Genomic DNA, 57,671 nt, shown 5'->3' with positions numbered 1-57,671 from the left:
CGATGTGCAGTATCTGTTGACCTTCGCCGTGATGCTGACGGTGGGGCTGGTGATCGGTAACCTGACGGCGGGCGTGCGCTATCAGGCGCGGGTTGCCCGCTATCGGGAACAGCGCACGCGCCATCTGTACGAGATGTCCAAAGCGCTGGCGGTGGGGCGAAGCAGGCAGGATATCGCCGCCACCAGCGAACAGTTTATCGCCTCCACGTTTCAGGCCCGCAGCCAGGTGTTATTGCCGGATGAAAACGGCACGCTGACGCCGCTGACCCACCAGCAGGGCATAACGCCGTGGGATGACGCCATCGCCCGGTGGAGCTTTGACAAAGGCCAGCCGGCCGGGGCGGGCACGGATACCCTGCCCGGCGTGCCGTATCAAATTTTACCGTTAAAAAGCGCCGATAAAACGCATGGCCTGGTGGTGGTCGAGCCGGGGAATCTTCGCCAGTTGATGATCCCGGAGCAACAGCGGCTACTGGAAACATTCACCTTGCTGGTCGCCAGCGCGCTGGAGCGTCTGACGCTTACCGCCAGTGAAGAGCTGGCCCGACTCGCCAGCGAGCGCGAAAGCATTCGCAATGCCCTGCTCGCCGCCCTCTCCCACGACTTGCGCACGCCGCTGACGGTGCTGTTTGGTCAGGCGGAGATTTTAACCCTGGATTTGGCAAGTGAAGGATCGCCACATGCGCGCCAGGCCAGCGAAATCCGCCAGCACATTCTCAACACCACCCGACTGGTGAATAACCTGCTGGATATGGCGCGCATTCAGTCCGGTGGATTTAATCTTAAAAAAGAGTGGCTGACGCTGGAAGAGGTTGTCGGCAGCGCCCTGCAAATGCTGGAGCCGGGGCTACCCCACCCCATTAACCTGTCGCTGCCAGCGCCGCTGACGCTGGTACACGTTGACGGCCCGCTGTTTGAACGGGTACTGATCAACCTTCTGGAAAACGCCGTCAAATACGCCGGTTCACAGGCGGAGATCGGCATTGATGCCCATATTGAAGACGAACATCTTCAGCTTGACGTCTGGGATAATGGCCCCGGCATTCCTGACGGGCAGGAGAAAAGCATCTTCGACAAATTTGCCCGGGGAAATAAAGAGTCTGCCGTACCGGGCGTTGGGCTGGGGCTGGCTATTTGCCAGGCGATTGTTGAAGTGCACGGTGGAACGATTTCCGCCCACAATCGCCCGCAGGGTGGAGCCTGTTTCCGTGTTACACTCCCGCAGGAAACTGCACCTGAACTTGAAGATTTTCATGAGGATATGTGACCAACGTTCTGATTGTTGAAGACGAACAGGCTATTCGTCGCTTTCTGCGCAGCGCGCTGGAAAGCGACGGGCTGCGCGTATACGAAGCAGAGACGCTAAGCCGTGGGTTGCTGGAAGCCGCCACGCGGAAACCCGATCTCATCATTCTTGATCTTGGCCTGCCTGACGGCGACGGCATCGATTTTATTCGCGACCTGCGACAATGGAGCGCAATTCCGGTGATTGTGCTTTCTGCTCGCAGCGAGGAGAGCGATAAAATCACTGCGCTGGATGCGGGCGCCGATGACTATCTGAGTAAACCCTTCGGCATTGGCGAACTACAGGCGCGCTTACGCGTGGCGCTGCGCCGTCACGCCAGCGGCCCTTCTCCTGACCCCATCGTGCAGTTTTCCAGCATAAAAGTGGACTTAGCAGCACACCTTGTCCACCGTGATGAAGAAGAAATTCACCTGACGCCGATTGAGTTTCGCCTACTGGCCGTGTTGCTGAATAATGCGGGCAAAGTGCTCACCCAGCGCCAGCTGTTGAACCAGGTCTGGGGCCCGAACGCCGTCGAGCACAGTCACTATTTGCGTATTTATATGGGTCACCTGCGACAGAAACTGGAGAAAGATCCCGCCCGCCCCCGCCATTTCATTACCGAAACCGGAATCGGTTATCGTTTTATGCCATGAATGGTTATTCATTTTTTTTTAATTAATTCCTAAATATCATTTTTATCATTAACCACACTGCAAATAATGTATTTTGCAGTGTAAGCTCATTCCTTAAAAAATATAAAAACACAAACCCATAACATATAAACAACAATACGATATCTTATCGTGTGATATGCATAAACAACGACTAAATATTTTAGAAATGATCGTTTTTTATTGATCTTCTTCACAGATCAGGCTCATTTCCTGGATAAAATACCCTCACCTTCCACTTATCCAGTAAAGGTAACCAAAATGGAAAATAATAGCCGTACAATGCCCCATATAAGGCGGACAACTCATATTATGATGTTTGCTCACCGTAACAGCTTCGACTTTCATTTCTTTAATGCCCGTTAGTCTTTCGACTAAGGGCACTCCAGCATACAGGTCTTCCTGACCCCTTGTATCGCAGGCTAACGCCTGTATCTCGTGGTGCTCACACTGCATAACCCTGTTTTACCTGTGACCGGAAAGGTTAGGGTTTATTGCATCTTCTAAAAAGCAATTTACTGATTTATTTATCAGTGGCGTCGTATTGCTTTTTTTCCGGAGCTATCAGTTTCTCATTCGAGAAATTGAGGACCTGCTATTACCTGAAAATAAAGAGATGAAAATGTCTGAATTAAAAATTGCCGTCAGTCGTTCCTGCCCTGATTGTTTTTCTACACAGCGCAGTATCGTTAATGTTGATGAAAGTAATTTCATTGATGTTGCCGCTATCGTGTTATCCATCAATGATATTGAACGAGGTAAACTCGATGAGATTGATGCGACGGGCTACGGTATTCCCGTGTTTATCGCGACACAAAATGAAGAGCGCGTTCCGGCGGAATATCTGCCGCGGATCTCGGGCGTATTCGAACATAATGAAGCCCGTAACGCCTTCTATGGCCGCCAACTGGAGACCGCTGCCAGCCACTATGAAACGCAACTGCGCCCGCCGTTCTTCCGGGCGCTGGTGGACTACGTAAACCAGGGCAACAGCGCATTTGACTGTCCGGGGCATCAGGGCGGTGAATTCTTCCGCCGTCACCCCGCAGGGAACCAGTTTGTTGAGTACTTTGGCGAAACGCTTTTCCGCTCTGATTTGTGTAACGCCGACGTGGCGATGGGTGATCTGCTTATCCATGAAGGCGCGCCGTGCATCGCGCAACAACACGCCGCGAAAGTGTTCAACGCCGATAAAACCTACTTTGTGCTGAACGGCACCTCATCGTCAAACAAAGTGGTACTTAACGCGCTGCTGACCCCAGGCGATCTGGTGCTGTTCGATCGTAATAACCACAAATCGAACCACCACGGCGCGCTGTTGCAGGCGGGCGCGACGCCGGTTTATCTGGAAACCGCGCGCAACCCGTACGGCTTCATCGGCGGGATCGACGCCCACTGCTTTGAAGAAGGCTATCTGCGTGAACTGGTCAGCGAAGTGGCGCCGCAACGCGCGCAAGACGCCCGTCCGTTCCGCCTGGCGGTGATCCAGTTAGGCACCTACGACGGCACCATCTATAACGCCCGTCAGGTGGTGGATAAGATTGGTCATCTGTGCGACTACATCCTGTTTGACTCCGCATGGGTCGGCTACGAGCAGTTTATTCCGATGATGGCCGATTGCTCGCCGTTGTTGCTGGACCTGAACGAGAACGATCCGGGTATCCTGGTCACGCAGTCTGTTCACAAACAGCAGGCCGGTTTCTCCCAGACCTCGCAGATCCACAAGAAAGACAGCCATATCAAAGGTCAGTCTCGCTATGTGCCGCATAAACGTATGAATAACGCGTTCATGATGCACGCCTCCACCAGCCCGTTCTACCCGCTGTTCGCCGCCCTGGACATCAACGCCAAAATGCACGAAGGCGTCGGTGGCCGTAACATGTGGATGGACTGCGTGGCGAACGGCATCAATGCACGCAAGCTGATCCTTGATAACTGCCATCACATCCGTCCGTTCGTGCCGGAACTGATCGACGGTAAACCGTGGCAGTCTTACCCCACTGCGGAGATCGCAAACGACCTGCGCTTCTTCCACTTTGTGCCGGGCGAACACTGGCATGCCTTCGAAGGCTACGCCGAACACCAGTACTTTGTTGATCCGTGCAAACTGCTGCTCACGACGCCGGGCATCAATGCGCGCAACGGCGAATACGACACCTTCGGCGTTCCGGCGACCATCCTTGCCAACTTCCTGCGTGAAAACGGCGTGGTACCGGAAAAATGCGATCTCAACTCGATCCTGTTCCTGCTGACGCCAGCGGAAGACATGGCGAAATTGCAGCAACTCGTCGCCCTGCTGGTGCGCTTTGAGAAACTGCTGGAAGCCGATGCGCCGCTGGCTGACGTTCTGCCGTCAATTTATAAGCAGCATGAAGCGCGTTATGCCGGCTACACCCTGCGTCAACTGTGCCAGGAGATGCACGATCTGTACGCACGCCATAACGTGAAACAGCTGCAAAAAGAGATGTTCCGTAAATCCCATTTCCCACGCGTCAGCATGAACCCGCAGGATGCCAACTACGCCTATCTGCGCGGTGAAGTCGAACTGGTTCGCCTGCCGGACGCGGAAGGACGGATCGCGGCAGAAGGCGCGCTTCCGTATCCGCCAGGGGTTTTGTGCGTTGTTCCGGGGGAAATCTGGGGCGGTGCGGTGCTGCGTTATTTCAGCGCGCTGGAAGAAGGGATCAACCTGCTGCCGGGCTTTGCGCCTGAACTACAGGGCGTTTACATCGAAGAACACGACGGCCGTAAACAGGTGTGGTGCTACGTCATTAAACCGCGCGAAGCACAGAACACCCTGCTGAAAGGGGAAAAATTATGAGTAAAGCCAAATCCAATAAAATGGGCGTCGTTCAGCTCACCATCCTGACCATGGTCAATATGATGGGCTCCGGGATTATCATGCTGCCCACCAAACTTGCAGAGGTCGGCACCATCTCGATCATCTCGTGGCTGGTGACTGCCGTTGGTTCAATGGCGCTGGCATGGGCTTTCGCCAAATGCGGGATGTTCAGCCGTAAATCCGGCGGTATGGGCGGCTACGCGGAGTATGCCTTTGGTAAGTCCGGCAACTTTATGGCGAACTACACCTATGGCGTTTCGCTGCTGATTGCCAACGTCGCTATCGCCATCTCCGCCGTCGGCTACGGCACCGAGCTGTTCGGCGCCACGCTGTCACCGGTGCAGATCGGTCTGGCGACCATCGGCGTGCTGTGGCTGTGCACCGTCGCCAACTTCGGCGGCGCGCGCATTACCGGGCAAATCAGCAGTATCACCGTCTGGGGCGTGATTATTCCGGTTGTCGGTTTGTGCATCATCGGCTGGTTCTGGTTTAGCCCGACGCTGTACGCCAACTCCTGGAACCCGCATCACGTACCGTTCTTCACCGCCGTCGGTTCTTCTATTGCGATGACGCTGTGGGCCTTCCTCGGTCTGGAATCTGCCTGCGCCAACGCCGAAGTGGTGGAAAACCCGGAGCGTAACGTACCGATTGCGGTATTAGGCGGTACGCTGGGCGCGGCGGTGATTTACATCATCTCCACCAACGTGATTGCCGGGATCGTACCGAACATGGATCTGGCCAACTCCACCGCGCCGTTCGGTCTGGCATTCGCACAGATGTTTACCCCGGAAGTCGGTAAAGTGATCATGGCGTTGATGGTGATGTCCTGCTGCGGTTCGCTGCTGGGCTGGCAGTTCACTATCGCCCAGGTCTTCAAATCCTCGGCGGATGAAGGTTATTTCCCGAAAATCTTCTCTCGCGTAACGAAAGTGGATGCGCCGGTTCAGGGAATGCTGACCATCGTGATTATCCAGAGCGGATTATCGCTGATGACCATCAGCCCATCGCTGAACAGCCAGTTCAACGTGCTGGTTAACCTGGCGGTGGTAACAAACATTATCCCGTACATTCTGTCGATGGCCGCGCTGGTGATCATTCAGAAAGTGGCAAATGTTCCGTCGTCAAAAGCCAAAACGGCGAACTTCGTGGCATTCATCGGCGCGCTGTACAGCTTCTATGCGCTGTATTCCTCCGGTGAAGAAGCGATGCTGTACGGCTCCATTGTGACCTTCCTCGGCTGGACGCTGTATGGACTGGTATCGCCGCGTTTTGAGCTGAAAAACAAACACGGTTAAAAAAAAGCCCGGTAGCACTAACGCTTACCGGGCCTACGATCGTTGTTGTAGGCCGGGCAAACGCAGTACCGCCCGGCACACAAACCGCACTTACGCGTTTTTCAGCACTTCGCTGACAATCTCAACCGCTTCTTTTTCGATCTGCTTGCGGTGTTCCTCGCCGAGGAAACTTTCGCAATAAATCTTATAAGCGTCTTCCGTACCAGAAGGCCGCGCGGCGAACCAGCCGTTGTCGGTCATCACTTTCAGGCCGCCAATCGACGCGCCGTTACCCGGCGCCGCCGTCAGACGCGCGGTGATCGGATCGCCCGCCAGCGTGCTGGCGCTCACCATTTCTGGAGAGAGCTTAGACAACGCGGCTTTCTGCGCAGACGTTGCGCTTGCCTGCAAACGGTTATAGCTCGGCGCGCCAAAGCGGGCCGCCAGCTCGTTGTAGTGCTCCTGCGGGTTCTTCCCGGTGACGGCCGTGATTTCCGCCGCCAGCAGGCACATGATGATGCCGTCTTTATCGGTAGACCACGGCGTGCCGTCGAAACGCAGGAAAGACGCCCCGGCGCTCTCTTCGCCGCCGAAGCCGAAGCTGCCGTCGAACAGACCGTCAACGAACCATTTAAAGCCGACCGGCACTTCCACCAGTTTACGCCCCAAATCGTTCACCACGCGGTCGATCATCGCAGAGGAAACCAGCGTTTTACCGACCGCCACCTCTTTGCCCCACTGCGGACGGTGCTGGAACAGATAGTTGATCGCTACCGCCAGATAGTGGTTCGGGTTCATCAGCCCAGCCGGAGTCACGATGCCGTGGCGGTCATAGTCCGGGTCGTTGGCGAACGCCAGATCGAACTTATCACGCAGCGCCAGCAGACCCGCCATCGCGCACTCGGAGGAACAGTCCATACGGATTGCGCCGTCTTTGTCGAGATGCATAAAGCGGAACGTCTGATCAACGTGATCGTTAACGATAGTCAGGTTCAGGTTGTAGTGCTTAGCAATACGCTTCCAGTATTCGATACCGGAACCGCCCAGCGGATCGACGCCTAGCGTCAGGCCCGCTTTCTGAATCGCCGCCATATCGACGATATCCGCCAGCCCTTCAACGAACGGCTGCACCAGATCCTGCTCTTTAACGTGGCCTGAGGCCATCGCCGCATCCAGAGAGATACGCTTCACGCCCTTCAGGCCGTCAGCCAACAGCGCGTTGGCCCTGTCTTCCACCACTTTGGTGACGTTGGTATCCGCCGGGCCGCCGTTTGGCGGGTTGTACTTAATACCGCCGTCTTCCGGTGGGTTGTGAGATGGCGTGATCACGATGCCATCAGCCAGCGGGCCGCCTTTTTTATTGTGAACCAGGATAGCGTTGGAAACGGCAGGCGTTGGCGTGAAGCCATTGTTTTCCTGCACGATGACATCAACACCGTTCGCCGCCAGCACTTCCAGTACAGAGATAAATGCCGGTTCAGACAGCGCGTGGGTATCTTTGCCCACATAACAAGGACCAGTGATACCGTTTTTTGCACGCTCTTCCGCAATCGCCTGGGCGATCGCCAGGATGTGCGGCTCGTTAAAACTATGACGACCTGCGCTACCGCGATGCCCGGACGTACCGAACTTCACGGCATGCTCTGCATTCCCTGCTTCGGGTTTCAGTACATAGTACTGTGCCGTCAGTTGGGCGACGTTAATCAAATCACTCTGTTGCGCAGGTTGACCTGCACGGTTGTGGATTGCCATTGCCTGGTCCTTTTAATGCAAGGATTAAATTGTTCCGCAAACCTTCTCAATCAATTCCGCCGGGAATTGCATTGACTGCATGATGTGTTCAACCATGCTGCATTTACGGCCGGTGTTGGTGTTGGTAATCACCCAATACGGCGTGCCGGGCACATGTTTCGGTTTGGTTTGATTACCATTTTTCAGCAGCGTTTGTTCATCAGCCGCAAAATAGACGCGCGTACGGCCATGCAACGACTCCGTTGCTTCGGCAAACGCGCGATTATCCAGTGAGTAGAGTGTAGACAGCACCAGCATGAAGCGGTTTACCGCTTTCTTCTGCTCCGCGTACTCGTCGGAAAGCAGCAGTTCACGCATGGCGCGGACTTTATCTTTTACGGGGTTGACGGGCTTCGCTTCCACGATAGCAGGTTGCGCGACGCGAACCTCTTTCGCCGCCGGAGTGACAGGCTGTGATACGGCGGAAAACTTCAACATGCGCCGTAAAATGTCGGATGCGCTCTCGCCAATATGCTTGGTGTGGCTGGCAATATAGCTATAGAGTTCATCATCAACTTCAATCGTTTTCATCTTAATCCAGTGCGGTGTCTTATCTGAATACAAGTCGTTGGGATTACCTGCACGTAGTGTAAAGGCAAATTCCAACAGCGGATAGCGTCAAACCTGGCTGACGGAAAAACTCGGAGTAAACCGTAGTTGTTGCAGCCCTGTGGCAGAATAGTCAACATAATACCCTAACCCGACAGAGCGAAAAAAAGAACTTTGCCATGAAATTGAATATCCGAGCGCAAACTGCACAAAACCTGCACAATAATTCTCCCATCGTCCTCGTTCACGGTTTGTTTGGCAGCCTGGACAACCTCGGCGTGCTGGCGCGCGACCTGGTGACCGATCACGATATCATTCAGGTTGATATGCGCAACCACGGTCTCTCCCCTCGCGATCCGGTGATGGACTACCCGGCAATGGCGCAAGACTTACTGGATACCATTGATGCCGAAGGCATTGAGAAAGCCACCTTTATCGGCCACTCCATGGGCGGTAAAGCGGTAATGGCGCTCACCGCGCTGGCGCCGGAGCGTATTGACCAGTTGGTCGCGATAGACATCGCGCCGGTCGATTACCACGTTCGCCGCCACGATGAAATCTTCGCCGCCATCAATGCCGTCACCGACGCGGGCGCCGAAACCCGTCAACAGGCCGCCACCGTTATGCGTCAACATCTGCAAGAAGAAGGCATCATCCAGTTTCTGCTGAAATCGTTTATCGACGGCGAATGGCGCTTTAACGTACCGGTGTTGTGGGAACAGTATCCACATATTGTGGGCTGGGAGACCATTCCAGCCTGGGATCGCCCGGCGTTGTTTATCCCCGGCGGCAACTCGCCTTATGTGACCGAAGCATATCGTCACGATCTGCTGGCGCAGTTCCCTCAGGCGCGGGCGCACGTCATCGCCGGAGCGGGCCACTGGGTTCACGCGGAAAAACCCGATGCGGTGCTGCGCGCCATTCGTCGCTATCTGGCAGATAAGGCCAACTGATTAAAAACTCAGCGTCCGCGCGCGATTACGTCCGCGGGCGTTGGCGTGTCTGCCTTGCTGATGTATGATGGCGCGCTATCCATCCGGGCAGACGCCTGGCTGATTGTTTCCCCGAAGTCACCAAAATCATGGCCAAAGAACAAACGGACCGTACGACATTAGATCTGTTCGCACACGAGCGTCGCCCGGGACGACCCAAAACCAATCCGCTTTCGCGTGATGAACAGCTGCGCATTAATAAGCGTAACCAGCTAAAACGCGACAAAGTACGTGGCCTTAAGCGTGTCGAACTGAAACTCAACGCTGAGGCTGTCGATGCGCTGAACGAGCTGGCCGAATCCCGCAATATGAGCCGTAGCGAACTCATCGAAGAGATGCTGATGACTCAACTGGCAGCGCTGCGCGGCCAGGGCGTAGTCTGAAAAACTGCTCAATATCATAAATCATGTAGCACAGAGTGCAGTCCCGCGTGATTGCTGTTTCCGCATGCCTGACTGTTCTGCTATGATTGCCCTTATCTGCGGGCAATACGCCACCACCATTTCAATAAGTTTCAAGAGGTTATTTTACTCATGGCAATCACTGGCATCTTTTTCGGCAGCGACACCGGTAATACCGAAAATATCGCAAAAATGATTCAAAAACAGCTTGGTAAAGACGTTGCCGATGTGCATGACATTGCGAAAAGCAGCAAAGAGGACCTGGAAGGGTACGACATCCTGCTGCTGGGCATCCCGACCTGGTACTACGGTGAAGCGCAATGTGACTGGGATGACTTCTTCCCGACTCTCGAAGAGATTGATTTTAACGGTAAACTGGTGGCGCTGTTCGGCTGCGGCGACCAGGAAGATTACGCAGAATATTTCTGCGACGCGTTAGGCACCATCCGCGACATCATTGAGCCGCGCGGCGCGACCATCGTCGGTCACTGGCCAACGGCGGGCTACCATTTTGAAGCGTCCAAAGGTCTGGCTGACGACGATCACTTTGTTGGTCTGGCTATCGACGAAGACCGTCAGCCTGAACTGACCGCAGATCGCGTTGAAAAATGGGTTAAACAGATTTCCGGCGAACTGCACCTCGACGAAATCATTAACGCCTGATTTTGTGCGGCGCAGAAAAGCATCTGCGTCGCATCAATAGATAAAACCAATTAAAATAATTGCTACAAATTTGTAACTTTCTTGCCTGACCCTGTACAATGTCCGGGTGTTATTCTGGTATTGCACAGTGTGTTTGTTGGCGATACCTCGTTTTTATTAACAATATTTGCCGGAGGCTTGCAGTTTTCATTTAGGCGTGGCAGTTCTATAATGAAACGCATGATCTCAAGTGCAATTTCTGTCACTTCTTTGTTTGAAGTGAATCGTTTAGCAACAGGACAGATTCCGCATGACTGACAACAATACCGCATTAAAGAAGGCTGGCCTGAAAGTAACGCTTCCTCGTTTAAAAATTCTGGAAGTTCTTCAGGAACCGGATAACCATCACGTCAGTGCGGAAGATTTATATAAACGTCTGATCGACATGGGTGAAGAGATTGGGCTGGCGACCGTGTACCGCGTGCTGAACCAGTTTGATGACGCCGGTATCGTAACCCGCCACAATTTTGAAGGCGGTAAATCCGTTTTTGAGCTGACCCAACAGCATCATCACGATCACCTTATTTGCCTCGATTGTGGCAAAGTGATCGAATTCAGTGATGATTCTATCGAAGCGCGCCAGCGTGAGATTGCGGCTAAGCATGGCATTCGTTTGACGAACCACAGCCTCTATCTCTACGGCCACTGCGCTGAAGGCGATTGCCGGGAAGACGAGCACGCGCACGACGCGAAGTAATGTGAAACCTGCTAAAAAGCCAACCGACCGGTTGGCTTTTTTTATGCCTCCGACCCGGTAGCGGCCTTAAAAAACGCAAACGGGCGGAGAGTTCTCTCCGCCCGCCATTAACCCGCCCTGCTTTTATTTGGCGCTATTTTTACTGCGAATTTCCTGCCAGATTTTGTCGCAATCGGCGGTCACCGCCTGATCGTTCCCCGTACGCGTAGCCTGAATGCACTGCTGATAATCCAGCACGCGCACGCTCTCTTCTGTAGCAAACTGCTTGTGCTGGTCATCTTTCTTCAGCACGTTCAGTACGCTCTGACAGGCTTCGATTTTCTCTGGCGAACCTTGCGCCGTATTGATGCAGGCGCTGTACGCCTCTTTTAGCTGACTGTCTTCTTTCGGCGCGGTTGGCTGCGCGCAGGCCACCAGTCCCGATGCCATCATGGCGATGAGTAACAGTTTTTTCATATCAGTGTCCTCAACGTTGCGGCAGACAAATCACCTGCCGCAACGGGCATCAGAAAATAGTGAACGGAGCGATAACCATGAACTTCACGTCACGTTCATCCTGGAAGATGTTGCCGTAACCGCCGCCCCAGCTTGGGATGTTGGAGTGGTTGTCATATTCCGTGAAGTGCAGTTTAAACATGGTGCCTTTGGCACGGCCTTCCTGTAGGGTGTAGACCGCATCAAGGCTGTAAGAAGACTCTTCAATGGTACGGTTTTTGTCATAGTACGCATCCGGGGTAATCTGCCAGGTTGATGGCTTCGCGTCCCAGGCGTAAACGTATGACGCCCCCACTGCCCAGCCCGGCAGGTTCCAGTTTTTCAGATCGTACATCGCACCGAAGAAGACGGCTTTTTCGCCGTTGGCGTTAAAGTCTGAGCGGTTATCCCACCAGATATCCAGACGACCGTTTGAGGATGCGTAAGTTGGCGTCATACGTTGCAGGAAGTAACCTTGTTGACCGTCCGCCTTAACCCAGGTCCCTTCCAGGCGCAAATCGACGACTTCGGCCACTTTGTAACCGAAAGTCAGCGCCTGCAACCAGGCGGTGCCGTCATAAATATCGTTTACGCTGCGATCATCAACTTTGTCGCGCGCACCATAGAACTGATAGCTGGTGGTGAACGGGTTGCCGCCCAAATCAAATTTGTAGCTGGCTTTGGCAAAATACTGGTCGACATACCCTTCTGACTGACCAAATGCCGCTTCCAGCACGAGGTCATTTTTGAAATCGTATTTAGCGCCGATAGAGTGGAGGTAATCCACTTTGGTCTTTTTATCGGCCTGATAGAATTTATCAACATCGGTGTGCCACGGCGCTTTATATTGGTTGGCCCACATATAGGAGAAACTCAGCGCGCCCGCATCACCGTAGTCAAAATTCGCTCCGGCTTCCGCGCCCTGATAAGTACCCGGCATAAAGCTCCAGTGCGGCGCTAACAGCGTCTGACCGGTCGGCTGGATATACCCCGCACGCGCCCAGGTTGGCCCGTACTTAAATTTTGCCGCGGCTTTATAAAGGCTGATCCCGCTCTTATCACCAGAATAATCTTCATCGTAACCTTTATTCTTTTTCGAGAAGGCGATTTCGTTGGGGTGTCCGCTGTCGCCGTTTTCCGCCATTTCTATCGCGGTAAATGCCGCGATATCCAGACCGAACATATCAGCCGCATAACCAGACTGGAAATCCAGGTTGGCGTTCCAGGTCGCGTGTGAAAGGTTGGTTTTATATTTGTCATCGTCGGTGACATCTTTACGGTCACGCTCACGCTGCCAGTAATAGATGCCGCCTGTTAACGTGGAATCGTCAATAAAGCCTTCGGCCTGAGCCTGTGGAACGACGACCAAACCTGACATTGCTGTGATACCGGCGATAGCCAGCGCCAGCGTACTACGTTTGCCACTAAACGTACGCATGTGTTAATCCTCTTTGACGTATAAAATGCTGCCGAACAAAAGCGGACAGCGAAAAATAAAAATGTAAAAGTAGCGTTGAGAAAAACCTCGCAGACTACAGTGAATAGACTATTTTTCGCGACGCGAATTATCAATCTCTTTCTGTAACGAGAATGTAAGAGTATGAGCAACAGCACATATTTCATTGCTTTCTGTTACATTTTCATCAGGCGCTAAAAAAGATGAACAAAAGTTAAAATTGTCTTGTTTTCCATGCACATGAAATCGGTTTCACATGAAATGATATTCATTCCATAAATTCACTACGCCAAAACTATTTTGTTGCGAAATTATTTTCCTGGCGGCATTAATTCGCTCTGCAAACAGAGAGCGGGATGACAAAATGGAAAGGATAAAAAAACGCCGCAAAATGCGGCGTTGGAAGGTGATGTGATGCGGTGGCTTTACTCGCCCGCTTTAGCCCACGTATCGCGCAGACCTACGGTACGGTTAAACACGCGTTTATCCGCCGTTGTGTAGCGGCTGTCCAGGCAGAAGTAGCCTTCACGCTCAAACTGATACGCTTTACCTGCTACGGCGTTCTGCAACGACGGTTCCGCGTAACCCTGCTTAATTACCAGCGATTCAGGGTTGATCACGGACAGGAAGTCCTCTGCGGCGCCCGGGTTCGGCACGCTGAACAGACGATCGTACAGACGAATTTCAACCGGCAGCGCGTGTGCCGCGCTTACCCAGTGAATGACGCCCTTCACTTTACGGCCATCAGCTGGATCTTTGCTCAGGGTGTCCGCATCATAGGTACAGAAGATGGTGGTGATATTGCCTTCCGCATCCTTCTCCACGCGCTCAGCTTTCACCACATAGGCGTTACGCAGACGCACTTCTTTCCCCATCACCAGACGCTTGTACTGCTTGTTCGCTTCTTCGCGGAAGTCAGCACGATCGATCCAGATCTCACCGCTAAACGGTACTTCACGGCTGCCCATTTCCGGTTTGCTCGGATGGTTCGGCATGGTGACCATTTCGCTTTCGCCCTGCGGGTAGTTTTCGATAACCAGTTTCACCGGATCGATAACCGCCATCGCGCGCGGTGCGTTTTCGTTCAGATCTTCACGAATGCAGGACTCCAGCGATGCCATCTCAATGGTGTTGTCCTGCTTGGTAACGCCGATGCGTTTGCAGAATTCACGGATGGAGGCCGCGGTATAGCCACGACGACGCAGGCCAGAAATGGTCGGCATACGCGGATCGTCCCAGCCTTCAACGTGTTTGTCCGTCACCAGCTGGTTCAGCTTACGCTTGGACATCACGGTGTATTCCAGATTCAGGCGCGAGAATTCGTACTGACGCGGGTGAACCGGGATGGTGATGTTGTCCAGCACCCAGTCGTACAGACGACGGTTGTCCTGGAATTCCAGCGTACACAGAGAGTGCGTAATGCCTTCCAGCGCATCGCTGATGCAGTGGGTAAAGTCGTACATCGGGTAGATGCACCACTTGTTGCCGGTCTGGTGGTGTTCGGCAAATTTAATGCGGTACAGCACCGGATCGCGCATCACGATAAACGGCGACGCCATATCAATTTTGGCGCGCAGGCACGCTTTACCTTCTTCAAAACCACCGGTACGCATTTTTTCAAACAGCGCCAGGTTCTCTTCCACGCTGCGATCGCGGAACGGGCTGTTTTTACCCGGCTCTTTCAGCGTACCGCGATATTCGCGGATCTGATCCGGCGTCAGCTCATCGACGTACGCCAGACCTTTGGTGATCAGCTCAACCGCATACGCATGCAGCTGATCGAAGTAATCTGAGGAGTAGCAAACGTTGCCAGCCCAGTGAAAACCTAACCACTCGACGTCGTTTTTGATCGAATCAACGTACTCGATATCTTCTTTTACCGGGTTGGTATCATCGAAACGCAGGTTGCACAGGCCCTGATAATCTTGCGCGATGCCAAAGTTCAGACAGATGGATTTCGCGTGGCCGATGTGCAGATAGCCATTCGGCTCCGGCGGAAAACGGGTGTGGATTGTGGTGTGCTTACCACTGGCCAGATCTTCATCGATGATCTGACGAATAAAGTTAGTCGGGCGGGCTTCAGCCTCACTCATCGTGGATTCCTCAAAGCGTAAACAACGTATAACGGCATATGATCTTATAAGCCGGACAGACTGACAACCTTTAGTTACTTAAAAAGTGGCTTTGAAGAAAATATGGGGGCTGATTGCTGTAAAAAAAAGCGATGGCGCTTTGCCGGATGACGGCTACGCCTTATCCGGCCTACAAGCTGCTACAACTGTGTCGAACCGTAGGCCTGATAAGCGCAGCGCCATCAGGCGCATTTGCCGGATAGCGGCTATACCTTATCCGGCCTACAGGCTGCAAAAAAAAGCGGCGGAGGTTTCCCGCCGCCGCTCAGGCACAAACTCTACTCAGGAGCGATTATTTGCCTTTAATCTCATACAGTGGCGTTTGACCCGCAACCACCTGACCTTCAGCTTTAATCACCAGACCGCTGAAGTCGTCGATGTTGCTGCAAACCACCGGGCTAATCATCGAGCGCGCATTGGCGTTCAGGAACTCCAGATCCATTTCCAGGATCGGCTGACCGGCAACCACTTCGGCACCCTCTTCCACCAGGCGTTTGAAGCCCTGACCGTTCAGCGCAACGGTATCGATCCCCATGTGGACAACGATTTCCGCGCCTTTTTCAGTTTCCAGGCAGAACGCATGATTGGTGTTGAAGATTTTCACAATGGTGCCTGCCGCCGGGGAAACAACGGTTTTATCCGTTGGTTTCACCGCCACGCCGTCGCCAACCGCTTTGCTGGCGAACGCTTCGTCAGGAACCTGTTCCAGCGCAACCACGTCACCCGTGATCGGAGACACCAGCGTCGCGATAGTCACTGCATTAGGAACCGCCTGCGGTTTTGCCGCCGGCGCCGCAGTCACTGGCGCGCTGTCAGCAGACGCTGCCGCAACCGGGCCACGCGCCACCACTTTCTTCATTTCGTCGCCGATAGATTCCGCTTTCGCGCCGACGATAACCTGGATGGTCTGTTTGTTCAGTTTCACCACGCCGGACGCACCAAGACGTTTACACATCGCATCGCTCACGCGAGCCGCGTCGGCAACGGTCAGACGCAGACGGGTGATGCAGGCATCGATCGCTTTCAGGTTATCCGTACCGCCAACCGCAGCAATGTAGTTGGTCGCCAGTTGGGTCATACCTTCTTCAGTGTTGCTGTTCGCTTCGTCAGTCACGATATCGTCGTCTTTATCTTCACGACCTGGCGTTTTCAGGTTGAACACGCGAATTACCGCACTGAACAGCAGGAAGTAGATGACGAAGAAGACCGCGCCCATCACCAGCAGCATCCAGACGTTTTTGCTGGCCGCAGGCAGGCTATACATCAACACGTAGTCAATTGCGCCTGCGGAGAAGGAGAAGCCCGCATGAATACCCAGCAGCGTCGCGATGAACAGGCTGATACCGGTCAATACTGCGTGCAGGAGGTACAGCAACGGCGCCAGGAACATGAACAGGAATTCCAGCGGCTCAGTAACACCGGTCAGGAACGCGGTGATCGCAACGGACAGCAGCATACCGCCAACCATTGGACGACGCGCTTTCGGCGCAGCGAAGTACATCGCCAGCGCCGCACCCGGCAGACCAAACATCATGATCGGGAAGAAGCCGGACATGAACATCCCCGCCGTGCCGTCACCAGCGTAGAAGCGGTTGATGTCGCCGTGGAATACCGTACCTGCCGTGTTAGTGAACTCGCCAATCTGGAACCAGGCGATGGTGTTCAGCACCTGATGCAGACCTGTCGGGATCAACAGACGGTTGATAAAACCGAAGATACCGGAACCCAGCGCGCCCGCGCCGACGATCCATTCACCGCCCGCATGAATAGCGTGCTGAACCGGAGGCCAGACGTAACCGAAAATCGCCGCCAGCACCAGACAGAAGAAGCCCGTGGCGATCGGCACAAAACGTTTGCCGCCAAAGAAGCTCAGGAAATCAGGAAGTTTGATACCGGACCAACGGTTATAAACGGCGCCGCCCACCAGACCGGTAATGATACCCGCCAGGACGCCCATGTTGATTTCCGGGTTAATCGTCACCATCGCTTTGGTCAGGACGAAGTACCCGACCGCACCCGCCAGCGCTGCTGCACCCGCGCTGTCCTTAGACCAGCTGGATGCCACACCGATGGCGAAGATCAGTGCGAGGTTATCGAAGATCGCCCCGCCCGCCTGCGCGATAAAGGCGACATTCAGTAAATCTGGTTGACCGAATCGCAGCAACAGTGCCGCCACTGGCAGCACTGCGATAGGGAGCTGTAACGCCCTACCCAGTCGCTGGAAAAAACCTAAAATATTCATCTTATTCCCCCTACGAGACCCCGATTAGGCTTCTGGAAGCCATTTTTTTATTGTGCGACAAATCGTTAAAGCGTGATGTTTGGCAACAACGGTATGAATTATTCATCTACGCTCAGAGTGTGTGAAAAATTAATTCGTATCGCAAATTAAACGCGTGTTTTTTGTGATTTGAATCACCAAATATCGTTATTCACCCTCCCTTATACTGGCTAACTGCGAAAACTTATTTTATCATTCAAAAAATCAACACGGATTAGCGCCTGTCCATACGAATCCAGGTTACGCTTACTAACGTACAGATGCTCAATCCGCCAATTTATTACTTTTACTTTTGAGGTGAAGAATGAGACTGATCCCCCTGACGTCCGCAGAACAGGTCGGCAAATGGGCTGCTCGCCATATCGTTAACCGTATTAACGCCTTCAAACCTACCGCCGATCGCCCGTTTGTCCTGGGCGTGCCGACCGGCGGCACGCCGCTGACGGCGTATAAAGCATTAGTCGAAATGCACAAAGCGGGCCAGGTCAGCTTTAAGCATGTGGTGACATTCAACATGGACGAATATGTTGGCCTTCCGAAAGAACACCCGGAAAGCTACCACAGCTTCATGCACCGCAATTTCTTCGATCACGTTGATATTCCGGCAGAAAATATTAACCTGCTCAACGGTAACGCGCCGGATATCGATGCGGAATGCCGTAATTATGAAGAAAAAATCCGTTCTTACGGTAAAATTCACCTGTTTATGGGCGGCGTAGGTAACGACGGCCATATCGCGTTTAACGAACCGGCTTCTTCCCTGGCTTCCCGTACGCGTATCAAAACGCTGACCCATGACACCCGCGTGGCAAACTCTCGCTTCTTTGACGGCGACGTCAATCAGGTGCCGAAATATGCGCTGACCGTAGGCGTGGGTACGCTGCTGGACGCAGAAGAAGTGATGATCCTGGTGCTGGGCCATCAGAAAGCACAGGCGCTACAGGCGGCTGTCGAAGGCAACGTCAACCACATGTGGACCATTAGCTGTCTGCAACTGCATCCGAAAGCGGTCGTGGTGTGCGACGAACCTTCCACTATGGAACTGAAAGTTAAGACGCTGAAATATTTCAACGAGTTAGAAGCCGAAAATATTAAAGGTCTGTAATGTTATCTCCGCCCTGCACGCAGACGCAGGGCGGCATTTTTTGAAATCGGGGGTCGGAATGTATGCTTTAACCCAGGGCCGGATTTTTACCGGTCACGAAATTCTTGATGACCATGCGATTGTTGTCGCCAATGGCCTGATTGATCGCATCTGTCCAGTGGCGGAACTGCCGCCAGAGATAGAACAACGCGCGTTGAATGGGGCCATTCTCTCCCCCGGTTTTATTGATGTGCAATTAAACGGCTGCGGCGGCGTCCAGTTCAACGATACCGCTGACGCGGTGACTGTCGAAACGCTGGAAATCATGCAGAAAGCCAATGAGAAATCAGGCTGCACCAGCTACCTGCCGACGCTGATTACCACCAGCGACGATCTGATGAAACAGGGCATTCGCGTCATGCGTGAATACCTGGCGAAATACCCGAATCAGGCATTAGGTCTTCATCTTGAAGGTCCGTGGCTGAACCTGGTCAAAAAAGGCACCCATAATCCAAGTTTTGTCCGCCAACCTGACGCTGCGCTGGTGGACTTCCTGTGCGATAATGCCGATGTGATCACCAAAGTCACGCTGGCGCCGGAAATGGTGCCGGCAGAAGTGATCGCTAAGCTGGCGGCGGCGGGCATTGTGGTTTCAGCCGGTCACTCCAACGCGACGTTAAAAGAGGCGAAAGCCGGTTTCCGCGCAGGGATCACCTTTGCCACCCACCTGTTCAACGCGATGCCGTATATTACGGGCCGTGAACCGGGTCTGGCGGGCGCCATTCTTGACGATGCCGATATTTATTGCGGCATCATCGCGGATGGTCTGCATGTTGATTACGTCAACATTCGTAACGCTAAACGTCTGAAAGGTGACAAACTTTGCCTGGTGACCGATGCAACCGCCCCGGCGGGTGCAAACATTGAACAGTTCATTTTTGCTGGTAAAACAATATACTACCGTAATGGACTGTGTGTGGATGAGAACGGTACGCTGAGCGGATCATCATTAACCATGATCGAAGGCGTGCGTAATCTGGTTGAACATTGCGGTATTGCGCTGGATGAAGTGCTGCGTATGGCAACGCTCTACCCTGCGCGCGCGATTGGCGTCGATAAGCAGCTCGGCAGCCTCGCGCCGGGTAAAGTTGCGAACCTGACCGCCTTCACCCACGACTTTAAAATCATCAAGACCATCGTTAATGGTAACGAGGTCGTTACTGAGTAAGAGAAAGTATGACACCAGGCGGACAAGCTCAAATAGGTAATGTTGATCTCGTAAAACAGCTTAACAGCGCGGCCGTTTACCGCCTGATTGACCAGCACGGGCCAATCTCGCGTATTCAGATTGCCGAGCAAAGCCAGCTTGCTCCCGCCAGCGTAACCAAAATTACGCGTCAACTCATTGAACGCGGGCTGATCAAAGAAGTTGATCAGCAGGCCTCCACCGGAGGCCGCCGCGCCATCTCCATCGTTACCGAAACCCGTAATTTCCATGCCATTGGCGTGCGGTTGGGTCGTCATGACGCAACCATTACCCTGTTTGACCTGAGCAGTAAAGTGCTGGCTGAAGAGCACTACCCGCTGCCAGAACGCACTCAGGAGACGCTGGAACATGCCCTGCTCAATGCCATCACCACATTCGTCGACAGTAATCAGCGTAAACTTCGCGAGTTAATCGCGATTTCCGTGATCCTGCCGGGTCTTGTCGATCCCGAAAGCGGCGTGATCCGCTATATGCCGCATATTCAGGTTGAAAACTGGGGATTAGTTGAAGCGCTGGAAAAACGTTTTCACGTAACCTGTTTTGTCGGTCACGATATCCGCAGTCTGGCGCTGGCCGAGCACTATTTCGGTGCAAGCCAGGATTGCGAAGATTCCATTCTGGTGCGCGTACACCGGGGGACTGGCGCCGGGATTATCTCAAATGGCCGCATTTTTATTGGTCGCAACGGCAACGTCGGAGAGATCGGCCATATTCAGGTCGAGCCGCTGGGCGAGCGCTGTCACTGCGGCAATTTTGGCTGTCTGGAAACCATCGCCGCCAACGCGGCCATTGAACAACGCGTACAGCACTTACTCAAGCAGGGCTACCAAAGTCGCGTTACGCTGGACGACTGCACGATTAAAACCATCTGCAAGGCAGCTAATAAAGGTGACAGCTTAGCGGCAGAGGTGATTGAACACGTTGGTCGTCATCTGGGCAAAACCATCGCTATCGCTATCAACCTGTTTAATCCGCAAAAAATCGTGATTGCCGGTGAAATTACCGAAGCGGATAAAGTGCTGCTGCCGGCGATCGAAAGCTGCATCAACACACAGGCGCTGAAAGCGTTTCGCAAAAATTTGCCGGTTGTCCGTTCCACGCTGGATCACCGCTCCGCCATCGGCGCATTTGCGCTGGTGAAACGCGCCATGCTCAACGGCATTTTGTTGCAACATTTGCTGGAAAATTAATGAGCTTTTATAGTGGCGCATTATGACTAAATCCTTTGGGTAGTTCATGACCATCAAGAATGTAATTTGTGATATTGACGGCGTGCTGATGCACGACAATGTTGCCGTACCCGGTGCGGCAGAATTTCTGACGGATGTAATGGAAAAAGGTCTGCCGCTGGTGCTGCTGACCAATTACCCTTCGCAGACCGGCCAGGATCTGGCGAACCGCTTTGCTACCGCAGGGGTTAACGTACCGGACAGCGTTTTTTATACTTCCGCGATGGCCACCGCCGATTTTCTGCGTCGTCAGGAAGGCAAGAAAGCCTATGTGGTCGGTGAAGGCGCACTAATTCACGAATTGTATAAAGCAGGTTTTACCATTACCGACGTCAATCCCGATTTTGTGATTGTCGGCGAGACCCGCTCCTATAACTGGGACATGATGCATAAAGCGGCCTTTTTCGTCGCCAACGGCGCCCGTTTCATCGCCACTAACCCCGATACCCACGGTCGTGGTTTCTATCCGGCCTGCGGCGCGCTCTGTGCAGGTATTGAAAAAATTTCTGGCCGTAAGCCTTTTTACGTCGGTAAACCCAGCCCGTGGATTATCCGCGCCGCGTTAAACAAAATGCAGGCGCACTCGGAAGAGACCGTTATCGTCGGCGACAATCTGCGCACCGATATTCTGGCGGGATTCCAGGCCGGTCTGGAAACCATTCTGGTGCTCTCTGGCGTCTCAACGCTCAACGATATCGACGACATGCCGTTCAGGCCAAGCTGGATTTATCCTTCCGTCGCCGAAATCGACGTTATCTGAAAACGCCCCCCAGCCTGATGGCGCTACGCTTATCAGGCCTACAATATTGTTCTGTTCGAATCGTAGGCCTGATAAAAAACATCGTTTAATAAAATCGCCATAAAATTATCGATTCATCAATAAACATGTTCGTTACGTAATCTTTTTTCATCATTCAACAACTGCCATTGCATTTTTTGCTTTCATCACGCCAAATCTCTTGCGAACCCTGCGGCTTTGCGGCATTTTCATAAACAAGCAAACACAAAAAAGCACCACGCAACGGGTTAATGGAGAAGGTTATGTGTTCTATTTTTGGCGTATTCGATATCAAAACAGACGCGGTTGAGCTGCGTAAAAAAGCCCTTGAGCTGTCACGTTTGATGCGCCATCGCGGCCCTGACTGGTCCGGTATTTACGCCTGCGATAACGCGATTCTGGCACACGAGCGTCTGTCTATTGTCGACGTCAACGCCGGTGCGCAGCCGCTGTACAACGAAAAGAAAACACATGTGCTGGCCGTTAACGGTGAAATTTATAACCACCAGGCATTACGCGCGGAATATGGCGACCGCTATCAGTTCCAGACCGGGTCTGACTGTGAAGTGATCCTCGCGCTGTACCAGGAAAAAGGGGTGGAATTTCTCGACGACTTACAGGGTATGTTCGCCTTTGCGCTGTACGACAGCGAACAGGATGCCTGGCTGATTGGTCGCGACCACATCGGGATCATCCCGCTTTATATGGGTCATGACGAACACGGCAACTTTTATGTCGCCTCTGAAATGAAGGCGCTGGTGCCGGTCTGCCGCACGATTAAAGAGTTCCCGGCAGGCAGCTACCTGTGGAGCAAAGACGGTGAGATTCGTCAGTACTACCAGCGCGACTGGTTCGAGTTCGACGCGGTAAAAGACAACGAAACGGACAAAAACGTGCTGCGCCAGGCGCTGGAAGAGTCCGTCAAAAGCCACCTGATGTCAGACGTGCCATACGGCGTATTGCTCTCGGGCGGCCTGGATTCCTCCATTATTTCCGCCATCACCAAGAAATTCGCCGCACGCCGCGTGGAAGATCAGGAACGTTCGGAAGCCTGGTGGCCTCAGTTGCACTCCTTTGCTGTCGGTCTGGAAGGCTCCCCGGATCTGAAAGCCGCGCAGGAAGTGGCAAACCATCTCGGCACCGTGCATCACGAAATTCACTTCACCGTGCAGGAAGGTCTGGATGCGATTCGCGACGTGATTTACCACATCGAAACTTACGATGTCACCACCATCCGCGCCTCGACGCCGATGTATTTAATGTCGCGTAAAATCAAAGCGATGGGAATCAAAATGGTGTTGTCCGGCGAAGGTTCCGATGAAGTGTTCGGCGGCTATCTCTACTTCCATAAAGCGCCAAACGCCAAAGAACTGCACGAAGAGACCGTACGTAAACTACAGGCGCTGCATATGTTTGACTGTGCTCGCGCCAACAAAGCGATGTCTGCCTGGGGCGTCGAAGCCCGCGTCCCGTTCCTGGATAAGAAATTCCTCGATGTGGCGATGCGCATCAACCCGGAAGACAAAATGTGCGGCAACGGCAAAATGGAGAAACATATCCTGCGTGAATGTTTTGAATCCTACCTGCCCGCAAGCGTGGCATGGCGTCAAAAAGAGCAGTTCTCTGACGGCGTCGGCTACAGCTGGATCGACACGCTGAAAGAGGTCGCGGCGGAGCAAATTTCCGACCAGCAACTGGAAACCGCCCGCTTCCGTTTCCCGTACAACACGCCATCTTCTAAAGAAGCGTACCTGTACCGTGAAATCTTCGAAGAGCTGTTCCCGGTACCCAGCGCGGCAGAATGTGTGCCAGGCGGCCCGTCCGTTGCCTGTTCTTCTGCGAAGGCCATCGAATGGGATGAGGCGTTCAAAACGATGGACGATCCATCAGGCCGCGCCGTCGGCGTACACCAGTCCGCTTATAAATAAGTTATCGTGATAAAAAGAGTCCTGCGGGGCTCTTTTTTTACGCCGTTTTTTCACCGCAAAAAACGATTAATAACCAATAATTGCCGAATATTGCGTCACGCTGTTCGCAACCTAACCAAACAGTCACATTCCAGCCATTTTCAATGAAAAAGAGGTTGACGCTTCAAGGCTCAATACGCATAATGCGCCCCGCAACGCCGATAAGGTAACGCGAAAAAAGATGGCTACGTAGCTCAGTTGGTTAGAGCACATCACTCATAATGATGGGGTCACAGGTTCGAATCCCGTCGTAGCCACCATCTTTTTTGCGGGAGTGGCGAAATTGGTAGACGCACCAGATTTAGGTTCTGGCGCCGCAAGGTGTGCGAGTTCAAGTCTCGCCTCCCGCACCATTCACCAGTACGCGTTGCACGGATGGGGTATCGCCAAGCGGTAAGGCACCGGTTTTTGATACCGGCATTCCCTGGTTCGAATCCAGGTACCCCAGCCATATTTCTTCGAGTTTGCGGATTGCCGCGACGGTCATTGGGGTATCGCCAAGCGGTAAGGCACCGGTTTTTGATACCGGCATTCCCTGGTTCGAATCCAGGTACCCCAGCCATCGAAGAAAACAATCTGGCTACGTAGCTCAGTTGGTTAGAGCACATCACTCATAATGATGGGGTCACAGGTTCGAATCCCGTCGTAGCCACCAAATTCTTGGGGTATCGCCAAGCGGTAAGGCACCGGATTCTGATTCCGGCATTCCGAGGTTCGAATCCTCGTACCCCAGCCAAATTTGAAAGACGTTCGGATGACGAACGCAAAAACCCAATCATTGGGGTATCGCCAAGCGGTAAGGCACCGGATTCTGATTCCGGCATTCCGAGGTTCGAATCCTCGTACCCCAGCCACATTAAAAAAGCTCGCTTCGGCGAGCTTTTTGCTTTTCTGCCCGGCACTCCGGGCGGTGTAGGCCTGATAAGCGCAACGCTATCAGGCACAGAACATCCTACAACCCTAACGCATATTTCAGGGCCTGACGTTTCAACACGCCTGCGCGCTCTGCCGCCATCAATCCAATATTACGCATAATGCGCAGCGGCTGAAGATTATTGCTGAAACCGGCATAGAACAGATCCATCCCGCTTTGCATAATGAAGTTATCCGCCATGCGGCGCGTCTGATAGCGTTTCAGCACCTGGTGACTGGCCCAGACCTCGCCATGACTGCGGGCGCTGATCAACACATCCAGCAGCGCATCCACATCACGATACCCCAGGTTTACCCCCTGCCCGGCTAATGGATGAATGGTATGCGCCGCATCCCCCACCAGCGCCAGACCAGGCTGTACGTATTGCAACGCATGGCGGCGCGTCAGCGGAAAAGCGCCTGCCGCAACCGGTGTGACCGCCCCCAAACGCGACGGAAAATGTTGCATAATTTCCGCCTGCAACTGCGGCATACTCAGGTTCTGCAACTGGCGAATACGCGCCGGTGAGTCATACCACACCAACGATGCCCAGTTGTCGAACAACGGTAAAAAGGCCCGTGGACCGTCTGGCGTAAATTGCTGCCAGGTGCTGTCACCGGGCTCGCTCTCACACTGTACAGTAATCAGCATACAGGACTGAGCATACTGCCAGGCATGAATGCCAATCCCCGCCAGCTGTCGTACCTGCGAGTTCGCACCGTCAGCGCCGATCACCAGTTTTGCGGTAAGACGCTCGCCATCCGCCAGCTCCAGCTCATGTCGATCATTGTGGCGATGCAACGCAATCAGTGAAGCAGGCGCGCGCAGCGTCACTTTCGGGTGCGCATCCAGCGCCTGCCACAGCGCCTGTTGCAGCACGATATTCTCAACCATATAGCCAAGCAGCGGTAACTTAAGCTCGGCGGCGTCAAACACCACATGGGCGTTTTCCCACTCCCAGGTCTCCAGACGACGGTACGGATGGCTGCGCATCCCCTGCACCGCATCCCAGACGCCCAGGCCTTTAAGCAGCGACACCGACGCCGCACTGATCGCTGAAATACGCACATCAGGCTGGCTGTCGGCCACAAACGGCGCAGGCTCAGCATGTTCAATCACCGTGACGGTAAATCCATGCTGCGCCAGTCCCAGCGCCAGCGCGCCACCGACCATCCCCCCGCCAACAATGGCAATTTCCGTTGGTTGATTTGTCATGGTCACTCATCCTGTTACGTTGATAAGACAAGTTTACAGGATTTTTTACCTCTAAGGGCTGATAAGCGTCATACTGGTCACAACCGCGCCAAAGCATTACACTATGCGCCCTGCAATTCAGCCACTATTTCGCAAGAGCAAGTCGATGACCAAAAAACTCCATATTAAAACCTGGGGCTGTCAGATGAACGAGTACGATTCATCGAAGATGGCCGATCTGCTGGATGCTACCCACGGGTATCAACTGACCGAGGTCGCGGAAGAAGCGGATGTGCTGCTGCTGAATACCTGCTCAATCCGCGAGAAAGCTCAGGAAAAAGTCTTCCATCAATTAGGCCGCTGGAAACTCTTAAAAGAGAAGAACCCGGATCTGATTATCGGCGTCGGCGGTTGCGTGGCCTCCCAGGAAGGCGACCACATCCGTCAGCGTGCGCACTATGTCGATATTATTTTTGGCCCGCAAACGCTGCACCGCTTACCGGAAATGATCAACTCCGTTCGTGGCGACCGCAGCCCGGTGGTGGACATCAGCTTCCCGGAAATCGAGAAGTTCGACCGCCTGCCGGAACCGCGTGCGGAAGGCCCGACCGCGTTTGTCTCCATCATGGAAGGGTGTAATAAATACTGCACGTACTGTGTGGTGCCGTATACCCGTGGTGAAGAGGTCAGCCGTCCGTCTGACGACATCCTGTTTGAGATCGCCCAGCTTGCCGCTCAGGGCGTGCGTGAAGTCAACCTGCTCGGTCAGAACGTTAACGCCTGGCGCGGTGAAAACTACGACGGCACCACCGGCTCCTTTGCCGACCTGCTGCGTCTGGTTGCCGCCATCGACGGGATCGATCGCATCCGCTTCACTACCAGCCACCCGATCGAGTTCACCGACGACATCATCGAAGTTTACCGTGATACGCCGGAACTGGTGAGCTTCCTGCACCTGCCGGTACAGAGCGGCGCGGATCGCGTACTGAATCTGATGGGGCGTACCCACACGGCGCTGGAGTACAAAGCGATCATCCGTAAACTGCGCGCGGCGCGCCCGGATATTCAAATCAGCTCGGACTTCATCGTTGGTTTCCCGGGCGAAACGACTCAGGACTTCGAACAGACCATGAAGCTGATTGCCGACGTCAATTTCGACATGAGCTACAGCTTTATTTTCTCTGCGCGTCCGGGAACACCGGCGGCCGATATGGTTGACGATGTGCCGGAAGAAGAGAAAAAGCAGCGTCTGTATATTCTACAGGAGCGTATTAACCAGCAGGCGATGGCCTGGAGCCGTCGGATGCTCGGCACCGTCCAGCGTATTCTGGTGGAAGGCACCTCGCGTAAGAGCATTATGGAACTGTCAGGCCGTACCGAAAATAACCGCGTGGTGAACTTTGAAGGCACCCCGGAGATGATCGGTAAGTTTGTGGATGTGGAAATCACCGATGTCTACACCAACTCTCTGCGCGGCAAGGTTGTACGCACCGAAGATGAGATGGGGCTGCGCGTGGCTGAAACGCCGGAGTCAGTCATTGCCCGTACCCGTAAAGAAAACGAGATTGGCGTCGGTTTTTACCAGCCTTAATCCTGCTGAAAAGCGAAAAAATGCCCGATGGCGCTGCACTTATCGGGCCTACGGCACAATATGGTTCGTAGGCCCGATAAGGCACCTGTGCCGCCATCCGGCAAATAACAGACAGGCCTTGTAATTCCCCCCTACGCCCCCATCTTCATTGCAATGCTTGCGCCTTTATCCTGTGGCGTGAATAATTTCCTTATCTGCCGGTGAATTTTCATTTTCCGGCAACTCAGGCATAAGAGGAACAGTTTGAACATAGACACTCGCGAAATTACCCTTGAGCCCGCAGACAACGCCCGTCTGTTGAGCCTTTGCGGCCCGTTTGACGACAACATCAAACAACTGGAACGCCGTCTCGGCATCGAGATCAACCGTCGTGACAATCACTTTAAGCTGACCGGTCGCCCGATTTGCGTCACCGCCGCGGTAGATATCCTGCGCAGCCTGTACGTCGATACCGCCCCGATGCGCGGTCAGATTCAGGACATCGAGCCGGAACAAATCCACCTTGCGATTAAAGAAGCGCGCGTGCTGGAACAAAGCGCGGAGAGCGTTCCTGACTATGGCAAGGCGATAAATATTAAAACCAAGCGTGGCGTGATTAAGCCGCGCACGCCGAATCAGGCGCAGTACATCGCCAACATTCTCGATCACGACATTACTTTCGGCGTTGGCCCTGCCGGTACGGGGAAAACCTACCTCGCCGTTGCCGCCGCCGTGGACGCTCTTGAGCGTCAGGAAATTCGTCGTATTCTGCTAACCCGTCCGGCAGTGGAAGCCGGGGAAAAACTGGGCTTTCTGCCAGGCGACCTGAGCCAGAAGGTAGACCCGTATCTTCGCCCGCTGTATGACGCGCTGTTTGAGATGCTCGGCTTCGAGAAAGTAGAAAAGCTGATTGAGCGCAACGTCATTGAAGTCGCGCCGCTGGCCTATATGCGCGGTCGTACGCTGAACGACGCCTTTATTATTCTCGATGAGAGCCAGAACACCACCATCGAACAGATGAAGATGTTCCTGACGCGTATCGGCTTTAATTCGAAAGCGGTTATTACCGGCGACGTCACGCAGATTGACCTGCCGCGCAACACGAAGTCTGGCCTGCGCCATGCGATAGAAGTGCTGGCGGAAGTCGAAGAGATCAGCTTTAACTTCTTCCACAGCGAAGACGTGGTGCGCCATCCGGTGGTTGCCCGTATCGTTAACGCCTATGAAGCCTGGGAAGAAGCGGAGCAAAAACGCAAGGCAGCGCTGGCGGCAGAACGTAAGCGTGAAGCGCAGGAGCAGGAACAAAAATGAGTCAGGTGATCCTCGATTTACAACTGGCATGTGAAGACCATTCCGGCCTGCCGGAAGAGAGCCAGTTTCAGACGTGGCTGAATGCGGTGATCCCACAGTTTCAGGAAGAATCAGAAGTGACGATTCGCCTGGTGGATGAAGCCGAAAGCCACGATCTTAACCTGACCTACCGCGGGAAAGATAAGCCAACCAACGTGCTCTCTTTCCCGTTTGAAGCGCCGCCAGGTATGGAGATGCCGCTGCTGGGCGATCTGATCATCTGCCGCCAGGTAGTGGAGCAAGAAGCGAAAGAACAAGATAAGCCGCTGGAGGCCCACTGGGCGCATATGGTCGTGCACGGCAGCCTGCATTTGCTGGGCTACGACCATATCGAAGATGATGAAGCGGAAGAGATGGAAGCCCTCGAAACAGAGATTATGCTTGCTCTGGGCTATGAGGACCCGTACATTTCCGAGAAAGACTAAGTACGATGAACAAACATGCCGTCAGCCGTTAAGTATATGCATGACGAGCGACCTATTAACCAACATGAGAACCCATACGACGCCATGAGCGACGACAATTCACACAGTAGTGACACGTTAAACAGCAAAAAGGGATTTTTTTCCCTGTTACTGAGCCAACTTTTCCACGGTGAACCCAAAAACCGTGACGAACTGCTGGCGCTGATCCGTGATTCCGGGCAGAACGACCTTATCGATGAAGATACGCGCGATATGCTCGAAGGGGTGATGGACATTGCGGACCAGCGCGTTCGCGACATCATGATCCCCCGCTCCCAGATGATTACCCTGAAACGCAACCAGACGCTGGATGAGTGCCTTGATGTCATCATTGAGTCAGCACACTCGCGTTTCCCGGTCATCAGCGAAGACAAAGATCACATTGAAGGGATTCTGATGGCGAAGGATCTGCTGCCGTTTATGCGCAGCGATGCCGAAGCCTTCAGCATGGAAAAAGTGTTACGCCAGGCCGTTGTTGTCCCGGAGAGTAAGCGCGTTGACCGCATGCTCAAAGAGTTCCGTTCCCAGCGTTACCATATGGCGATCGTTATCGACGAGTTTGGCGGGGTGTCGGGTCTGGTGACCATTGAAGACATTCTCGAACTGATCGTGGGTGAAATTGAAGACGAGTATGATGAAGAAGATGATATCGACTTCCGTCAGCTCAGTCGCCACACCTGGACCATTCGCGCTCTCGCACCGATTGAAGACTTCAACGAAGCCTTCGGCACCAGCTTCAGCGATGAAGAGGTCGATACCATTGGCGGTCTGGTGATGCAGGCGTTCGGTCATCTGCCTGCGCGCGGTGAGACCATTGACATTGATGGTTACCAGTTCAAAGTCGCTATGGCCGACAGCCGTCGTATTATTCAGGTTCATGTCAGAATACCGGATGACTCGCCCCAGCCTAAACTGGACGAATAAAACCAAAAGTGGACTAAAGACTAAATGGCATTTGCCTCACTGATTGAACGCCAGCGCATTCGCCTGCTGCTGGCGTTATTATTCGGCGCCTGCGGAACGCTGGCTTTTTCTCCGTATGACGTCTGGCCCGCCGCGCTTATCTCGCTTATGGGCCTGCAGGCGTTAACCTTACACCGCCGCCCGCTCCAGTCGGCTGCTATCGGCTACTTCTGGGGGCTGGGACTCTTTGGCTCCGGCATCAACTGGGTCTACGTCAGTATCGCGCAGTTCGGCGGTATGCCCGGCCCGATAAACGTCTTCCTTGTGGTGCTGCTTGCCGCATACCTTTCCCTCTACACGGGCCTGTTCGCCGGTATTCTGTCGCGTCTGTGGCCGAAAACCACCTGGCTGCGCGTGGCGATCGCCGCCCCCGTAGTCTGGCAAATCACCGAGTTTCTGCGTGGCTGGGTACTGACTGGCTTCCCGTGGCTACAGTTCGGCTATAGCCAGATTGACGGCCCGCTGAAGGGGCTGGCGCCGGTGATGGGCGTTGAGGCCATCAACTTCCTGCTGATGATGGTCAGCGGCCTGCTGGTGCTGGCGGCAGTTACCCGCAACTGGCGTCCTCTGGTCGCCGCGCTGGTGTTATTTGCCCTGCCCTTCCCGCTGCGTTACATCCAGTGGTATACGCTGGAGCCGGAAAAAACAACGCAGGTCTCGCTGGTTCAGGGCGACATTCCCCAATCACTGAAGTGGGATGAGAGTCAGCTTATCAATACGCTGAAAATCTATCTCGACGCCACCCAGCCGGAAATGGGTAAATCGCAACTGATTATCTGGCCAGAGTCCGCCATTCCCGATCTGGAGATTAATCAGCAGCGTTTTCTGGGCATGATGGACGATCTGCTGAAATCCAAAAACAGCACGTTGATTACCGGCATCGTCGATGCGCGTCTGAACAAGCAGAACCGCTACGACACCTACAACACGATTATCACGCTGGGTAAAGACAGCCCGTACAGCTACGATTCCAGCAATCGCTACAACAAAAACCACCTGGTGCCATTTGGCGAGTTCGTGCCGCTGGAGTCGATTCTGCGCCCGTTAGCGCCGTTCTTTGACCTGCCGATGTCCTCATTCAGCCGTGGGCCGTACATACAGCCACAGCTGCATGCGCATGGCTTTAAACTGACGGCGGCGATTTGCTACGAAATCATTCTGGGTGAACAGGTTCGGGACAATTTCCGCCCGGACACTGACTATCTGCTGACCATCTCTAACGACGCCTGGTTCGGAAAATCTATCGGCCCGTGGCAGCACTTCCAGATGGCGAGAATGCGTTCTCTGGAGCTGGCGCGCCCGCTGTTGCGCAGCACCAACAACGGCATTACGGCAGTCATTGGCCCGCAGGGTGAAATTCAGGCGATGATCCCGCAGTTTACCCGCGACGTGTTGACCACCCACGTTACGCCAACCCGTGGTTTAACGCCTTATGCCCGTACCGGCAACTGGCCGTTATGGTTGCTCACCGCGCTGATGGGCTTTGGCGCCGTGGTGATGAGCCTGCGTCAGCGTCGTAAATAATCTCCCTTATTACCGGGTAAGACGCGATGCGTCTTACCCGGCCTGGCTATATCCCTCCATTCTGGCACGCCTATTGCTTTGTTAAACAAGGTAAACCTTGTTTTGGCTATATGTGCAACCTGGTCGCACCAATATCGATCATCGGTAGCACCCAAACAGTGCAATGAAAGATTTTTGCCTCTAAACGGTGCGGCGCACTTCGCAAAAATAAACAATAAAGCAGCAAAATCTTTACATTCAGCCAAACTAAATGTTAACAAACACGCATAACACTGCACGCTCAAGTTGCAGACGATAACAACACAAACACTCACAATGGGTATCAATGCGTCGATGGCGCAGACGATAAAGGAGTTGGATATGCAATTACGTAAGCTAGCCACAGCAATGCTGGTCATGGGAATGTCTGCCGGTCTGGCACACGCGGAAGACGCCGCGCCGGCGGCGGGCAGTACGCTGGATAAAATCGCGAAGAATGGCATTATCGTCGTCGGCCACCGCGAGTCCTCCGTGCCGTTCTCTTACTACGACAACCAGCAAAAAGTGGTCGGTTATTCACAGGACTACTCCAACGCCATCGTTGAAGCCGTGAAGAAAAAGCTTAACAAACCTGACCTGCAAGTGAAGCTGATCCCAATTACCTCCCAGAACCGTATCCCGCTGTTGCAGAACGGAACCTTCGACTTTGAATGTGGCTCCACCACCAACAACGTCGAACGCCAGAAACAGGCCGCGTTCTCTGACACCATTTTCATCGTCGGTACGCGTCTGCTGGCGAAAAAAGACGGCGATATTAAAGACTTCCCGGACCTGAAAGGGAAAGCGGTCGTGGTTACCTCCGGTACCACCTCTGAAATTCTGCTGCACAAGCTGAATGAAGAACAAAAAATGAATATGCGCATTATCAGCGCGAAAGACCACGGTGACTCCTTCCGTACGCTGGAAAGCGGTCGCGCCGTCGCCTTTATGATGGATGATGCCCTGCTGGCGGGTGAACGCGCGAAAGCCAAAAAACCAGACAACTGGGAGATCGTCGGTAAGCCGCAATCTCAGGAAGCCTACGGCTGTATGCTGCGTAAAAACGATCCTGAGTTTAAAACGCTGGTAGATGACACGATTGCCCAGGTGCAGACCTCAGGCGAAGCGGAAAAATGGTTTGATAAGTGGTTTAAAAACCCAATCCCGCCGAAAAATCTGAACATGAATTTCGAACTGTCCGACGAGATGAAGGCGCTGTTCAAAGAACCGAATGACAAAGCACTTAACTAACTAAAATAAATGGGGCGGGATCTCCTTGCCCTCTCGATTGTCATTCAGCACGGACAGACTATAAGCCTGATGGTCGTTCCCCATCAGGCCTGAAAACCGCAAAACGCTGGATAACAATCTTCGAGGGTAGCGCTGCTACCCTTTTTTTTCTGGAGTAGATTTATGTCAATAGACTGGAACTGGGGGATTTTTTTACAACAAGCCCCGTTCGGCAACACCACGTATCTCGGCTGGCTCTGGAGCGGCTTCCAGGTCACCGTCGCGTTATCCATCACCGCCTGGATTATTGCTTTCCTCGTCGGCTCGTTATTCGGCATTTTACGTACTGTACCTAACCGCTTCCTCTCAGGAATGGGGACGCTTTACGTGGAACTGTTTCGTAACGTCCCGCTGATTGTTCAGTTCTTTACCTGGTATCTGGTCGTGCCTGAGCTGTTGCCGGAAAATATCGGCATGTGGTTCAAGGCGGAACTGGACCCGAACATTCAATTTTTCCTCTCATCAATGATCTGTCTGGGGCTGTTTACCGCTGCGCGCGTCTGCGAGCAGGTACGCGCCGCGATTCAGTCGCTGCCTCGCGGGCAGAAAAACGCTGCGCTGGCGATGGGGCTGACGCTGCCTCAGGCTTATCGCTATGTTCTGCTACCGAACGCCTATCGGGTGATTGTCCCGCCGATGACCTCGGAAATGATGAACCTGGTGAAAAACTCCGCCATCGCATCGACCATTGGTCTGGTGGATATGGCGGCGCAGGCGGGCAAGCTGCTGGATTACTCCGCCCACGCCTGGGAGTCGTTCACCGCGATTACGCTGGCCTACGTGCTGATTAATGCCGTCATTATGCTGGTGATGAATCTGGTGGAACGTAAAGTCCGCCTGCCTGGCAATATGGGAGGCAAATAATGTACGAGTTTGACTGGAGTTCGATCGTTCCTTCCATGCCGTACTTGCTGGCCGGGCTGGTGATCACCCTGAAAATTACCGTCACCGCCGTGGTGATCGGGATTCTCTGGGGCACTATTCTGGCGGTAATGCGTCTCTCAAGTTTCGCCCCTGTCGCCTGGTTTGCGAAAGCTTACGTCAACGTTTTCCGCTCCATCCCGCTGGTGATGGTGCTGCTATGGTTCTACCTGATTGTGCCGGGGCTGTTGCAGGACGTACTGGGTATTTCGCCCAAAACGGATATTCGCCTGATTTCAGCGATGGTCGCGTTTTCCATGTTTGAAGCGGCGTATTACTCGGAGATTATCCGTGCGGGTATTCAGAGCATTTCACGCGGGCAGTCCAGCGCTGCGCTGGCGCTGGGGATGACCCACTGGCAGTCGATGAAGCTCATCATCCTGCCGCAGGCGTTCCGTGCGATGGTGCCGCTGCTGCTTACCCAGGGTATCGTACTGTTCCAGGATACCTCCCTGGTTTACGTGTTAAGCCTCGCGGATTTCTTCCGCACCGCCACCACCATTGGCGAGCGTGATGGTACGCAGGTCGAAATGATCCTGTTTGCCGGTGCCGTCTACTTTGTTATCAGCCTGAGCGCGTCGTTGTTGGTCAGCTATTTGAAGAAAAGGACAGTTTAATGATTACCCTGAAAAATGTTTCTAAATGGTATGGTCACTTTCAGGTGCTGACCGACTGCTCCACGGAAGTGAAAAAAGGTGAAGTGGTGGTAGTCTGCGGCCCGTCGGGTTCCGGTAAATCGACCCTGATCAAAACGGTGAACGGACTGGAACCGGTGCAACAGGGTGAAATCACCGTTGACGGCACCAAAGTGAATGACAAAAAAACGGATCTGGCGAAGCTCCGCTCGCGGGTCGGAATGGTGTTCCAGCACTTTGAACTATTCCCACATCTGTCGATCATTGAAAACCTGACGCTGGCGCAGGTGAAAGTGCTCAAACGCGGCAAAGCGCCCGCCCGTGAAAAAGCGCAGAAGTTGCTTGAGCGCGTAGGACTTTCGGCCCATGCCAATAAGTTCCCGGCGCAGCTTTCCGGCGGGCAGCAACAGCGTGTGGCAATCGCGCGCGCGCTGTGCATGGACCCTATCGCTATGCTGTTTGATGAACCGACATCCGCACTCGATCCTGAAATGATCAACGAAGTGCTGGACGTTATGGTCGAGCTGGCAAACGAAGGGATGACCATGATGGTCGTCACCCACGAAATGGGCTTTGCCCGTAAGGTGGCCAATCGGGTGATCTTTATGGACGAGGGGAAAATTGTCGAAGACTCACCGAAAGAGGAGTTCTTCGCCAACCCGAAATCGGACCGCGCCAAAGACTTCCTGGCGAAAATCCTGCATTAATCCTCCCGGCGCGCACGACAGAGTGCGCGCCATATCACGCTTTATCTCTTCATATCTCGAATCGCACTCATCCCGGCGTTACCCTTGTCACAAAGTACCACTTACAAGGAGCAACAATGGCACTTCCAGTCCTTTTTGATTGCGATCCAGGTCATGACGACGCCATCGCAATTGTTCTCGCCCTCGCATCGCCTGAACTGGATGTGAAAGCGATCACCTCTTCCGCCGGTAACCAGACGCCTGACAAAACGCTGCGTAACGTATTGCGTATGCTGACGCTACTGGGGCGTAACGATATTCCTGTCGCGGGTGGCGCGATAAAACCGCTGATGCGCGATCTGATCATCGCCGATAACGTACACGGCGAAAGTGGACTGGACGGCCCGGCGCTGCCGGAGCCGTCATTTGCGCCGCAGACCTGCACCGCCGTTGAGCTGATGGCGAAAACCCTGCGCGAAAGCCCGGAACCGGTAATCATCGTCGCCACCGGGCCGCAAACCAACGTCGCCTTGCTGCTGAACAGCCATCCAGAATTGCACCGTAAAATCGCCCGTATTGTGATCATGGGCGGCGCGATGGGATTAGGTAACTGGATGCCAGCGGCAGAATTCAATATTTACGTCGACCCCGAAGCGGCAGAGATTGTCTTCCAGTCAGGGATTCCCGTGGTGATGGCCGGGCTGGACGTAACGCACAAAGCGCAGATTCATGCTGAAGATACCGAGCGTTTCCGGGCGATAGGCAATCCTGTTTCCACGATCGTGGCGGAGCTGCTGGATTTCTTCCTCGAATATCACAAAGACGAAAAGTGGGGCTTTACCGGCGCGCCGTTGCATGACCCTTGCACCATCGCCTGGCTGCTAAAACCCGAGCTTTTCACCACCGTTGAACGTTGGGTCGGCGTGGAGACTCAGGGGAAATACACCCAGGGAATGACGGTCGTGGATTATTACTTCCTGACCGGCAATAAACCGAATGCGACGGTGATGGTCGATATCGACCGGCAGGGCTTTGTGGATTTACTGGCGGAGAGGCTGTCGTTCTACGCATCATAACCAGCCGGATGGCGCTAACGCTTATCCGGCCTACATCAGCGTACAATTTGTAGGCCGGATAAGACGCTTCGCGTCGCCATCCGGCACTGCCGATTACGGCTCAAACGGTCTGCGCTGGAACTGGTCGTGGCCGCATTTCGGGCACAGCGGCAGTACATCCGGCGTATACACCGCTAAATGGTAATGACACTTCTCGCACACAAGGTTGCCCAAGCCGACCACCTCGCCGCTGTGGTAGACCCCGTGGTGATTGAGATCCTGGAACACTTCGCGCCACTCCAGTTGCGTTTTGTCGGTGATGTCCGCCAGTTCCTGCCAGAGGCTCTCTTTAATCACCCGCATAAAGACGCTGTCGCTCTCCTCTTCCTGACTCTCCTCGTAGCTCATGGCGAACTCTTCCAGGTCGCGTCTGACGGCGCGCGTCAGTTCGTCCACCTCAATTCGCGTTAACTCCCCTGCTTTCATTACGCTCTGACGCGCCTGTTCCACCAGCGCGTCAATATCGCGTTCGCCATTACGCAGGCGTTCGCTTAATGACGTCACCAGTTCACGGTAATATTGAGCAACCTTGTTCATCGCTTCGCCTCCTGGGTCGTTAACTGTCTATAATAATAGACGTTATTTACGCCGCGCTTTGCAAGACCGCCCACAGACTGTGTAAATTCATGCAAGGATTAGCATGGCGGGAATTCAATGCAGAATGCGCGAAAGGCTGTTTTGGCGCGGGCGTTTGGGCTATGCTATGCGGATCTGAAACACCACATCTAACGCTACGTTTGTAGCCGTAATGAAAACAGGACCACTGGCTGCCATGCAAGAGCAATACCGCCCGGAAGAGATAGAATCAAAAGTCCAGCAACACTGGGACGAGAAGCGCACCTTTGAAGTAACCGAAGACGAGAGCAAAGAGAAGTATTACTGCCTGTCGATGCTTCCCTATCCTTCTGGTCGACTACACATGGGCCATGTGCGTAACTACACCATCGGTGATGTGATTGCCCGCTACCAGCGCATGCTGGGTAAAAACGTTCTACAGCCCATCGGCTGGGATGCTTTCGGCCTGCCTGCTGAAGGCGCGGCGGTGAAAAACAACACGGCGCCGGCGCCGTGGACCTATGACAACATCGCCTACATGAAAAACCAGCTCAAAATGCTGGGCTTCGGCTATGACTGGAGCCGCGAGCTGGCGACCTGCACCCCGGAATACTACCGCTGGGAGCAGAAATTCTTCACCGAGCTGTATAAAAAAGGGCTGGTGTACAAAAAGACCTCTGCGGTGAACTGGTGCCCGAACGACCAGACCGTACTGGCGAACGAGCAGGTTATCGACGGCTGCTGCTGGCGCTGCGACACCAAAGTTGAGCGTAAAGAGATCCCGCAGTGGTTCATTAAGATCACCGCCTACGCTGACGAACTGCTGAACGATCTGGATAAACTGGATCACTGGCCAGACACCGTTAAAACCATGCAGCGCAACTGGATCGGCCGTTCTGAAGGCGTCGAGATCACTTTTGACGTGAACGGCTACGACAATACGCTGACGGTGTACACCACGCGTCCAGACACGTTCATGGGCGCCACTTACCTGGCGGTTGCCGCAGGTCACCCGCTGGCGCAGAAAGCGGCTGCCAACAACCCGGAACTGGCTGCCTTTATCGACGAATGCCGCAACACCAAAGTGGCGGAAGCCGATATGGCGACGATGGAGAAAAAAGGCGTCGACACCGGTTTTAAAGCCATTCACCCGCTGACCGGCGAAGCGATCCCGGTATGGGCCGCCAACTTCGTGCTGATGGAGTACGGTACTGGTGCGGTCATGGCCGTTCCGGGCCACGATCAGCGCGACTACGAATTTGCCACCAAATATGGCCTGACCATCAAGCCGGTTATCCTGGCGGCTGACGGCTCTGAACCGGATCTGTCCGAGCAGGCGCTGACCGAGAAAGGCGTACTGTTTAACTCCGGCGAATTTAACGGTCTGGGCTTTGAAGACGCCTTCAACGCGATTGCCGATAAACTGGCGGCAAAAGGCGTCGGCGAGCGTAAAGTCAACTACCGTCTGCGCGACTGGGGCGTTTCCCGTCAGCGTTACTGGGGAGCGCCGATTCCGATGGTGACTCTGGAAGACGGCACCGTTCTGCCGACCCCGGAAGATCAACTGCCGGTCATCCTGCCGGAAGATGTCGTCATGGACGGCATCACCAGCCCGATCAAAGCCGATCCTGAGTGGGCGAAAACCACCGTTAACGGTCAGCCTGCGCTGCGTGAAACCGACACCTTTGACACCTTTATGGAGTCCTCCTGGTACTACGCGCGCTACACCTGCCCGCAGTACAACGAAGGGATGCTGGACCCGGAAGCAGCAAACTACTGGCTGCCGGTCGATATCTACATCGGCGGTATTGAACACGCGATCATGCACCTGCTCTACTTCCGCTTCTTCCACAAGCTGATGCGCGACGCGGGCATGGTGAACTCTGACGAACCGGCGAAACAGCTGCTGTGCCAGGGTATGGTGCTGGCAGACGCGTTCTACTATGTAGGCGAAAACGGCGAGCGTAACTGGGTCTCCCCGGTTGATACCATCGTTGAGCGCGACGAGAAAGGCCGCATCGTTAAGGCGAAAGATGCGGCGGGCCATGAGCTGGTGTACACCGGCATGAGCAAGATGTCCAAGTCCAAAAACAACGGCATCGACCCGCAGGTAATGGTTGAGCGTTACGGCGCGGACACCGTGCGTCTGTTCATGATGTTTGCTTCCCCGGCCGATATGACGCTGGAATGGCAGGAATCTGGCGTGGAAGGGGCAAACCGCTTCCTGAAACGCGTCTGGAAACTGGTCTATGAACACACCGCGAAAGGCGAGGTTGCGGCACTGAACGTTGATGCGCTGAGCGAAGATCAGAAAGCGCTGCGTCGCGACGTCCACAAAACCATCGCGAAAGTGACCGATGATATCGGCCGCCGTCAGACCTTCAACACCGCGATTGCCGCAATTATGGAGCTGATGAACAAACTGGCGAAAGCGCCGCAGGAAGGCGAGCAGGATCGCGCCCTGATGCAGGAAGCGCTGCTGGCTGTCGTGCGTATGCTCAACCCGTTCACCCCACATGCCTGCTTCACGCTGTGGGAAGCGCTGAAAGGCGAAGGCGATATCGATAACGCGCCGTGGCCGGTCGCTGACGACAAAGCAATGGTAGAAGACTCTACGTTGGTTGTGGTTCAGGTGAACGGTAAAGTCCGTGGCAAAATCACCGTACCGGTGAACGCCACTGAAGAACAGGTTCGTGAACGTGCTGGCCAGGAACATTTGGTCGCAAAATATCTTGATGGCGTTACCGTGCGTAAAGTGATTTACGTTCCGGGTAAACTCCTCAATTTGGTCGTTGGCTAAGCGCGGGAGGAAGCGTGCGACATCTGACAACATTGTTGTTATCCCTGGCGGTGCTGGTCACCGCCGGGTGCGGCTGGCATCTGCGTAGCACTACGCAGGTGCCCAGCACGATGAAAACTATGATTCTTGATACAAGCGATCCGAATGGACCATTAAGCCGGGCGGTACGTAACCAACTGCGTCTTAACAATATTGAATTGCTTGAAAAAGATACAACGCGCCAGGATGTTCCGTCACTGCGCCTTGGCCGGACCAGTATCTCTAAAGATACCGCCTCCGTGTTCCAGGATGGCCGTACGGCGGAATACCAGATGGTCATGAGCGTCAGTGCAAGCGTTCTGATCCCGGGTCATGATATTTATCCGATCAGCACGAAAGTGTACCGTTCATTCTTTGATAACCCGCAAACCGCGCTGGCGAAGGATAATGAACAGGATATGATCATCAAAGAGATGTATGACAAAGCAGCCGAACAGTTGATTCGCAAGCTGCCGAGTATCCATGTCGCTGATGCTCAGTCATCCCAGGAAAACGCGGACGCCGCTGAAAACACCACGGCGACGCCAGCATCTTCCCCGGCACGCGTGTCCACCACGCTGGGTAACTGATGATCCGGTTGTACCCTGAACAACTCCGCGCACAGCTCAATGAAGGGCTGCGCGCGGCGTATTTGCTCCTGGGCAACGACCCTCTCTTGTTGCAGGAAAGCCAGGACGCTATTCGTCTGACGGCCGCTGCGCAAGGGTTCGAAGAACACCACGCCTTTACGATCGACACCAGCACCGACTGGGGAACTCTGTTCTCACAGTGTCAGGCAATGAGCCTGTTTGCCAGCCGTCAAACGCTGCTGTTGTTGCTACCGGAAAATGGCCCGAATGCGGCGATCAATGAACAGCTCGCAACGCTCAGCGGTTTGCTGCATGACGACCTGCTGCTGATCGTGCGCGGAAATAAGCTCACCAAAGCCCAGGAAAACGCCGCCTGGTATACCTCGCTGGCGGGCACTGGCGTGCAGGTAAGCTGTCAGACGCCGGAGCAGGCGCAGCTACCGCGCTGGGTTGCCGCCAGAGCAAAGCAGAATAATTTGCAACTGGATGACGCCGCGAATCAGCTGCTGTGTTATTGCTACGAAGGCAACCTGCTGGCGCTGGCGCAGGCGCTGGAGCGGCTTTCACTCCTCTGGCCTGACGGTAAGCTCACGCTTCCACGCGTAGAGCAGGCCGTCAACGACGCGGCGCACTTTACGCCATACCATTGGGTGGATGCGTTATTGATGGGCAAAAGCAAACGCGCCCTGCATATTTTGCAGCAACTGCGCCTTGAAGGCAGTGAACCCGTGATCCTGCTGCGCACCCTGCAACGCGAATTACTGATGCTGGTTAACCTTAAACGGCAATCCGCCCATACGCCTCTGCGCACGCTGTTTGATAAACATCGGGTATGGCAAAACCGTCGCGGCATGATTGGCGATGCGTTGAATCGGCTCCAGCAGACCCAGCTTCGCCAGGCAGTGCAACTGTTGACGCGGACGGAAATTACGCTAAAACAAGATTATGGACAGTCAGTGTGGGCTGAGCTGGAGGGGCTTTCTCTTCTTCTCTGCCACAAAGCGCTGGCAGATGTTTTTATTGATGGTTGATATGAAATCGTTACAGGCTCTGTTCGGCGGCACCTTTGATCCCGTGCATTATGGTCATCTCAAGCCCGTGGAAACGCTGGCCAATCTGATTGGTCTGTCGCGGGTGATTGTCATGCCCAATAACGTACCGCCTCATCGTCCACAGCCTGAAGCGTCCAGCGCACAGCGTAAATATATGCTTGAGCTGGCTATCGCCGACAAGCCGCTGTTTATCCTGGATGAGCGCGAACTCAAACGCGATACCGCCTCTTACACCGCGCAAACGCTGAAAGAGTGGCGGGAAGAACAAGGCCCGGACGCGCCGCTGGCGTTTATCATCGGCCAGGACTCCTTACTGACGTTCCCGACCTGGCACGACTATGAAACCATTCTGGACAATACTCACCTGATCGTTTGCCGACGCCCCGGCTACCCGCTTGAGATGGTGAAAGAGCAGCATCAGCAGTGGCTGGAGCGCCATTTAACCCATACGCCGGACGATCTGCACGCGCTCCCGGCGGGTAAAATTTATCTGGCTGAAACGCCCTGGTTCAATATCTCCGCCACCCTTATCCGCGAGCGGCTGGAGAAAGGCGAACCGTGCGACGATCTCATGCCGGAATCCGTCCTGAACTACATCAACCAGCAAGGGTTGTATCGGTAAAGACTTCCGCCAGCGCCGTCAGCAGGCGGCGGTTCTCTTCCTGACTGCGAATCGCCACCCGGTAATAACGCGCGTCAAGCCCCGGATAGTTAGCACAGCTGCGGATCAGAATGTGCTTCTCCAGCAAGGCGCGTTGCAAATCCAGGCCTTCCCGCTCACTGCGTAATAAAAGATAATTCGCCCGACCGGGATAAACCGTTAGCTCAGGAAACGCATGTAACCGCTGACGGAAGCGCTGTCCCTCCTCCGCCAGCCACTGCCAGGTCGCCTGGTGATAGGCGGCATCCTGCAAGATAACCTCTCCGGCCAGCGCCGCAAACGCGTTGATTGACCAGGGCATCTGCTGCGCTCTCATTTGCGCGACCGCCTGCTCGTCGCTGTTCACCAGATAGCCCAGCCGCAGCCCCGGAATGGCGTAAAATTTGGTGAGCGAACGCAGCACCCAGATATGCGGGTTGCCCTGCAACAGCGGAATAAAGCCCTCTTCACCCGGAATAAAATCGATAAACGCCTCATCCAGGATCAGCGCGATCCCCTGCGTCTTACAGCGTTCCGCAATAGCCAGTAACAGTTCGCGGGCAGGCAGGAGTCCGGTTGGATTATTTGGCGTACAGAGAAACAGGCAGTCCAGATCCGGGGTCAGCGCATTCAGAATGGCGTCCGTGAGTTGCCAGCCATCGGCTTCGCGAAGCGCAAATTCATGTATCTCACACGCGCCCCACTGTAGCGCACGGCGATACTCGGCAAAGCCCGGCGTGACGATCATGGCATGACGCGGCTTCAGCCCGTGAACCAGCGTGAAGATGGATTCCGTCTCGCCATTTCCGGCCAGGAGCCATGACGCGGGGATCTGATGGTGCTGCGCCAGTGCCTGGTGCAGATGCTGATAATCCACATCAGGATACCGCTCCGCGCAGGTAAGATTGTCGATAAGCGCGCGTTTTAAGCGCCCTGGCATACCCAGAGGATTAATATTTGCGCTAAAATCCAGCAACTGTTCAGGCGAGATGCCCAACAATGCGGCGGCTTCCCGGGTGTTACCGCCATGCGCACTCTTCAGTAAAGGCATCTTGCCTCCGATAAAAAGTCTATTTTAGTGAAAAAGCGCTGCGCAATCAGGGTGAATATCATATTTTGCGCGAATACGTATCACGAGGAAAAACATGCGACTCTGGTTAGTTCGTCATGGGGAAACCGAAGCCAATGTAGCCGGATTATACAGCGGCCACGCCCCCACTCCGCTGACAGAAAAAGGGATATCCCAGGCGCAAACGCTGAATAATCTGCTGCGCAATGTCCCCTTTGACAACGTATTCTGTAGCGAACTGGAACGCGCCCGCCACACGGCGCGGCTGGTGCTTCACGACCGCGACGTACCGCAGCGCCTGTTCCCGGAGCTTAACGAGATGTTTTTTGGCGACTGGGAGATGCGTCATCACCGCGATCTGAGCCGCGAAGACGCGGCAAGTTACGCGGCCTGGTGCACCGACTGGCAGAACGCCGTCCCGACCAATGGGGAAGGCTTCCAGGCGTTCTCACAACGCGTAGAGCGTTTTATTGCACAACTTGCTGATTATAAAGATAATAAAAACCTGCTGGTCGTGAGCCACCAGGGGGTTCTGAGTCTCATGATCGCGCGATTATTGTCCATGCCCGCCGCCTCATTATGGCATTTCAGGGTTGAGCAAGGATGCTGGAGCGCCATTGATTTTTGTGAAGATTTCGCCACGCTGAAGGTGTTAAACAGTCGGGCTGTCTGGCATCACGGCGAGTGATATTTCTGTTTTTTCTCCTCGGGGGCGTTTCGGCCATTGACACCCCCTGACAGGCTGCTATCCTCCGCGCCAGACTTCTCCCGCCCTTCAGAGCTTTGCAGAAATTGTTTTACAAAAATGGCGATGCAATCTGTTGTGCGGGATGGGATGATAACCCACTTTTAAACGCCCGTTGATGACATTAGTCCCGACATCGCCTCGGGTTCAGGTATACTGACAGGCTTATTTATATTCATCCGTAATACCCAGGGGGAAAACTTGCAGGGTAAAGCACTCCAGGATTTTGTAATCGACAAAATTGATGACCTGAAAGGTCAGGACATCATCACCTTAGATGTTCAGGGTAAATCCAGTATCACCGACTGCATGATTATCTGCACCGGTACATCCAGCCGTCACGTTATGTCTATTGCTGACCACGTTGTACAGGAATCTCGCGCGGCGGGCATGTTGCCGCTTGGCGTTGAAGGTGAAAGCGTAGCCGACTGGATTGTCGTTGACCTGGGTGATGTGATTGTCCATGTCATGCAGGAAGAGAGCCGTCGCCTGTATGAACTGGAAAAACTCTGGAGTTAATGCGTGAAGCTTCAACTTGTCGCTGTCGGTACGAAAATGCCCGACTGGGTACAAACCGGTTTTACGGAGTATCTCCGGCGTTTTCCGAAAGACATGCCGTTTGAGCTGATCGAAATTCCAGCGGGCAAACGCGGCAAGAACGCGGATATTAAACGTATTCTCGACAAAGAGGGTGAGCAGATGCTGGCGGCCGCAGGCAAAAACCGTATCGTCACCCTTGATATCCCAGGGAAACCCTGGGACACGCCGCAGCTGGCGACTGAGCTGGAGCGCTGGAAGCTGGATGGTCGCGACGTCAGTCTCCTGATTGGCGGCCCTGAAGGGTTGTCTCCGGCCTGTAAAGCGGCGGCGGAACAAAGCTGGTCACTTTCTGCGTTAACCCTCCCCCACCCGCTGGTTCGGGTGCTGGTGGCAGAGAGTCTGTACCGGGCGTGGAGCATTACCACCAACCACCCTTATCACCGTGAGTGATTATTAAGCCTTGAGTAGATTAAGCAGCGGATGAAACTACAGAATTCTTTTCGCGACTATACGGCTGAGTCCGCGCTGTTCGTGCGCCGGGCGCTGGTCGCTTTTTTGGGTATTTTGCTGCTGACCGGCGTGCTCATCGCCAACCTTTATAATCTGCAAATCGTGCGTTTCACCGATTACCAGACCCGCTCAAACGAAAACCGCATCAAACTGGTCCCTATCGCCCCCAGCCGTGGGATCATCTATGACCGTAACGGCATCCCTCTCGCCCTCAACCGCACTATTTATCAGATAGAAATGATGCCGGAGAAGGTCGATAACGTTCAGCAAACGCTGGATGCGTTACGCAGCGTGGTCGATTTGAACGACGATGACATTGCCGCGTTCAAGAAAGAGCGCGCGCGTTCACACCGTTTTACCTCTATTCCCGTCAAAACGAACCTGACCGAAGTGCAGGTCGCGCGTTTTGCCGTCAACCAGTACCGTTTTCCTGGCGTGGAAGTGAAAGGCTACAAGCGCCGCTACTATCCTTACAACTCCGCGCTGACCCACGTCATCGGCTACGTTTCGAAGATTAACGATAAAGACGTCGAACGCCTTGATAAAGACGGTAAGCTGGCCAACTACGCCGCCACACACGATATCGGCAAGCTGGGGATTGAGCGCTATTACGAAGAGGTGCTGCACGGCCAGACGGGTTATGAAGAGGTTGAAGTTAACAACCGTGGCCGCGTCATCCGTCAGCTTAAAGAGGTGCCGCCGCAGGCCGGGCATGACATCCATCTCACAATTGACCTGAAACTCCAGCAATATATTGAAACGCTGCTGGCGGGCAGCCGCGCCGCCGTGATCGTAACCGACCCACGGACAGGCGGCGTACTGGCGCTGGTTTCCATGCCGAGCTACGACCCGAACCTGTTTGTGGATGGCATCTCCAGCAAAGATTACTCAGGGTTGCTCAACGACCCGAATACGCCGCTGGTTAACCGGGCGACGCAAGGTGTTTACCCGCCGGCCTCAACGGTCAAACCGTATGTCGCGGTGTCCGCTTTAAGCGCTGGGGTGATCACCCGTAATACCAGCCTGTTCGACCCCGGATGGTGGCAGTTGCCGGGTTCTGAGAAGCGTTACCGCGACTGGAAAAAATGGGGTCACGGTCATCTGAATATCACCAAATCCCTTGAAGAGTCAGCGGATACCTTCTTCTACCAAGTGGCCTATGACATGGGGATAGACCGACTCTCCGAGTGGATGAGCAAATTTGGATACGGGGAATATACCGGCATCGATCTGGCTGAAGAGCGTTCCGGCAATATGCCAACCCGCGAATGGAAGCAAAAACGCTTTAAAAAGCCGTGGTATCAGGGCGATACCATCCCGGTGGGCATCGGCCAGGGTTACTGGACGGCAACCCCGATCCAGATGAGCAAGGCGCTGATGATCCTGATTAACGACGGGGTGGTAAAAGTGCCGCATCTGCTGATGAGCACGGCGGAGAATGGCAAACAGGTGCCGTGGGTACAGCCGCACGAACCGCCTGTCGGCGATATTCACTCCGGTTACTGGGAAATCGCCAAAGACGGCATGTACGGCGTCGCAAACCGCGCGAACGGCACTGCGCATAAATATTTCGCCAGCGCGCCGTATAAAATCGCCGCGAAGTCTGGTACGGCGCAGGTCTTTGGCCTGAAAGCCAACGAAACCTACAACGCGCACAAAATTGCTGAACGACTACGCGACCATAAACTGATGACGGCATTCGCGCCGTATAACAATCCCCAGGTTGCTGTCGCCATGATCCTGGAAAACGGCGGCGCGGGCCCGGCTGTCGGTACAATTATGCGTCAGATTCTTGACCACATCATGTTGGGCGACAACAACACCAATTTGCCTGCGGAAAACCCGGCGGTTGCAGCGGCGGAGGACCAATAATCGTGACGGATAATCCGAACAAAAAAACATTCTGGGATAAAATCCATATCGATCCCACAATGTTACTGATTCTGCTGGCGCTGCTGGTTTACAGTTCATTAGTCATCTGGAGCGCCAGCGGCCAGGATATTGGCATGATGGAGCGAAAAATCGGTCAGATCGCGATGGGTCTGGTCATTATGGTGGTGATGGCGCAAATCCCGCCTCGTGTCTACGAAGGATGGGCGCCCTATCTCTATATTTTCTGCATCATCCTGCTGGTGGCGGTAGACGCCTTCGGGGCGATATCCAAAGGAGCGCAACGCTGGCTGGATCTGGGGATCGTCCGTTTTCAGCCTTCTGAAATCGCCAAGATCGCCGTCCCCCTGATGGTGGCGCGCTTTATCAACCGTGATGTCTGCCCGCCGTCGCTGAAAAACACGGCTATCGCGCTGGTATTGATTTTTATGCCGACGCTGCTGGTCGCCGCGCAGCCTGACCTGGGCACCTCGATTCTGGTCGCCCTTTCCGGCCTGTTCGTGCTGTTTTTGTCTGGTTTGAGCTGGCGTTTAATCGGCATTGCGGTGGTGCTGATTGCCGCGTTTATCCCGATCATGTGGTTCTTCCTGATGCATGATTATCAGCGCCAGCGCGTCATGATGCTTCTCGACCCGGAGACCGACCCTTTAGGCGCGGGTTATCATATCATCCAGTCTAAAATTGCGATTGGCTCCGGCGGCCTGCGCGGTAAAGGCTGGCTGCACGGCACTCAGTCGCAGCTTGAGTTTTTACCCGAACGCCACACCGACTTTATCTTCGCCGTACTGGCGGAAGAGTTAGGCCTGGTGGGAATATTAATCCTGCTGGCGCTCTACATTCTGCTGATTATGCGCGGACTGTGGATCGCTGCCCGCGCGCAAACCACCTTTGGTCGCGTGATGGCCGGTGGTTTAATGTTGATATTATTCGTTTATGTCTTCGTAAATATTGGTATGGTGAGCGGTATTCTGCCCGTTGTAGGGGTTCCACTCCCGCTGGTCAGTTACGGAGGCTCCGCACTGATAGTGCTGATGGCCGGGTTCGGGATTGTTATGTCGATCCACACCCACAGAAAAATGTTGTCGAAAAGCGTGTAAGGGGTGCGCAATGCGTAAGCAGTTGCCAGGAGTCTGCGTCGCGGCAGGAATAATGTTACTCGCGGCGTGTTCGAGTGATGATGGTCAGCAGCAGGTTGCCGTCGCGCCGCAGCCTGCGGTGTGTAACGGGCCGATTGTTGAGATCGGCGGGGCGGAGCCACGTTATGAACCTCTGAGCCCGACAGCAAATCAGGATTATCAACGAGACGGTAGAAGCTACAAAATTGTCCAGGACCCGTCTCGCTTTAGCCAGGCCGGGCTTGCCGCCATTTATGATGCGGAACCCGGCAGCAATTTAACCGCATCGGGCGAAGCGTTTGACCCGATGCAGCTCACCGCTGCGCATCCAACGCTGCCGATCCCGAGCTATGCGCGAATCACGAATCTGGCGAATGGCCGGATGATCGTGGTACGCATTAACGATCGCGGCCCTTACGGTAACGATCGGGTGATTTCACTCTCCCGCGCGGCGGCCGATCGTCTGAATACGTCGAATAACACCAAAGTCCGCGTTGATCCCATTATCGTTGCGCAGGATGGTTCACTGTCAGGGCCAGGCATGGCCTGCACGACAGTGGCGAAACAGACCTACGCCCTGCCCGCGCGCCCTGATTTAAGCGGCGGCATGGGCAGCGTCTCTTCCGCGCCGGAATCGGTACAGCCGCAAGGCGATGTCCGGGCGATAAGCAATTCGACGCTGAAAAGCGATGACCCGAGCGGCGCACCGGTCAACAGCAGCGGCTTCCTTGGCGCGCCGACCACGCTCGCCTCCGGGGTGCTCGAAGGCAGCGAACCAACGCCCGCGCCACAGCCCGCCGTAGCGACACCCGCCGCGCCGGTAACGGCTCCTGGTTCGACTCAGGGCGCAGTCGCTGCCCCGACGCCGGCTCCAGCTCCGGCCGCCGCAAGCAGCGGTTTCGTGGTTCAGGTTGGCGCGGTCAGCGATCAAACGCGCGCGCAGCAGTACCAGCAGCGTTTAAGCCAGCAGTTTGGCGTACCGGGGCGTGTGATGCAAAACGGCGCGGTCTGGCGCATTCAGCTTGGGCCATTCGCCAGCAAAACTGAAGCCAGCGCGTTGCAGCAGCGTCTGCAATCTGAAGCCCAGTTACAGTCCTTTATCGCCAGCGCGCAGTAGCCTGCAAAGGGCATCTGAATTGTCAATTTCTGTAAATGACATTAACAAAGTCACGCGGAAAGTCAGATGCCTGCCGGTTATGCTTTTGCTATAGTAGGGCACTTTTTTTAATTCCATCACGGACGTCGTAGTTCAGACCATGAAGACCACTTTTTCCGCTCGTTTCATGCAGCGCATGGCGCTCACCACGGCTCTTTGCGCCGCCTTTATCACAAGCGCGCATGCCGATGACCTGAATATCAAAACCATGATCCCAGGTGTTCCGCAGATCGATGCGGAGTCGTATATCCTGATCGACTACAACTCTGGCAAAGTGCTGGCGGAACAGAATGCGGATACGCGCCGCGATCCCGCCAGCCTGACCAAAATGATGACCAGCTATGTCATCGGCCAGGCGATGAAAGCAGGGAAATTTAAAGAAACCGATCTGGTGACGATCGGCAACGACGCCTGGGCTACCGGCAACCCGGTATTTAAAGGCTCGTCCCTGATGTTCCTGAAACCGGGTATGCAAGTTCCTGTTTCCCAGTTAATCCGTGGTATTAACCTGCAATCCGGCAACGACGCCTGCGTGGCGATGGCCGACTTTGCCGCCGGCAGCCAGGATGCCTTCGTCGGGCTGATGAACAGCTATGTGAATGCCCTGGGTCTGAAAAACACCCACTTCCAGACCGTTCATGGCCTGGATGCTGATGGACAATACAGCTCTGCGCGCGACATGGCGCTGATCGGTCAGGCGTTAATCCGCGATGTGCCAAACGAATACTCCATCTACAAAGAAAAAGAGTTCACCTTCAACGGGATTCGCCAGTTAAACCGCAATGGTCTGCTGTGGGACAACAGCCTGAACGTTGACGGGATCAAAACCGGCCACACGGATAAAGCCGGCTACAACCTCGTGGCGTCGGCAACTGAAGGCCAGATGCGCCTGATCTCTGCGGTGATGGGTGGACGTACCTACAAAGGTCGTGAAACAGAAAGCAAAAAACTGCTGACCTGGGGCTTCCGCTTCTTTGAAACCGTAAACCCGCTGAAAGTCGGGAAAGAGTTTGCCTCTGAACCGGCCTGGTTTGGCGATACCGACCGCGCCTCGCTGGGTGTGGATAAAGACGTCTATCTGACTATCCCTCGCGGCCGCATGAAAGATCTGAAAGCCAGCTACGTGCTGAACACGGCTGAACTGCATGCCCCGTTGCAGAAAAACCAGGTCGTCGGCACAATCAACTTCCAATTGGATGGCAAAACCATTGAGCAGCGCCCGCTGGTGGTACTACAGGAAATTCCTGAAGGTAACTTCTTCGGCAAAATCATTGATTACATTAAATTAATGTTCCATCACTGGTTTGGTTAAAAATTAAGCACTTGAAAGTGTGATTTCCATCCCCATATACTGAGTATCCTGATAACTCCCACACGCTGTGGGAGTTATTATTTTTTGATGTAATGCCGGAGCTGACATGAAAACCAAACTTAACGAACTGCTTGAATTCCCTACGCCATTTACTTACAAAGTAATGGGGCAGGCGTTGCCTGAGCTGGTTGATCAGGTGGTTGAAGTGGTACAGCGCCATGCGCCAGGTGATTACTCCCCGACGGTAAAACCGAGCAGCAAAGGTAACTACCACTCGGTCTCTATCACCATCAACGCAACCCATATCGAGCAGGTTGAAACACTGTACGAAGAACTGGGTAATATCGATATCGTTCGTATGGTGCTGTAATACATCCGTTCGTTACCCGGCGTTGCCCGGGTAACATCCTCCCCCGCTGTGATATACTTTTCTCCCTCTTTTGTTCATTCTCTACGGAGATGCCGTTTTGTATCAGGATAAAATTCTTGTCCGCCAGCTCGGTCTTCAGCCCTACGAACCCGTTTCCCAGGCCATGCACGAATTCACCGATACCCGCGATGAAAACACGCCCGATGAGATCTGGTTAGTTGAGCACTTTCCTGTTTTCACCCAGGGTCAGGCCGGTAAAGCGGAGCATGTATTAATGCCCGGCGATATTCCGGTGATCCAGAGCGATCGTGGCGGGCAAGTCACCTATCACGGCCCCGGCCAGCAGGTAATGTATGTTCTGCTGAATCTTAAACGCCGTAAGCTGGGCGTGCGGGAGCTGGTAACGCTGCTGGAACAAACCGTCGTCAATACGCTTGCCGAACTGGGTATTGATGCGCATCCGCGAGCCGATGCGCCCGGAGTTTATGTGGGAGAAAAAAAGATCTGCTCACTGGGTTTACGAATCCGTCGCGGCTGCTCTTTTCATGGTCTGGCATTAAACGTCAATATGGATCTCTCTCCGTTCTTACGCATCAATCCTTGCGGTTATGCCGGGATGGAAATGGCGAAAATATCGCAATGGGATAATAACGCAACGACGGATAATATTGCCCCTCGCCTGTTGGCCAATATTTTAGCCCTGCTAAACAATCCACCTCATGAATATATTCCTGCTTAATCAATAAAATATAATGACCCACACAATTCATGGGTCATTAACTATATATTGCTTGAATGCTTTACTTCTCCGCCCGGTTTCTATATTTTCGTTATGCCTAAGCTAAAACCGTCAATGACGCAACCTCATCAGCCATCAGAATGAGGGGATTCGCCGTGGCTAAAATCCGAATGTACTGTTTGTTACCCTGTTGAAATTGTTACTGATATTGACATTCAGGCGATATTTAAGCCAAATCAAAAATGCAATAAATATAAACCCTACTATTATTTATAACGTGAATAAATTCGGAGCGAGAGCGTGAATGATAATAATCTGCCGGGACGGCGTCTAATCGAGCAACGGCCAGAAGACAAACCTCAAATTTTCAGAACGCTGAGAAATATTGACCTTAATCTCTTGACTATTTTTGAAGCGGTATACGTTCATAAAGGCATCGTCAATGCTGCGAAAATTCTTAATTTAACGCCATCCGCTATTAGCCAGTCTATTCAAAAATTACGCGCTATATTTCCCGACCCGCTATTTATCCGTAAAGGCCAGGGCGTGACCCCGACGGCCTATGCCACCCATCTGCATGAGTATATTAGCCAGGGGCTGGAATCTATTCTGGGCGCGCTGGATCTGACCGGCAGTTACGACAAACAGCGCACCATCACGATAGGCACGCCTCCCTCTATCGGGGCGTTAGTCATGCCAACCATCTATCAGGCGATCAAATCCCGGTATCCGCAGCTTCTGTTACGCAACATTCCGGTAAGCGACGCCGAATGCCAGCTCAGCCAGTTTCAGACCGATTTGGTCATCGATACCCATATCTACAGTAGTCGGGCCATTCATCACCATGTGCTGTTTGCCGATACTGTTGAGCTGGTTTGTCGCCAGGATCACCCTTCACTTTCCGCCCCGCTAACTGAAGAGAAGCTGAAAGCGGTCGACCATACTCTGCTGATGCTCGAAGGGCAGAATTTCAGCCTGGTGCGTCAGCGTATCCAGGACCTCTTCCCTGAACGACAAATCAACTTTAGCAGCTACAACATCTTCACCATTGCCTCACTCATCGCCAGCAGCGACCTGCTGGGGATGATGCCTACCCGGTTCTACACCTTATTTAGCCGTTGCTGGCCGCTCAAGCGCATTCCCTATGCGCCACTGAGCGATGAGAGAATCGACTTTTCGCTGCATTACAACAAATTAAGCTTGCGTGACCCGGTGCTGGAGAATGTTATTGATGTAATACGCGATGCGTTTCGAACCGGAGATGTTGCTGCTTAGTCACAGGAGATGTTGGGCAAATGGCACAAAACAACAACTATTTTACATTTTGCCGACCACTCAGGCTGCTTTATGGCCCGTTTCAATGATATACTGCCTGTAGTTAATTCAAAAATAGTTGATAAATACAACATTCCCTTGAATTGAAACGCTTTCCTTCGTTATTCGCAACTGGAACACGCACGCTATGAGTAAACCCATTGTGATGGAACGCGGTGTTAAATACCGCGATGCCGATAAGATGGCCCTTATCCCGGTTAAAAATGTGGCAACAGAGCGCGAAGCCCTGCTGCGTAAACCGGAATGGATGAAAATAAAGCTTCCAGCGGACTCCACTCGTATCCAGGGCATCAAAGCGGCAATGCGCAAAAATGGCCTGCATTCTGTCTGCGAGGAAGCCTCTTGCCCTAACCTGGCGGAATGTTTCAATCACGGAACCGCCACCTTTATGATCCTCGGCGCGATTTGTACCCGCCGTTGCCCGTTCTGTGACGTTGCCCACGGTCGCCCTGTCGCCCCGGATACCAACGAACCATTAAAACTGGCTCAGACGATTGCGGATATGGCGTTACGCTATGTGGTTATCACCTCCGTTGACCGCGATGATCTGCGCGATGGCGGCGCTCAGCACTTTGCTGACTGCATTACCGCGATTCGTGAAAAAAGCCCGGCAATTAAAATTGAAACGCTGGTGCCTGACTTCCGTGGCCGTATGGATCGCGCACTGGAGATCCTTAACGCTACCCCGCCAGATGTGTTCAACCATAACCTTGAAAACGTACCGCGTGTCTATCGTCAGGTACGCCCAGGCGCCGATTACAACTGGTCGCTGAAGCTGCTGGAGCGTTTCAAAGAGGCTCACCCGGAAATCCCAACCAAATCGGGTCTGATGGTCGGTCTGGGAGAAACCAATGCTGAAATCATTGAGGTTATGCGCGACTTGCGCCGTCATGGCGTCACCATGCTGACGCTGGGCCAGTATTTACAGCCAAGCCGCCATCACCTGCCGGTACAGCGTTATGTTAGCCCGGAAGAGTTCGATGAGATGAAAGCCGAAGCCATGGCGATGGGCTTTACCCATGCCGCCTGCGGGCCGTTTGTTCGTTCTTCTTACCATGCAGACATGCAGGCGAAAGGACTGGAAGTGAAGTGATCGAGTAATACTCGCTTACATTTAACGCATAAAAAAACCCGCTTAAACGCGGGTTTTTTCTCTTCAGAGTCAGTGAGGGAGCATCCTGCTCGCGACATGATCACTCTTTATGAGAGAGTTTCTCAGCCTGAATATCGCCGCCCGCTTCTTTTTTCGCGCCAGCGTCTTCATCATTCATCGCCTTTTTGAAACCTTTAATTGCCGTGCCCAGGTCTCCGCCCAGCGTACGTAACTTCCTGGTACCAAACAGCAGAACGACCAGTGCGGCAACCACCAGCAGTTTGGTAATACTAATCTCACCCATAGATACCTTCTTGACTTAAAATCAGGCGGCTTAACGCGCCATATTAACCTGAGAATATTAACGGTCATTCGACGCGCGCACACAATAGCAATCTGTAACAAGGTGAATCAAGCTTAGTTTAAAAAAACATCATAATAATTGCGGTGGCGCAAAACGACGGTTACGTAAAACGGGAAGTTGCGCCCGAACTTGCCTGACGCGCTCGGCGGAGACCTCGGCCATAATCAGCGCCGGAGTCTCTGCCGCAGCGGCTACTGTGACGCCAAACGGATCGACGATTCGGCTTTGACCGATATTTTTGTTGCCGCACTCCCCTGCGGCAACGATGTAGCAGGTTGAATCCAGCGCTCTTGCCGCCAGCAAGGTCGCCCAGTGATGCTCTTTCAGCGCCCCTCTTACCCAGGCGGCAGGCAGCACCAGAATGTCAGCCCCCTGCAAAGCCAGCGCCAGAGCCAGCTCCGGGAAGCGCAGGTCATAGCAGGTCATTAACCCGACTTTGATCCCCTCAACATCCAGCAGCGGGGCAATGGTGTCGCCTGCATCAACGCTGCGGGACTCCTGAATCGAAAAGGCATCGTACAAATGCAGCTTGGCGTAGTGCGCAACAATCTTTCCCCCACACAACGCAACCTGCATGTTGAATGCCCGCCCCGGCGTTGAAGGAACATGAATCGTCAGGATTGTCGTCATCGTATTGCGCGCGCTCTCACGCAGTAAGCAGCGCAAAAACCCGCCCTCCAGTAGCTGCGCGGACTTAACCGACAGATCGGGATCGCGATCGTCACGAGCCAGCAGCGCCTCAGGCAACACCAGTAAGGAAACGCCATTTTCTGCCGCCTGAGACATTAACGAAACGCATATTTCGGCATTCTTTTCCCAGACCGGCGCCACGGCAAATTGTCCTGCTGCAACGAGCATACTCCCCTCCGACCAGATTCGTTAAACTCGCCAAAGATGTTTATTCGGCGTTACACTCATCCCATATACAATCAAATAGCAGGAATATTCAGTGTTACAACTCCTTTTAGCAGTTTTTATTGGCGGTGGTACAGGAAGCGTAGCGAGATGGATGTTGAGTATGCGGTTTAATCCGCTTCATCAGTCCATTCCGTTCGGCACCCTGACGGCGAATTTGATCGGCGCCTTCATCATCGGTATGGGCTTCGCCTTATTTAGTCGCATGACGAATATTGATCCGATGTGGAAGGTGTTGATTACCACCGGTTTTTGCGGCGGCCTGACCACGTTTTCCACCTTCTCAGCGGAAGTTGTTTTTTTGCTCCAGGATGGGCGTTTTGGCTGGGCGATGGTGAATATACTGGTCAACCTGCTCGGGTCATTTGCCATGACCGCGCTTGCGTTTTGGCTGTTTTCGGCATCCACCGCGCATTAAGAGCATAAAAAAACCCGCCAGTTGGCGGGTTTTGGAATTCTTGCTGTCGTATGCTTACAGAGCGATTACGTTAGCAGCAGAAGGGCCTTTGGCACCGTTAGTGATTTCGAACTCTACGCGCTGACCTTCAGCCAGAGTTTTAAAACCATTAGTCTGGATTGCAGAGAAGTGTACGAACACGTCTTTGCTGCCATCTTCCGGAGTAATGAAACCGAATCCTTTGGATTCATTAAACCACTTAACGTTACCTTTAATCTTAGACATCAAAATTACCTTTACATGAAAAATAGACACAAATGCTGTGTCGGGTACCAGTACATCAATTGTGGTGCATTTTGTCCAGTCCAACTTTGCCAAAAAGTGATAAATATCGCGTTATTTTTTAGATTTTTTGTATTACCTATTGTTTTATAACGCTATTCTATATACCACTAACAAGGCATATCACTCATCAAAACTGGAAACGCATCCAGGCAAAGTAAACGTTACCGTTGTTATACGTACCGGGGATGTAGGTCATCTGGAACGTTGCCGGACCGTAGCCTATCGAGGCTAACGGCAACAGAACCGGCACCGGAATGTACTTCCAGTTATCACGCGCCGTTGCGCCAGCGGTAAATCCCAGCCCCATGTGGAAGTTTTCATCTGCCAGAGGTCGCCAGGTTTTTTCCCAACCGTAACCGCCGATAGGCTCCCACTTATTGAAGGAGTCTTTAAACGCCATGATGTAAAGCCCATGCCAGTTGCCTTTATCATCCCAGCGAGACTGACCAAACCCTGCCCCCCACGGGCGCTCATTGTAGCGATCCGTTTTTTCTTTATCGTAGGCAAACCGCGCATGCCAGGTAATGGCCGGCACGTACAAATCATAATGCTCGGGTTGTTGCCAGGTTTCCGACACATTATCTTTCAGCGTATCAAACCAGCCTTTATCTGCTGAAAAGGCCTGGGGCAGAAGGGCGAATTGCACAAAGAGAAATGAAAGAACAAGAAAATATTTTTTAGCGACAATCACAACTTAATTACCATCCTGGAGTTCAATACCGATCGTAGCAAAACGAACCTGAATGGAATCTTAACAAAAAACAGGTAACGAAAAATCAGAAAACTCCCCTTTGCAATAGCAAACCCACTTATTTCCCGTTTATTTCATACGGATCATCGCCGTTTACTGAAACTTTTTATCATCAGGAAAGGGAATCTGGCCTGTTATAATTCTGTACACCACCTCACAGTTAACATTACATTTCCATAAAAATAACAAATACAAAACAAATGCGTTTCTACGTAAATTTTTCGCCTGAGAGATTTCATATTCGTTGCCTGCATGAAAAAATAACAACACAGGACGTTTAATCCGTCCTTTTCTTGATTTTAATCAGCAAGGGGAAACGGTTTATTCGGCACATTTTCACACCACTTTCTGTTCCTTTTTTATTCTTACTTTCTGGGCGTCCAGGCGACAGGGGAAACAATGCTAACGTTTATTGAACTCCTTATTGGGGTTATGGTTATTGTGGGTGTAGCGCGCTACATCATTAAAGGTTATTCGGCAACCGGCGTGCTCTTTGTGGGCGGCCTGGTGCTGCTGATTATCAGCGCGTTAATGGGGCATAAAGTCCTGCCCGCCAGTGAAACCAGTACCGGCTATACCGCGACGGACATCGTTGAATACATTAAGATTCTGTTGATGAGCCGTGGTGGCGACCTCGGTATGATGATCATGATGCTGTGCGGTTTCGCCGCCTACATGACGCATATCGGCGCAAACGACATGGTTGTAAAACTGGCCTCCAAACCGCTGCAATACATTAACTCACCTTACCTGCTGATGATCGCCGCCTATTTTGTCGCCTGCCTGATGTCGCTGGCGGTCTCTTCGGCAACCGGGCTTGGCGTATTGTTGATGGCAACGCTCTTCCCGGTG

General features: G+C 53.6%; 54 protein-coding genes and 7 tRNA genes (2 of these 61 only partly in view). 48 read left to right on the top strand and 13 right to left on the bottom strand.

From position 1 onward, the window contains the following. From kdpD to potE, 5 genes are all read left to right on the top strand, one after another. A protein-coding gene (kdpD, locus tag OGX75_RS17225; RefSeq protein WP_286451427.1) for a two-component system sensor histidine kinase KdpD crosses the window boundary here: on the top strand, positions 1-1,267 show its final stretch. The gene continues 1,421 nt to the left of window position 1, outside the view; 1,267 of the gene's 2,688 nt are visible here — the last part of the coding sequence; its start codon lies off the left edge, out of view; the stop codon is at positions 1,265-1,267. Next, positions 1,264-1,941: a two-component system response regulator KdpE gene (gene kdpE, locus OGX75_RS17220; protein ID WP_012133308.1), complete on the top strand. Its 678-nt coding sequence runs from the start codon at positions 1,264-1,266 to the stop codon at positions 1,939-1,941. Before kdpD ends, kdpE begins: the two co-directional genes overlap by 4 nt. Before the next feature lie 279 nt (positions 1,942-2,220). Further along, a complete protein-coding gene (gene speFL, locus OGX75_RS17215; RefSeq protein ID WP_114149115.1) occupies positions 2,221-2,325 on the top strand; it encodes a leader peptide SpeFL in 105 nt (34 codons plus the stop codon). 256 nt (positions 2,326-2,581) lie between these two features. Then, positions 2,582-4,780 (top strand): ornithine decarboxylase SpeF, encoded by a 2,199-nt coding sequence (speF, locus tag OGX75_RS17210; protein WP_049009856.1) that lies wholly within the window; start codon positions 2,582-2,584, stop codon positions 4,778-4,780. Then, positions 4,777-6,096, top strand: coding sequence for a putrescine-ornithine antiporter (gene potE / locus OGX75_RS17205; RefSeq protein WP_012133311.1), 1,320 nt, complete (start codon positions 4,777-4,779; stop codon positions 6,094-6,096). The genes speF and potE overlap by 4 nt, the downstream gene beginning before the upstream one ends. A gap of 90 nt (positions 6,097-6,186) precedes the next feature. Here potE and pgm read toward each other — a convergent pair whose 3' ends face one another. Both pgm and seqA read right to left on the bottom strand, forming a co-directional pair. After that, positions 6,187-7,827 carry a phosphoglucomutase (alpha-D-glucose-1,6-bisphosphate-dependent) gene (gene pgm / locus OGX75_RS17200; RefSeq protein ID WP_012133312.1) on the bottom strand — a complete coding sequence of 547 codons (1,641 nt, stop codon included), beginning with the start codon at positions 7,825-7,827 and terminating at the stop codon, positions 6,187-6,189. Positions 7,828-7,851: 24 nt separating this feature from the next. Continuing rightward, entirely contained in the window at positions 7,852-8,397 is a 546-nt protein-coding gene (gene seqA / locus OGX75_RS17195) for a replication initiation negative regulator SeqA (protein WP_047458147.1), read from the bottom strand. Positions 8,398-8,594: 197 nt separating this feature from the next. Between seqA and ybfF the strand changes: the two genes are divergently transcribed. From ybfF to fur, 4 genes are all read left to right on the top strand, one after another. Continuing rightward, positions 8,595-9,368 carry an esterase gene (gene ybfF / locus OGX75_RS17190; RefSeq protein WP_286451428.1) on the top strand — a complete coding sequence of 258 codons (774 nt, stop codon included), beginning with the start codon at positions 8,595-8,597 and terminating at the stop codon, positions 9,366-9,368. Between the two features lie 128 nt (positions 9,369-9,496). Next, positions 9,497-9,790, top strand: a complete 294-nt coding sequence (gene ybfE / locus OGX75_RS17185) for a LexA regulated protein (RefSeq protein WP_012133315.1) — start codon at positions 9,497-9,499, stop codon at positions 9,788-9,790. A 150-nt stretch (positions 9,791-9,940) separates the two neighbouring features. Further along, the gene (fldA, locus tag OGX75_RS17180) at positions 9,941-10,471 is read left to right on the top strand and encodes a flavodoxin FldA (RefSeq protein WP_012133317.1); all 531 of its coding nucleotides are present in this window, start codon (positions 9,941-9,943) and stop codon (positions 10,469-10,471) included. Between the two features lie 289 nt (positions 10,472-10,760). After that, positions 10,761-11,207 carry a ferric iron uptake transcriptional regulator gene (gene fur / locus OGX75_RS17175; protein ID WP_007373881.1) on the top strand — a complete coding sequence of 149 codons (447 nt, stop codon included), beginning with the start codon at positions 10,761-10,763 and terminating at the stop codon, positions 11,205-11,207. A gap of 123 nt (positions 11,208-11,330) precedes the next feature. On the opposite strand, the gene chiQ is transcribed toward fur, so the two are convergent. From chiQ to nagE, 4 genes are all read right to left on the bottom strand, one after another. Further along, positions 11,331-11,663: a ChiQ/YbfN family lipoprotein gene (gene chiQ, locus OGX75_RS17170; RefSeq protein ID WP_047458156.1), complete on the bottom strand. Its 333-nt coding sequence runs from the start codon at positions 11,661-11,663 to the stop codon at positions 11,331-11,333. Between the two features lie 49 nt (positions 11,664-11,712). Then, positions 11,713-13,119, bottom strand: a complete 1,407-nt coding sequence (chiP, locus tag OGX75_RS17165; RefSeq protein ID WP_012133319.1) for a chitoporin ChiP — start codon at positions 13,117-13,119, stop codon at positions 11,713-11,715. Between the two features lie 443 nt (positions 13,120-13,562). Continuing rightward, on the bottom strand, positions 13,563-15,230 hold the full coding sequence (gene glnS / locus OGX75_RS17160; protein ID WP_286451429.1) for a glutamine--tRNA ligase: 1,668 nt from the start codon (positions 15,228-15,230) through the stop codon (positions 13,563-13,565). A gap of 331 nt (positions 15,231-15,561) precedes the next feature. Next, positions 15,562-17,511 (bottom strand): PTS N-acetyl glucosamine transporter subunit IIABC, encoded by a 1,950-nt coding sequence (gene nagE / locus OGX75_RS17155; protein ID WP_134769628.1) that lies wholly within the window; start codon positions 17,509-17,511, stop codon positions 15,562-15,564. Positions 17,512-17,854: 343 nt separating this feature from the next. Here nagE and nagB point away from each other — a divergent pair, with 343 nt between their 5' ends. From nagB to OGX75_RS17095, 12 genes are all read left to right on the top strand, one after another. Next, positions 17,855-18,655, top strand: coding sequence for a glucosamine-6-phosphate deaminase (gene nagB, locus OGX75_RS17150; RefSeq protein ID WP_286451430.1), 801 nt, complete (start codon positions 17,855-17,857; stop codon positions 18,653-18,655). Positions 18,656-18,713: 58 nt separating this feature from the next. Further along, complete coding sequence (nagA, locus tag OGX75_RS17145; protein WP_047458163.1) at positions 18,714-19,862, top strand: N-acetylglucosamine-6-phosphate deacetylase; 1,149 nt, start codon at positions 18,714-18,716, stop codon at positions 19,860-19,862. An 8-nt stretch (positions 19,863-19,870) separates the two neighbouring features. Next, complete coding sequence (gene nagC / locus OGX75_RS17140) at positions 19,871-21,091, top strand: DNA-binding transcriptional regulator NagC (protein ID WP_012133328.1); 1,221 nt, start codon at positions 19,871-19,873, stop codon at positions 21,089-21,091. 46 nt (positions 21,092-21,137) lie between these two features. Then, positions 21,138-21,890 (top strand): ribonucleotide monophosphatase NagD, encoded by a 753-nt coding sequence (gene nagD, locus OGX75_RS17135; RefSeq protein WP_012133329.1) that lies wholly within the window; start codon positions 21,138-21,140, stop codon positions 21,888-21,890. A gap of 281 nt (positions 21,891-22,171) precedes the next feature. Further along, on the top strand, positions 22,172-23,836 hold the full coding sequence (asnB, locus tag OGX75_RS17130; RefSeq protein WP_047458165.1) for an asparagine synthase B: 1,665 nt from the start codon (positions 22,172-22,174) through the stop codon (positions 23,834-23,836). A 222-nt stretch (positions 23,837-24,058) separates the two neighbouring features. Then, positions 24,059-24,135, top strand: a tRNA-Met gene (locus tag OGX75_RS17125). Between the two features lie 8 nt (positions 24,136-24,143). Further along, positions 24,144-24,228: transfer RNA gene (locus OGX75_RS17120), tRNA-Leu, on the top strand. Between the two features lie 23 nt (positions 24,229-24,251). Further along, positions 24,252-24,326, top strand: a tRNA-Gln gene (locus OGX75_RS17115). A 36-nt stretch (positions 24,327-24,362) separates the two neighbouring features. After that, positions 24,363-24,437, top strand: a tRNA-Gln gene (locus tag OGX75_RS17110). 16 nt (positions 24,438-24,453) lie between these two features. Next, positions 24,454-24,530: transfer RNA gene (locus OGX75_RS17105), tRNA-Met, on the top strand. A 6-nt stretch (positions 24,531-24,536) separates the two neighbouring features. Then, positions 24,537-24,611: transfer RNA gene (locus OGX75_RS17100), tRNA-Gln, on the top strand. Between the two features lie 43 nt (positions 24,612-24,654). Then, positions 24,655-24,729 (top strand) — tRNA-Gln (locus tag OGX75_RS17095). A gap of 98 nt (positions 24,730-24,827) precedes the next feature. On the opposite strand, the gene ubiF is transcribed toward OGX75_RS17095, so the two are convergent. Next, positions 24,828-26,003: a 3-demethoxyubiquinol 3-hydroxylase gene (gene ubiF / locus OGX75_RS17090; RefSeq protein WP_286451431.1), complete on the bottom strand. Its 1,176-nt coding sequence runs from the start codon at positions 26,001-26,003 to the stop codon at positions 24,828-24,830. Between the two features lie 145 nt (positions 26,004-26,148). Here ubiF and miaB point away from each other — a divergent pair, with 145 nt between their 5' ends. From miaB to rihA, 10 genes are all read left to right on the top strand, one after another. After that, positions 26,149-27,573, top strand: coding sequence for a tRNA (N6-isopentenyl adenosine(37)-C2)-methylthiotransferase MiaB (miaB, locus tag OGX75_RS17085; protein ID WP_024130541.1), 1,425 nt, complete (start codon positions 26,149-26,151; stop codon positions 27,571-27,573). Positions 27,574-27,816: 243 nt separating this feature from the next. Next, positions 27,817-28,863, top strand: coding sequence for a PhoH family protein (locus tag OGX75_RS17080; protein ID WP_012133334.1), 1,047 nt, complete (start codon positions 27,817-27,819; stop codon positions 28,861-28,863). Further along, positions 28,860-29,327, top strand: a complete 468-nt coding sequence (gene ybeY / locus OGX75_RS17075; protein ID WP_012133335.1) for an rRNA maturation RNase YbeY — start codon at positions 28,860-28,862, stop codon at positions 29,325-29,327. Before OGX75_RS17080 ends, ybeY begins: the two co-directional genes overlap by 4 nt. 84 nt (positions 29,328-29,411) lie before the next feature. After that, positions 29,412-30,290, top strand: coding sequence for a CNNM family magnesium/cobalt transport protein CorC (corC, locus tag OGX75_RS17070; RefSeq protein WP_024130542.1), 879 nt, complete (start codon positions 29,412-29,414; stop codon positions 30,288-30,290). A gap of 24 nt (positions 30,291-30,314) precedes the next feature. Then, positions 30,315-31,853 (top strand): apolipoprotein N-acyltransferase, encoded by a 1,539-nt coding sequence (gene lnt, locus OGX75_RS17065; protein ID WP_110494537.1) that lies wholly within the window; start codon positions 30,315-30,317, stop codon positions 31,851-31,853. Between the two features lie 360 nt (positions 31,854-32,213). Further along, entirely contained in the window at positions 32,214-33,122 is a 909-nt protein-coding gene (locus tag OGX75_RS17060; protein ID WP_047458175.1) for an amino acid ABC transporter substrate-binding protein, read from the top strand. A gap of 162 nt (positions 33,123-33,284) precedes the next feature. Further along, positions 33,285-34,025 (top strand): glutamate/aspartate ABC transporter permease GltJ, encoded by a 741-nt coding sequence (gene gltJ / locus OGX75_RS17055; RefSeq protein ID WP_012133339.1) that lies wholly within the window; start codon positions 33,285-33,287, stop codon positions 34,023-34,025. Continuing rightward, complete coding sequence (gltK, locus tag OGX75_RS17050; protein WP_012133340.1) at positions 34,025-34,699, top strand: glutamate/aspartate ABC transporter permease GltK; 675 nt, start codon at positions 34,025-34,027, stop codon at positions 34,697-34,699. The genes gltJ and gltK overlap by 1 nt, the downstream gene beginning before the upstream one ends. After that, positions 34,699-35,424, top strand: a complete 726-nt coding sequence (gltL, locus tag OGX75_RS17045) for a glutamate/aspartate ABC transporter ATP-binding protein GltL (RefSeq protein WP_012133341.1) — start codon at positions 34,699-34,701, stop codon at positions 35,422-35,424. Before gltK ends, gltL begins: the two co-directional genes overlap by 1 nt. Positions 35,425-35,540: 116 nt before the next feature. Further along, entirely contained in the window at positions 35,541-36,479 is a 939-nt protein-coding gene (gene rihA / locus OGX75_RS17040; protein ID WP_286451432.1) for a pyrimidine-specific ribonucleoside hydrolase RihA, read from the top strand. A gap of 93 nt (positions 36,480-36,572) precedes the next feature. Here rihA and OGX75_RS17035 read toward each other — a convergent pair whose 3' ends face one another. After that, entirely contained in the window at positions 36,573-37,055 is a 483-nt protein-coding gene (locus OGX75_RS17035) for a zinc ribbon-containing protein (RefSeq protein ID WP_012133343.1), read from the bottom strand. Between the two features lie 235 nt (positions 37,056-37,290). On the opposite strand from OGX75_RS17035, the gene leuS reads away from it, so the two are divergent. The 4 genes from leuS to nadD are packed head-to-tail and all read left to right on the top strand — an operon-like array spanning position 37,291 to position 42,155. Then, positions 37,291-39,873, top strand: a complete 2,583-nt coding sequence (gene leuS, locus OGX75_RS17030; protein WP_199976632.1) for a leucine--tRNA ligase — start codon at positions 37,291-37,293, stop codon at positions 39,871-39,873. 14 nt (positions 39,874-39,887) lie between these two features. Further along, entirely contained in the window at positions 39,888-40,481 is a 594-nt protein-coding gene (gene lptE, locus OGX75_RS17025; RefSeq protein WP_024130546.1) for an LPS assembly lipoprotein LptE, read from the top strand. After that, the gene (gene holA / locus OGX75_RS17020) at positions 40,481-41,512 is read left to right on the top strand and encodes a DNA polymerase III subunit delta (RefSeq protein ID WP_012133346.1); all 1,032 of its coding nucleotides are present in this window, start codon (positions 40,481-40,483) and stop codon (positions 41,510-41,512) included. The genes lptE and holA overlap by 1 nt, the downstream gene beginning before the upstream one ends. Position 41,513: 1 nt before the next feature. After that, a complete protein-coding gene (nadD, locus tag OGX75_RS17015) occupies positions 41,514-42,155 on the top strand; it encodes a nicotinate-nucleotide adenylyltransferase (protein ID WP_114847778.1) in 642 nt (213 codons plus the stop codon). On the opposite strand, the gene cobD is transcribed toward nadD, so the two are convergent. Next, positions 42,130-43,224: a threonine-phosphate decarboxylase CobD gene (gene cobD / locus OGX75_RS17010; RefSeq protein WP_286451433.1), complete on the bottom strand. Its 1,095-nt coding sequence runs from the start codon at positions 43,222-43,224 to the stop codon at positions 42,130-42,132. The genes nadD and cobD overlap by 26 nt on opposite strands. 94 nt (positions 43,225-43,318) lie before the next feature. Between cobD and OGX75_RS17005 the strand changes: the two genes are divergently transcribed. The 11 genes from OGX75_RS17005 (at position 43,319) to lipA (ending at position 54,047) form a co-directional block, all read left to right on the top strand. Then, positions 43,319-43,930, top strand: a complete 612-nt coding sequence (locus tag OGX75_RS17005) for an adenosylcobalamin/alpha-ribazole phosphatase (protein WP_200075475.1) — start codon at positions 43,319-43,321, stop codon at positions 43,928-43,930. A gap of 258 nt (positions 43,931-44,188) precedes the next feature. Then, positions 44,189-44,506, top strand: coding sequence for a ribosome silencing factor (rsfS, locus tag OGX75_RS17000; protein WP_012133350.1), 318 nt, complete (start codon positions 44,189-44,191; stop codon positions 44,504-44,506). A 3-nt stretch (positions 44,507-44,509) separates the two neighbouring features. Beyond that, positions 44,510-44,977: a 23S rRNA (pseudouridine(1915)-N(3))-methyltransferase RlmH gene (gene rlmH / locus OGX75_RS16995; protein WP_003022725.1), complete on the top strand. Its 468-nt coding sequence runs from the start codon at positions 44,510-44,512 to the stop codon at positions 44,975-44,977. A 30-nt stretch (positions 44,978-45,007) separates the two neighbouring features. Continuing rightward, on the top strand, positions 45,008-46,909 hold the full coding sequence (gene mrdA / locus OGX75_RS16990; RefSeq protein WP_071259763.1) for a peptidoglycan DD-transpeptidase MrdA: 1,902 nt from the start codon (positions 45,008-45,010) through the stop codon (positions 46,907-46,909). Positions 46,910-46,911: 2 nt separating this feature from the next. Then, a complete protein-coding gene (mrdB, locus tag OGX75_RS16985; RefSeq protein WP_012133352.1) occupies positions 46,912-48,024 on the top strand; it encodes a peptidoglycan glycosyltransferase MrdB in 1,113 nt (370 codons plus the stop codon). Between the two features lie 10 nt (positions 48,025-48,034). Next, positions 48,035-49,159 carry an endolytic peptidoglycan transglycosylase RlpA gene (gene rlpA / locus OGX75_RS16980; protein WP_115626476.1) on the top strand — a complete coding sequence of 375 codons (1,125 nt, stop codon included), beginning with the start codon at positions 48,035-48,037 and terminating at the stop codon, positions 49,157-49,159. A gap of 139 nt (positions 49,160-49,298) precedes the next feature. After that, positions 49,299-50,510, top strand: a complete 1,212-nt coding sequence (gene dacA / locus OGX75_RS16975) for a D-alanyl-D-alanine carboxypeptidase DacA (RefSeq protein WP_012133355.1) — start codon at positions 49,299-49,301, stop codon at positions 50,508-50,510. A gap of 106 nt (positions 50,511-50,616) precedes the next feature. Further along, positions 50,617-50,880, top strand: coding sequence for a DUF493 family protein YbeD (ybeD, locus tag OGX75_RS16970; RefSeq protein WP_000850547.1), 264 nt, complete (start codon positions 50,617-50,619; stop codon positions 50,878-50,880). 97 nt (positions 50,881-50,977) lie between these two features. Next, positions 50,978-51,619, top strand: a complete 642-nt coding sequence (gene lipB, locus OGX75_RS16965) for a lipoyl(octanoyl) transferase LipB (RefSeq protein ID WP_047458192.1) — start codon at positions 50,978-50,980, stop codon at positions 51,617-51,619. Between the two features lie 300 nt (positions 51,620-51,919). Beyond that, on the top strand, positions 51,920-52,894 hold the full coding sequence (locus tag OGX75_RS16960) for a YbeF family transcriptional regulator (RefSeq protein WP_047458193.1): 975 nt from the start codon (positions 51,920-51,922) through the stop codon (positions 52,892-52,894). A 187-nt stretch (positions 52,895-53,081) separates the two neighbouring features. Then, positions 53,082-54,047: a lipoyl synthase gene (gene lipA / locus OGX75_RS16955; RefSeq protein WP_012133358.1), complete on the top strand. Its 966-nt coding sequence runs from the start codon at positions 53,082-53,084 to the stop codon at positions 54,045-54,047. Between the two features lie 100 nt (positions 54,048-54,147). Here the strand turns inward: lipA and tatE are convergent, their stop codons facing one another. Together tatE and OGX75_RS16945 are read right to left on the bottom strand one after the other, a co-directional pair. Then, positions 54,148-54,351 (bottom strand): twin-arginine translocase subunit TatE, encoded by a 204-nt coding sequence (tatE, locus tag OGX75_RS16950; protein ID WP_012133359.1) that lies wholly within the window; start codon positions 54,349-54,351, stop codon positions 54,148-54,150. Positions 54,352-54,480: 129 nt separating this feature from the next. Beyond that, positions 54,481-55,269 (bottom strand): deaminated glutathione amidase, encoded by a 789-nt coding sequence (locus OGX75_RS16945; RefSeq protein ID WP_286451434.1) that lies wholly within the window; start codon positions 55,267-55,269, stop codon positions 54,481-54,483. A 91-nt stretch (positions 55,270-55,360) separates the two neighbouring features. On the opposite strand from OGX75_RS16945, the gene crcB reads away from it, so the two are divergent. After that, positions 55,361-55,744, top strand: coding sequence for a fluoride efflux transporter CrcB (gene crcB / locus OGX75_RS16940; RefSeq protein ID WP_024130549.1), 384 nt, complete (start codon positions 55,361-55,363; stop codon positions 55,742-55,744). A 54-nt stretch (positions 55,745-55,798) separates the two neighbouring features. On the opposite strand, the gene cspE is transcribed toward crcB, so the two are convergent. Then, the gene (cspE, locus tag OGX75_RS16935; protein ID WP_000034825.1) at positions 55,799-56,008 is read right to left on the bottom strand and encodes a transcription antiterminator/RNA stability regulator CspE; all 210 of its coding nucleotides are present in this window, start codon (positions 56,006-56,008) and stop codon (positions 55,799-55,801) included. A 187-nt stretch (positions 56,009-56,195) separates the two neighbouring features. Next, positions 56,196-56,759, bottom strand: coding sequence for a lipid IV(A) palmitoyltransferase PagP (pagP, locus tag OGX75_RS16930; protein WP_012133363.1), 564 nt, complete (start codon positions 56,757-56,759; stop codon positions 56,196-56,198). A gap of 459 nt (positions 56,760-57,218) precedes the next feature. Here pagP and dcuC point away from each other — a divergent pair, with 459 nt between their 5' ends. Further along, positions 57,219-57,671, top strand: partial view of an anaerobic C4-dicarboxylate transporter DcuC gene (dcuC, locus tag OGX75_RS16925; protein ID WP_012133365.1) — the start only. Its footprint extends 933 nt past the window's final position; only the first 453 of its 1,386 coding nucleotides appear in the window; its start codon is at positions 57,219-57,221; its stop codon lies off the right edge, out of view.

The organism is Citrobacter sp. CK199, assembly GCF_030333285.1.
Lineage (GTDB): Bacteria > Pseudomonadota > Gammaproteobacteria > Enterobacterales > Enterobacteriaceae > Citrobacter_B > Citrobacter_B koseri.
The sequence above is the reverse complement of the archived record's forward strand: the minus strand, read 5'-3'. Positions and strand labels throughout refer to the sequence as shown.

Coding starts and splice junctions, on each gene's coding strand:
- speFL (WP_114149115.1), top strand. CDS start 2,221: ATGGAAAATAATAGCCGTACAATGCCCCATATAAGGCGGACAACTCAT.
- speF (WP_049009856.1), top strand. CDS start 2,582: ATGTCTGAATTAAAAATTGCCGTCAGTCGTTCCTGCCCTGATTGTTTT.
- potE (WP_012133311.1), top strand. CDS start 4,777: ATGAGTAAAGCCAAATCCAATAAAATGGGCGTCGTTCAGCTCACCATC.
- pgm (WP_012133312.1), bottom strand. CDS start 7,827: ATGGCAATCCACAACCGTGCAGGTCAACCTGCGCAACAGAGTGATTTG.
- seqA (WP_047458147.1), bottom strand. CDS start 8,397: ATGAAAACGATTGAAGTTGATGATGAACTCTATAGCTATATTGCCAGC.
- ybfF (WP_286451428.1), top strand. CDS start 8,595: ATGAAATTGAATATCCGAGCGCAAACTGCACAAAACCTGCACAATAAT.
- ybfE (WP_012133315.1), top strand. CDS start 9,497: ATGGCCAAAGAACAAACGGACCGTACGACATTAGATCTGTTCGCACAC.
- fldA (WP_012133317.1), top strand. CDS start 9,941: ATGGCAATCACTGGCATCTTTTTCGGCAGCGACACCGGTAATACCGAA.
- fur (WP_007373881.1), top strand. CDS start 10,761: ATGACTGACAACAATACCGCATTAAAGAAGGCTGGCCTGAAAGTAACG.
- chiQ (WP_047458156.1), bottom strand. CDS start 11,663: ATGAAAAAACTGTTACTCATCGCCATGATGGCATCGGGACTGGTGGCC.
- chiP (WP_012133319.1), bottom strand. CDS start 13,119: ATGCGTACGTTTAGTGGCAAACGTAGTACGCTGGCGCTGGCTATCGCC.
- glnS (WP_286451429.1), bottom strand. CDS start 15,230: ATGAGTGAGGCTGAAGCCCGCCCGACTAACTTTATTCGTCAGATCATC.
- nagE (WP_134769628.1), bottom strand. CDS start 17,511: ATGAATATTTTAGGTTTTTTCCAGCGACTGGGTAGGGCGTTACAGCTC.
- nagB (WP_286451430.1), top strand. CDS start 17,855: ATGAGACTGATCCCCCTGACGTCCGCAGAACAGGTCGGCAAATGGGCT.
- nagA (WP_047458163.1), top strand. CDS start 18,714: ATGTATGCTTTAACCCAGGGCCGGATTTTTACCGGTCACGAAATTCTT.
- nagC (WP_012133328.1), top strand. CDS start 19,871: ATGACACCAGGCGGACAAGCTCAAATAGGTAATGTTGATCTCGTAAAA.
- nagD (WP_012133329.1), top strand. CDS start 21,138: ATGACCATCAAGAATGTAATTTGTGATATTGACGGCGTGCTGATGCAC.
- asnB (WP_047458165.1), top strand. CDS start 22,172: ATGTGTTCTATTTTTGGCGTATTCGATATCAAAACAGACGCGGTTGAG.
- ubiF (WP_286451431.1), bottom strand. CDS start 26,003: ATGACAAATCAACCAACGGAAATTGCCATTGTTGGCGGGGGGATGGTC.
- miaB (WP_024130541.1), top strand. CDS start 26,149: ATGACCAAAAAACTCCATATTAAAACCTGGGGCTGTCAGATGAACGAG.
- ybeY (WP_012133335.1), top strand. CDS start 28,860: ATGAGTCAGGTGATCCTCGATTTACAACTGGCATGTGAAGACCATTCC.
- corC (WP_024130542.1), top strand. CDS start 29,412: ATGAGCGACGACAATTCACACAGTAGTGACACGTTAAACAGCAAAAAG.
- lnt (WP_110494537.1), top strand. CDS start 30,315: ATGGCATTTGCCTCACTGATTGAACGCCAGCGCATTCGCCTGCTGCTG.
- OGX75_RS17060 (WP_047458175.1), top strand. CDS start 32,214: ATGCAATTACGTAAGCTAGCCACAGCAATGCTGGTCATGGGAATGTCT.
- gltJ (WP_012133339.1), top strand. CDS start 33,285: ATGTCAATAGACTGGAACTGGGGGATTTTTTTACAACAAGCCCCGTTC.
- gltK (WP_012133340.1), top strand. CDS start 34,025: ATGTACGAGTTTGACTGGAGTTCGATCGTTCCTTCCATGCCGTACTTG.
- gltL (WP_012133341.1), top strand. CDS start 34,699: ATGATTACCCTGAAAAATGTTTCTAAATGGTATGGTCACTTTCAGGTG.
- rihA (WP_286451432.1), top strand. CDS start 35,541: ATGGCACTTCCAGTCCTTTTTGATTGCGATCCAGGTCATGACGACGCC.
- OGX75_RS17035 (WP_012133343.1), bottom strand. CDS start 37,055: ATGAACAAGGTTGCTCAATATTACCGTGAACTGGTGACGTCATTAAGC.
- leuS (WP_199976632.1), top strand. CDS start 37,291: ATGCAAGAGCAATACCGCCCGGAAGAGATAGAATCAAAAGTCCAGCAA.
- holA (WP_012133346.1), top strand. CDS start 40,481: ATGATCCGGTTGTACCCTGAACAACTCCGCGCACAGCTCAATGAAGGG.
- nadD (WP_114847778.1), top strand. CDS start 41,514: ATGAAATCGTTACAGGCTCTGTTCGGCGGCACCTTTGATCCCGTGCAT.
- cobD (WP_286451433.1), bottom strand. CDS start 43,224: ATGCCTTTACTGAAGAGTGCGCATGGCGGTAACACCCGGGAAGCCGCC.
- OGX75_RS17005 (WP_200075475.1), top strand. CDS start 43,319: ATGCGACTCTGGTTAGTTCGTCATGGGGAAACCGAAGCCAATGTAGCC.
- mrdA (WP_071259763.1), top strand. CDS start 45,008: ATGAAACTACAGAATTCTTTTCGCGACTATACGGCTGAGTCCGCGCTG.
- rlpA (WP_115626476.1), top strand. CDS start 48,035: ATGCGTAAGCAGTTGCCAGGAGTCTGCGTCGCGGCAGGAATAATGTTA.
- dacA (WP_012133355.1), top strand. CDS start 49,299: ATGAAGACCACTTTTTCCGCTCGTTTCATGCAGCGCATGGCGCTCACC.
- ybeD (WP_000850547.1), top strand. CDS start 50,617: ATGAAAACCAAACTTAACGAACTGCTTGAATTCCCTACGCCATTTACT.
- lipA (WP_012133358.1), top strand. CDS start 53,082: ATGAGTAAACCCATTGTGATGGAACGCGGTGTTAAATACCGCGATGCC.
- tatE (WP_012133359.1), bottom strand. CDS start 54,351: ATGGGTGAGATTAGTATTACCAAACTGCTGGTGGTTGCCGCACTGGTC.
- OGX75_RS16945 (WP_286451434.1), bottom strand. CDS start 55,269: ATGCTCGTTGCAGCAGGACAATTTGCCGTGGCGCCGGTCTGGGAAAAG.
- cspE (WP_000034825.1), bottom strand. CDS start 56,008: ATGTCTAAGATTAAAGGTAACGTTAAGTGGTTTAATGAATCCAAAGGA.